Source organism: Streptomyces sp. Ru62 (genome assembly GCF_002920615.1).
Classification (GTDB): Bacteria; Actinomycetota; Actinomycetes; order Streptomycetales; family Streptomycetaceae; genus Streptomyces.
Genome location: NZ_PQSU01000022.1, coordinates 1 through 57,671, shown reverse-complemented (window position 1 = coordinate 57,671; position 57,671 = coordinate 1). Strand labels below are relative to the sequence as shown.

The following is a 57,671-nucleotide window of genomic DNA, read 5'->3' as shown; positions in this document are numbered from 1 at the left end:
AGCACGTGACCGTCCCGGTGATCGCCTCCGGCGGCGCCGGCAAGCTGGCCCACTTCCCGCCGGCCATCGACGCGGGCGCGGACGCGGTCCTCGCGGCCTCGGTGTTCCACTTCGGGGACCTGCGGATCGGTCAGGTGAAGGAGACGTTGCGGGGGGCGGGGCACCCGGTGAGGTAGCCGCCACATCGACAGGCCCCGGCCGGGTGGCCGGGGCCTTTGCGCGGGCAGATACGAAAGGAAACTTGCGCAAACAATATTGCGCAGTTTCTCTTTCGTATCTAGGGTTCGGTGTCATGGCACGCGAGGAGAACCGCCGGATCACGGACATCGGGACGCTCAAGGCGCTCGCCCATCCGCTGCGCATGAAGCTCTACCGGCTGTTGTTCGTCGCGGAGGCCGCCACCGCCTCACAGCTCGCCGAGCAGGTGGACGAGGCCGTCTCCCTCGTCAGCTACCACCTGCGCAAACTGGCCGAACACGGTCTCGTCGAGGAGGCCCAGCCGCGCAGCGCGGACGGGCGGGAGCGCTGGTGGCAGCCGGCGTCCGACGGCGTCACCATCCGCGACGAGGACTTCCAGGACGCCCCCGAGAAGGCGGCCGCGCACCTGGCGGCCTCGCGGATGTTCCTGGAGCAGCGCGCCGAGATGTACCGGAGGTACCTCGACGAACGCGCCCACTGGGGACCCGAGTGGAACACGGCGGCCCACGACTCGGAGTCCCTGCTCCGGCTCACCGCCGGTGAACTCGCCGAGCTGAAGAAGGACCTGACCGACCTGCTCAAGCGGTACGACGAGCGGGGGCGGGCCCGCGAGGCCGCCGGTGACACCGAGGGGCGCGAGCATGTCGCGCTGCACGTGTACGGCTTCCCGTTCCGCGTCTGACGTCTGAGAGGACAGCCCTCCCGTGACCGCCACGCTCATACCGCCGGCCACCGCGCGGGCCCACCGCGACCCCAATGTGCTGCGCTGGCTCGGGGCCTACACCTCCTCGATGCTCGGCGACAGCGTCTACTACCTCGCCCTGTCCTGGGCCGCCGTCCAGACGGGGAGCCCCGCGCAGGCCGGGCTCGTGATGTCGGCCGGCGCGCTGCCCAGGGCCGTGCTGATGCTCGGCGGGGGAGTGGTCGCCGACCGGTTCGGGCCGCGCCGGGTCGTCATCGGCAGTGACGCCGTACGCTGTGCCGCCGTCCTCGCCGTGGCCGCCCTGCTGTTCCTCACCAGCCCCGGGCTGTGGCCGCTCGCCCTGCTGGCGCTGCTCTTCGGCACCGTCGACGCCGTGTTCATGCCCGCCGTGGGCGCGCTGCCGGCCCGTCTCACCGAGAAGGACCAGCTCGCCCGGGTCCAGGGCATGCGCGGCCTCGCCATCCGCTTTTCGAGCGTCGTCGGCGCCCCGCTCGGCGGACTCGCCGTGGCCACCGGCGGAGCCCCGGCCGCGTTCACCGTCGCCGGGCTCCTGATCGCCCTGTCGGTACCGCTCCTGGTGTCGGTGCGGATGCGGGAGCGGCCGATGGAGAGAACGCCCGGCACGGCGGGAACCGCCTGGAGCGACCTGAAGGCCGGGCTGCGGTACATCCGGCGGCACCGGGTGCTCGCGCCGCTGATGGTCGTCATCGCCCTCGGTGACCTCGGCTTCGTCGGGCCGCTGAACGTCGGGCTGACCCTGCTCGCCGACGCCCGGGGCTGGGGTGCCGCGGGCATGGGCTGGGTGCTCGCCGGGTTCGGGGCCGGCGCGGGGGCCGCCTCGCTGCTGCTGACCGTGCGGGGGAGGCTGCCGCGCGCCGGGCTGGTCGCCGGGTACGCCATCATCGCGGGCTGCGTGGCCATCGGCGCCCTCGCCTACGTACCGGGTCTCGTCACCGCCGTCGCCACGGCCGTGCTCGTCGGCCTGCTCACCGGGCTCAGCGGCGCGATGTGCGGCGCCCTGCTGCAGACCCAGTCCGACCCCGCCTACCTCGGCCGGGTCACCTCCGTCGCCAGCCTGGTCAGCCTCGGCCTCACCCCGCTGAGCATGCCGTTCGCCGCCGCCGCGATCGGCGCCTGGGGCCTCGGCCCGGTGTTCGTCGCCAGCGCGGTCGTCTGCGGGCTCGGCGGGGCCGTCGCCCTCGCCGTGCCGGCCCTGCGCCGCGCCGAACTCCCGGGCTGACCGCCGTTCACTCCCTGGGCTGGACCAGCTGCACCAGATTGCCCACCGTGTCGTCGAACACCGCCGCGATCACCGGCCCCTGCTCCTGCGGCGGGTGCGTGAACCGGACGCCCAGGCCGCGCAGCCGGTCGTACTCCGCGCCCAGATCGTCCACGGAGAAGACGATGCACGGCAGCCCCGCCTCGTACAGCGCCCTGCGGTACGGCTCCGCGATCGGGCCCTGGCCGGGCTCCAGCAGCAGCTGGAGATCCGGCTGGGCCCCCTCCCGCGCCCCGACCGTCACGAACAGCGTGCCGTCCCCGAGGTCCATGTGCGTGCGGGTCTCGAAGCCGAGGACGCCGGTGTAGAAGGCGTGCGCCGTCGCCACGTCGTCCACGTACACGCCGGTCATCGCCACCTTGATCACGGGCCGGCCCTCTCAGATGCCCAGCTGCTTGGATTGCAGCGCGGCGATCGCCTCGGTGTCGCCGTCCAGCTCCACCTTGGCCGCGCGCTGCCGTCCGTACGCGAACATCAGCAGCTCCGACGGCTCACCGGTCACCGTGACCACCGGGGTGCCCCGGTGCGCCACCGCCGTCTGGCCGTTCGGGCGGCGCAGCACCAGACCCGTCGGCGCACCCCGGCCCATCAGCCGCGCGGCGCGTTCGAGGCGGGACCACAGCGCGTCCTGGAAGACCGGGTCCAGCTCGCGCGGGCTCCAGTCCGGCTGGGCGCGGCGGACGTCCTCCGTGTGGACGTAGAACTCCACGATGTTGGCCGCCTCGTCGACCTGCTTGAGCTGGAAGGGCGAGAAGCGCGGCGGACCGGTACGGATCAGCTGGATCAGCTCCTCGTACGGCTTCGCGGAGTACTCGGCCATCACCTTCTCCAGACGCGGTGCGAGCTGCTTGATCAGCGTGCCCCCCGCCGCGTCCGGGCGGCGCTCGCGCACGACCACGTGCGCGGCCAGGTCCCGGGCCCGCCAGCCCTCGCAGAGGGTTTCGGCGTCCGGCCCGGCGGTTTCCAAGAGGTCGGCGAGAAGAAGCCGTTCACGCTTGGCGAAGGTCGACATGCTGTCAGCCTACGACCGCGTAACCGGTCCGCCCACCCGTCCCCTCCCAGGGAGGCGCCGCGCGCCGCCGTGACCATTCCATGGACGGCCGCGTCCCGCGGGCGGTCCCGCGCGGCACAATGTGACCCATGACCAGTACGACCGGTGCCTCCCGGCCCAGCAGCCTCGACCCGGAGATCGCCGCGCGGCTCAAGCGCAGCGCCGACGGGCTCGTCCCCGCCATCGCCCAGCAGTACGACACCGGAGAGGTGCTCATGCTCGGCTGGATGGACGACGAGGCGCTGCACCGGACCCTGACCACCGGCCGCTGCACCTACTGGTCGCGCAGCCGCCGGGAGTACTGGGTCAAGGGCGACACCTCCGGCCACGTCCAGTGGGTGAAGTCGGTCGCGCTGGACTGCGACGCCGACACCCTGCTGGTCAAGGTCGACCAGGTCGGCGCGGCCTGCCACACCGGCGCCCGCACCTGCTTCGACACGGACGTGCTCCTCAAGGACGCCGATTCGGGCGTACCCGGACCCGGTCAGTAAGGTCAGCGGCCATGGAACTGGAGACCTTCCGCAAGCTGGCCACCGACCGGCGTGTCATCCCGGTCACGCGCAAGCTGCTCGCCGACGGCGACACCCCGGTCGCGCTGTACCGCAAGCTCGCCGCCGAGCGCCCCGGCACCTTCCTGCTGGAGTCCGCGGAGAACGGCCGCTCCTGGTCCCGCTACTCCTTCGTCGGCGTCCGCAGCGCCGCCACGCTCACCGCGCGGGACGGACAGGCCCACTGGCTCGGCACCCCGCCCGTCGGCGTCCCCACCGACGGCGACCCCCTCGCGGCCCTGCGCGCCACCCTCCAGGCCCTGCACACCCCGCACCAGGAGGGCCTGCCGCCCTTCACCGGCGGTATGGTCGGCTACCTGGGCTACGACATCGTCCGCCGCCTGGAGAAGATCGGCCCCGGCGAGCGCGACGACCTGAAGCTGCCCGAGCTGACCATGCTGCTCACCAGCGACCTCGCGGTGATGGACCACTGGGAGGGCTCGGTCCTGCTGATCGCCAACGCGATCAACCACAACGACCTCGACACCGGCGTCGACGAGGCGTACGCGGACGCCGTCGCCCGCCTCGACGCCATGGAGGCGGACCTCTCCCGCTCGGTCGCCCAGCCCCCGGCCCACCTGCCGCCCTCCGAGCTGCCCGAGTACACCGCCCGCTGGGGCGGCCCCGACTTCCAGCGGGCCGTCGAGGACGTCAAGGAGCGCATCCGCGCGGGCGAGGCCTTCCAGGTCGTGCCCTCCCAGCGCTTCGAGACGCCGTGCACGGCGAGCGCCCTGGACGTCTACCGGGTCCTGCGGGCCACGAACCCCTCGCCGTACATGTACCTCTTCCGCTTCGACGGGTTCGACGTCGTCGGCTCCTCCCCCGAAGCGCTGGTGAAGGTCGAGGACGGACGCGCGATGGTCCACCCCATCGCCGGCACCCGGCACCGCGGGGCCACCCCGCAGGAGGACCAGGCCCTCGCCGACGAACTCCTCGCCGACCCCAAGGAACGCGCCGAGCACCTGATGCTGGTCGACCTCGGCCGCAACGACCTCGGCCGGGTCTGCGAGCCCGGCTCGGTCGAGGTGGTCGACTTCATGTCCGTCGAGCGCTACTCGCACGTGATGCACATCGTCTCGACCGTCACCGGCAGGATCGCCCCCGGCCGCACGGCCTTCGACGTGCTCACCGCCTGCTTCCCGGCCGGCACCCTCTCCGGCGCACCCAAGCCCCGCGCGATGCAGATCATCGACGAACTGGAACCGTCCCGGCGCGGCCTGTACGGGGGCTGCGTCGGCTATCTCGACTTCGCCGGCGACTCCGACACCGCGATCGCCATCCGTACGGCCCTGCTCCGCGACGGCACGGCCTACGTCCAGGCCGGCGCCGGTATCGTCGCCGACTCCGACCCGGTCGCGGAGGACCAGGAGTGCCGCAACAAGGCGGCGGCGGTGCTGCGGGCGGTGCACACCGCCAACCGGCTGGGCGAGCAGGGCACTCCGGCTCGCGCATAGGACGCTTCTCATACGAACCCCGGGTGACGCCTCACCCGGGGTTCAGGCGATAGTGGAGTACGTGACTGCCGTACCTGACCCCCGTTCCCAAGCCGCCGCGTCCGCCCGGTCCGGCCGGCGGAGCCTCGCCGTGGCCCTTCTGTGCGGTGCGCTCGGCGCGGCCGTGGCGCTGCTCGCGACCCGGCAGCGCTGGGCGGAGGGCACCGCGACGGTGGCCGGCGGCGCGTTCCCGCTGACCGCCAAGGGCAGCGACGTCACGGGCGTCCCCGCGGCCCTCGCCATAGTCGGCCTCGCCGCGCTCGTCGCCGTCTTCGCCGTCCGCCGGGCCGGCCGGTTCCTCGTCTCCGGGCTGCTCGCGCTGTCCGGCGCCGGGATCGCCGCCGCGGCCCTCGTGTCCGCCTCCGACAGCTCCGCGCTGGACGAGCAGGCGGCCAAGGCGAGCGGCGACACCTCCGCCACGGTCGACGCGCTCACCCACACCGGCTGGCCCTATGTCGCGGCCGCCGGCGGTGTGCTGCTCCTGCTCGCCGGACTGCTCGCCCTGCGCTACGGCCGGCTGTGGCCCGCCATGTCCGGCCGCTACGAGCGCGGCACCGCCCGCCCGCGGCGCACGGCCCGGCCGGTCGACCCGGAACGGCCCGAGGAGATCTGGAAGGCGCTGGACCGGGGCGAGGACCCGACGGGCGCCTGAATCCGCGGGGGCGTACCCGGAGCCCGGACCCGGAGCGGGGAACCCCGGTGTGGTGAAACAGACGCCACCCCCGCGTCGGGCACACACGCGCGTACGGGACAATGGACGGCGAGCGTCCGGCTCGGACAGTACGACACGTACACAGCAACGAGGAGCAAGTCATGGCGGGCAGCAGCCACGGTCACACCCCGGCCGCCTGGACCGGTGTCATCATCGCCTTCATCGGTTTCTGCGTCGCGGGCGCCTTCATGGTGATGGCCCAGCCCGTCGGCTTCTGGGCCGGCATGGCCCTCACGCTCCTCGGTGGTGTGGTCGGCGGCATCATGCGCGCCATGGGTCTGGGGCAGCCGAAGCAGTCCCGCACGCTGCCGCACACCGCGCCCGCGGCCACGCGGGAGCCGGCCGCGGCCGAGAGCTGAGCCTCAGGGTTTTGGCGAAGGGCGGCCGGCACCTGGTGCCGGCCGCCCTTCGCGCGTGTGCCGGAGCGGTGCCGGCGCCGCGGCCGGACGGGGACTCGCGGGCGCCGGCAGGGCGCCGCTGACCGCCGCGTCGAGCGGGCACGCCGACGTCAGGCGGGGGAGAATGCCGCCGTGACCGGCCCCGCGAAACCCATGAACGCCCTCAGCCGCCCGGTGCCGCCACCCGCCCCCTTCTGGCGGAGGGTCGCAGTCCCCGCGGGGCTGTTCGCGGCCGTCGGCGGGGCCTTCGGCTACGTCGGTGTCGTCGATCCGGGTGAACCCGGGCACTACCCCGTCTGCCCGCTGTACCGGCTCACCGGCCTGTACTGCCCCGGCTGCGGCGGGCTGCGCAGTGCGCATGCCTTCGTGCACGGTGACCTCCTCGCCGCCCTGCGCGACAACGCGCCGGCCGTGGCCGGCTACCTGGGCTTCGCCGTGCTGTGGACCGTCTGGGTGGTCCGCGCGGCACGCGGCAGGCCGCTGCGGATCGACCTCGGACCGGGACCGCTGTGGGCGGCCGGCGTTCTGCTGCTGGTGTTCACCGTCGTCCGGAACCTGCCGTTCGGTGGCTGGCTCCACCCTTGATCGAACAGCGAACGTCCAGGTAGTGGGACCGCCCTCCACCGGATGCGAGGCCTCGGCGCTCCTGCGGATACCATCGGTTTGACCACGGGTTTTCAGAACCTGAAGGAACCACCGTCTGGAAGGGGGCCGCTCGCGTGAGTGTGCTCGACGAGATCATCGACGGAGTCCGTGCCGACCTCGCGGAGCGGCAGGCACGCGTCACCCTCGACGAGCTCAAGGAGCGCGCGGCCAAGGCCCACGCCGCCAAGGACGGGGTGGCCGCGCTCAAGGGCGACGGCGTCAAGGTGATCTGCGAGGTGAAGCGCTCCAGCCCCTCCAAGGGCGCGCTGGCCGCCATCGCCGACCCCGCCGGACTCGCCGCGGACTACGAGGCGGGCGGCGCGGCCGTGATCTCCGTCCTCACCGAACAGCGCCGCTTCGGCGGCTCGCTCGCCGACCTGGAGGCGGTGCGCGCACGGGTCGACATCCCCGTCCTGCGCAAGGACTTCATCGTCACGTCGTACCAGCTGTGGGAGGCCCGGGCGTACGGCGCCGACCTCGCGCTGCTGATCGTGGCCGCCCTGGACCAGCCGGCCCTGGAGTCCCTGATCGAGCGGGCGGTGTCCATCGGCCTGACCCCCCTCGTCGAGGTGCACGACGAGGACGAGGTCGAGCGGGCGGTGGACGCGGGCGCCAAGGTCATCGGCGTCAACGCGCGCAACCTGAAGACGCTGGAGGTGGACCGCGGCACGTTCGAGCGGGTCGCCCCGGAGATCCCGGACACCGTCGTGAAGGTCGCCGAGTCCGGTGTCCGCGGCCCGCACGACCTGATCGCGTACGCCAACGCCGGCGCCGACGCGGTGCTGGTCGGCGAGTCCCTGGTGACCGGCCGCGACCCCAAGGCGGCGGTGGCCGACCTGGTGGCGGCGGGCGAGCACCCGGCCCTGCGGCACGGGCGCGGCTGATCCCGCTAGGCTTGGCGCCGATGACTCCCACCGTGACGACCGTGGACCGGCACGCGCGCCTGGCGCGCGGCTGCCGTCCGCGCGGCTGCCGCGCCCCCGCGCGCCGTGTCCACGGCCGTCGCGTCCGGTACGTCATCGGCGACGAACCCGGGCAGGTCAACGGACGCCGATGGCAGCGCGCCCCTCAGGGGCGCGGGGAACTGCGCGACCAGCCACAGACGACCTGAGGCCGACCGACTCGCCCCGCCCCCACGGCGATCAGTGTTCTTTCACCGCACTCACCGTGAGGTATCCGCATGCCCAGCGAGTTCTTCATCCCTGACCCCACCGGCCAGGTGCCCAGCGCCGAGGGCTACTTCGGCGCGTTCGGCGGCAAGTTCATCCCGGAGGCCCTCGTCGCCGCCGTGGACGAGGTCGCCGTCGAGTACGACAAGGCCAAGCACGACCCCGAGTTCGCCCGTGAGCTCGACGACCTGCTCGTCAACTACACCGGCCGTCCGTCGGCGCTCACCGAGGTGCCCCGTTTCGCCGAACACGCCGGCGGCGCCCGCGTGTTCCTCAAGCGCGAGGACCTCAACCACACCGGCTCCCACAAGATCAACAACGTGCTCGGCCAGGCCCTGCTCACCAAGCGCATGGGCAAGACCCGGGTCATCGCCGAGACCGGCGCCGGCCAGCACGGTGTCGCCACGGCCACCGCCTGCGCGCTGTTCGGCCTCGACTGCACCATCTACATGGGCGAGATCGACACCGAGCGCCAGGCCCTCAACGTGGCCCGCATGCGCATGCTCGGCGCCGAGGTCGTCGCCGTGAAGTCCGGCAGCCGCACCCTCAAGGACGCCATCAACGAGGCGTTCCGGGACTGGGTCGCCAACGTCGACCGCACCCACTACCTCTTCGGCACGGTCGCCGGCCCGCACCCGTTCCCGGCCATGGTCCGCGACTTCCACCGGGTGATCGGCGTGGAGGCACGGCGCCAGCTCCTGGAGCGCGCCGGCCGCCTCCCCGACGCGGCCGTCGCCTGTGTCGGCGGCGGATCCAACGCCATCGGCCTCTTCCACGCCTTCATCCCCGACGAGGGCGTCCGCCTCATCGGCTGCGAGCCCGCCGGCCACGGCATCGAGACCGGCGAGCACGCGGCCACCCTCACCGCCGGCGAGCCCGGCATCCTGCACGGCTCCCGCTCGTACGTCCTCCAGGACGACGAGGGCCAGATCACCGAGCCGTACTCGATCTCCGCCGGACTGGACTACCCGGGCATCGGCCCGGAGCACTCCTACCTGAAGGACTCCGGCCGCGGCGAGTACCGCGCGATCACCGACGACGCGGCCATGCAGGCCCTGCGCCTGCTGTCGCGCACCGAGGGCATCATCCCGGCCATCGAGAGCGCCCACGCGCTGGCCGGCGCCCTGGAGGTCGGCAAGGAGCTGGGCAAGGACGGCCTGATCGTCGTCAACCTGTCCGGCCGCGGCGACAAGGACATGGACACCGCCGCCCGCTACTTCGGCCTCTACGACACCGACGCCGAGGTGGCCGCCGACGAAGCCGACACCGCCGAGATCGAGGGGGACGCCAAGTGAGCGGGGCTGCATTCACGGGTGGGAAGGGCCGGCTGCTGGACGAGACCCTCGCCGCCGCCAAGGCCGAGGGCCGCTCCGCGCTCATCGCCTACCTCCCGGCCGGCTTCCCGACCGTGGACGGCGGCATCGAGGCGATCAAGGCCGTCTTCGACGGGGGCGCCGACGTCGTCGAGGTCGGGCTGCCGCACAGCGACCCGGTGCTCGACGGCCCGGTCATCCAGACCGCCGACGACATCGCCCTGCGGGGCGGGGTGCGGATCGCCGACGTCATGCGCACGGTCCGGGAGGCCCACGAGGCCACCGGGAAGCCGGTGCTCGTCATGACGTACTGGAACCCCATCGACCGTTACGGCGTGGAGCGGTTCACCGCCGAGCTGGCCGAGGCGGGCGGCGCGGGCTGCATCCTGCCCGACCTGCCCGTGCAGGAGTCGGCGCCGTGGCGGGAGCACGCCGAGAAGCACGGCCTCGCGACCGTCTTCGTCGTGGCGCCGAGCAGCAAGGACGAGCGGCTCGCCGAGATCACCGCGGCGGGCAGCGGCTTCGTCTACGCGGCCTCCCTCATGGGCGTCACCGGCACCCGGGAATCCGTCGGTACGCAGGCCCAGGACCTGGTCCGGCGCACCCGTGCCACCGGCACCGGGCTGCCCGTCTGCGTCGGGCTCGGCGTCTCCAACCGGGCCCAGGCCGCCGAGGTCGCGGGCTTCGCCGACGGCGTGATCGTCGGCTCGGCGTTCGTGAAGCGGATGCTGGACGCCCCCGACCACGCCTCCGGCATCGCGGCGGTCCGCGAGCTGGCCGGTGAGCTGGCGAAAGGCGTGCGCGGACAGGCGTGACGGGCGGGAGCGACCGTCGGCGAATGTCCCGTATCGGATGATTCGGTCACTCGAACGAGTGGACCTCGGGCCGGGGAGGCGCGCTGCGCCTCCCCGGTTCGTTCTGGAGGTGTGAGCGAGAAGAACCGTGACGGAAAGCGCACCGCCCGGGAACGGCTGGCGGTCGAGCGCGAGAAGCAGAAGGCCGCGGAGAAGCGACGGCGCACGCTGATCGTGGGCGCGAGCGTCGTCTGCGTCCTGGGGCTGGCGGCGGTGATCGGCGTGGTCGCCGCGAACGCCGGCAAGCACAAGGCCAGCAGCGCGGGCCCGGCCGTGGCACCGTCGGGGGCGCAGGGCAAGGACGGCCTCGCGATCCCGGTCGGCAAGGACGGCGCCAAGTCGACGCTCACCGTCTGGGAGGACTTCCGCTGCCCGGCCTGCCAGGCCTTCGAGGTGGCGTACCGGCCGACCCTCCACGAACTGACCGACGCCGGCAAGCTCAGGATCGAGTACCACCTCGTCCGGCTGATCGACGGCAACCTCGGCGGCACCGGATCGCTGCGCGCAGCCAACGCCGCGGCCTGCGCCCAGGACGCCGGGAAGTTCCGCGACTACCACGACGTGCTGTTCGCGAACCAGCCCAAGGAGACCGACGACGCCTTCGCGGACAACGACAAGCTGATCGAGCTGGCCGGCAAGGTGAAGGGCCTGGACACGCCCGCCTTCCGCAAGTGCGTCCAGGACGGCACGCACGACAGCTGGGTCGACAGGTCCAACCAGGCGTTCCGGTCCGGCGGCTTCACCGGCACGCCCACGGTGCTGCTCGGCGGCAAGAACATCTACCAGGACCAGACGATGACCCCGGCCAAGCTCAAGCAACTCGTGGAGGCCGCCGACCGCGGGTAAGCGTTTCTCACGCCCCCGTTATGGACCCGTAGCCGGGCTGCTTGCCGTCCCCACGGCCCGGCACGGTAGCGTCGGACTTGCCATGAACCTTGCCTATATCCCCAGCCCGTCGCACGGGGTGCAGTACCTCGGCCCCATCCCGCTGCGCGCCTACGCCTTCTGCATCATCATCGGCGTCTTCGTTGCCGTCTGGTTCGGCAACAAGCGCTGGATCGCCCGCGGCGGGCAGTCCGGCACGGTCGCCGACATCGCCGTCTGGGCCGTGCCGTTCGGCCTGGTCGGCGGCCGGCTCTACCACGTGATCACGGACTACGAGCTGTACTTCAGCGAGGGCCGTGACTGGGTGGACGCCTTCAAGGTGTGGGAGGGCGGCCTGGGCATCTGGGGCGCCATCGCCCTCGGCGCGCTCGGCGCGTGGATCGGCGCCCGGCGCCGGGGCATCCCGATGCCCGCCTACGCCGACGCCGTCGCGCCCGGCATCGCGTTCGCGCAGGCCATCGGCCGCTGGGGCAACTGGTTCAACCAGGAGCTGTACGGCCGTGAGACCCACCTCCCCTGGGCGCTGCACATCACCTCCTCCGAGGGCGGCCGGGTGCCGGGGTACTACCACCCGACGTTCCTCTACGAGTCGCTGTGGTGCGTCGGCGTCGGCCTGCTGGTCATCTGGGCGGACCGCCGCTTCAAACTGGGGCACGGCCGGGCGTTCGCCCTGTACGTCGCCGCGTACTGCGTCGGCCGGGGCTGGATCGAGTACATGCGGGTGGACGACGCCCACCACATCCTGGGCCTCCGCCTGAACGACTGGACCGCGCTGCTCGTCTTCCTGCTGGCGGTGGCGTACATCGTGGTGTCGTCGAAGAAGCGGCCGGGACGGGAAGCCGTGGTCGAGCCGGGGGTCTCCGACGGTTCGGTCAGGGAAAAGGACACAGAGACGGGCGCCGACGCCGAGACGGGCGCCGACGCCGATGCCGAGGGCGAGGAGAAGGCGGCACCGGCCGAGAAGAGCTGACCGCTCGCGGTACGGCACCGAGGGCGCCCGGAGGTCTTCCGGGCGCCCTCGGTGTGTGCGGAGGGTCAGCTTCTGGCAGCCAGCGACAGGGTCCGCCGCGCCATCGCCACCACCGCCGCGTCGATGAAACGGCCGTCGGGGAGGGCCTGGGCGCCCTCGTTCGCCGAGGCCGCCTTGATGACCGTCTCCGCGTGTTCGGTCTCGGCCTCCGTGGGCAGGTAGGCCCGCTCGATCACCGGCAGTTGGCGGGGGTGGATCGCGGCGCGGCCCAGGAACCCGAGAGCCCGGCCGTGGGCGCAGGAGGCCGCCAGGCCGTCGAGGTCACGGATGTCCGGGTAGACGGTCTGGGACGGCGGGGCCAGGCCCGCCGCACGGGCGGCGACGATCACCCGTGAGCGCGGCCAGTCCAGGCCCGCGTCGGCCCGTACCCCGAGGTCGGCGCGGAGGTCGGCCTCGCCCAGGGCGATGCCCCGCAGGGCGGGGTGAGCGGTGGCGATGGCGTAGGCATGCTCGATGCCGAGGGCCGACTCCAGGAGCGCGTAGAGGGGGACGGGCGTGGCCACGGCGGCCTGCCGTACCTCGCCCGGGGCCGTCACCTTCGGCAGCCGCACGCCGGACAGGCCCGGCAGGCCGGCCAGGGCGGGGAGGTCGGCAGCGGCCCAGGGGCTGTCCAGGGCGTTGACGCGCACGTGCACCGGGACCGGCTGGAGCTCCGTCAGGAGTTCCGCGGTGGCCGCGCGGGCGTACTCCTTGCGGTCCGGGGCGACCGCGTCCTCCAGGTCGACCACCACCACGTCGGCGCCCGCCACCAGGGCCTTGGCCACGACATGCGGGCGGTCGCCGGGGACGTAGAGCCAGGTGAGCGGGAACCGGGTCACAGGGCGCCCTCCGCGCGCAGTGCCGCGATGTCGGCCGGGGTGAGGCCGAGTTCGGCGAGCACGGCGTCGGTGTCGGCGCCGTGCGGGCGGCCGGCCCAGCGGATCTCGCCGGGCGTGGCGGAGAGCCGGAAGAGGACGTTCTGCATGCGCAGCGGGCCCAGTTCCGGGTCCTCGACGGTGGTCACCGTGTCCAGGGCCTGGTACTGGGGGTCCGCCAGGACGTCCCGGACGTCCTGCACCGGGGCCACCGCGGCCTGAGCCTTCTCGAAGGCCGCGAGCACCTCGGCGCGGGTGCGGACGGCGATCCAGGAGCCGACCGCCTCGTCCAGCACATCGGCGTGGGCGGCGCGGTCCGCGCCGGTGGCGAACCACGGCTCCTCGATCAGCTCCGGGCGGCCCACCAGCCGTAGCACCCGTTCGGCGACCGACTGGGCGGAGGTGGAGACGGCGACCCAGGTGCCGTCGGCGGTGCGGTAGGTGTTGCGCGGGGCGTTGTTCGCGGACCGGTTGCCGGTGCGTTCCTGGACGTAGCCGAGCTGGTCGAACCAGGTGACGTGGGGGCCGAGGACCGACAGGATCGGTTCGATGATCGCCATGTCGACCGTCTGTCCCGCGCCGGTGCGCTCGCGCGCGGCCAGCGCCGTCAGCACGGCGTAGGCGGTCGCCAGGCCGGCGATCGAGTCGGCGAGACCGAAGGGCGGCAGCGTCGGGGGCGCGTCCGGTTCGCCGGTGACCGCGGCGAAGCCGCTCATCGCCTCGGCGAGGGTGCCGAAGCCGGGGCGGTGCGCGCAGGGGCCGAACTGACCGAAGGCGGTGACCCGGGCCAGGACCAGCCGGGGGTTGGCCGCGGACAGCTCCGGCCAGCCGAGGTCCCATTTCTCCAGGGTGCCGGGGCGGAAGTTCTCGATCACCACGTCGGCGGTGGCGGCGAGCCGCAGCAGGGTCTCCCGGCCGCCGGGTGCGGACAGGTCGAGGGTGATGGCCCGCTTGTTGCGGCCGAGCACCTTCCACCACAGGCCGACGCCGTCCTTGGCCGGGCCGTGGCCCCGGGACGGATCGGGTCGCCGGGGATGCTCCACCTTGATCACCTCGGCGCCGAAGTCACCGAGCAGCGTCGCGGCCATCGGACCGGCGAAGAGGGTCGCGAGGTCCAGCACCCGCAGACCGTCCAGGGCCGGGGACGTCCGTGCGGTCGTAGCCGTCGTAGCCGTAGCTGTCGTAGCCGTCGTACGTGTCGTGCTCGTCGTGTTCATGCGCTGTACTGGGCCTCGATCTCCGGGCGGTACGGCATCGACGCCGACGCGCCTTCCCGCTGGACGGAGATCGCCGCCGCGGCCGCCGCCCAGGACAGGGCCTCCCGTACCGGTTTCTCCTCGGCGAAGGCCACCGCGAGCGTGCCGACGAAGGTGTCGCCCGCGCCCGTGGAGTCCACGGCCCGCACGCGGGGCGCGGGGACCACGAGCGGTTCGGCGCCGCGGGTCACGTACAGGCAGCCGGTGGCGCCCAGGGTGACCACGACCTCCGGTACCAGGTCCAGCAGGGCGGCCGCCGCCTCGCGCGGGTCGGTGCGGCCGGTGAGGGTGACCGCCTCGTACTCGTTCGGCACCAACAGGTCCACGGCGGCCAGGAGTTCGGGCGGCAGCGGCTGGACGGGCGAGGGTGTGAGGACCGTACGGACGCCGTGCCGGTGGGCGGCCCCCGCGCCGGCGACGACCGCCGCGAGCGGGATCTCCAGTTGCAGCAGCAGGGCGTCGGCGGTGGCGATCACCCCCTCGTCGCCGGGGGAGAGGTGGTCGACCGTGCCGTTCGCGCCGGGGATGACGACGATCGCGTTGCCGCCCTCGTCGTCCACCACGATGTGCGCGGTGCCGGACGGGCCCTCGACCGTGCGCAGGAAGTCGGTGTCGACGCCGGAGTGTTCGAGGGTGGCGCGCAGCCGGGCGCCGAAGGCGTCGTTGCCGACCGCGCCGATCATCGAGACGGTGGCGCCGGCGCGGGCCGCGGCGATGGCCTGGTTGGCGCCCTTGCCGCCGGGGATCGTACGGAACTCCCGTCCCGTCACGGTCTCCCCGCGCTGCGGGGCCTTGCCGACATACGTGACGAGGTCCATGTTCGTGCTGCCGAGGACGGCGATGTGGGTCATGGTCGGGTCGCCTCCAGGTGGGTGAGGTGGGCGAGGGTGTCGAAGCCGGTGCCGTCGAAGTCCGCGACGGTCGTGGCGAGCCGGTTCTTCAGCGGGGCCCGCCAGCGGTCGGGGAGCGCGCCGGGCGAGCCGGCGAGCAGGCCGGCGATGCCTCCGGCGGTGGCGCCGTTGGAATCGGTGTCCCAGCCACCCGACACCGCACGGCAGACGGAGCCCGTGAAGTCGCCGCCGGCGTGGGTGAGGGCGGCGACGGTCAGGGCGGTGTTGGGGACGGCGTGGACCCAGTGGTGGGTCTGGCCGTGGACGGCGTGGAGTTCGTCCACGACGTCGTCGAAGTCGTCGGTGGCGGTGGCCAGTCGGACGGCGTGGTCGATCGCCTTCGCCAGCCGGGAGCGGGCCGGGACCACCGCGCGGCCGGTGCGCAGGCAGGCGTGGACGTCGTGCGTGCCGGTGGCGGCCGCGGCGATGGCGGCGGCCGCGAACATCGCCGCGTAGACGCCGTTGGCGGTGTGGGTGAGGACCGCGTCGCGGTGGGCCTGCTCCGCGGCGGCGGCCGGGTCGCCCGGGTTGCTCCAGCCGTGCATGTCGGCGCGGATCAGCGCGCCGATCCACTCGCGGAACGGGTTGCGGTGGCGGGCCGTGTGCGGGGGTTCGATGCCGCAGAGGAGGTTGCGGTGGGCGACGCGCTCGGCGGTGAAGGTGCGGCCGGGCGGGAGTTCATCGAGCCAGAGCCGGGCCACGTCGTCCGTGGTGAAGGTCCTCCCGTGGCGCTGGAGCAGGAGGAGGTTGAGCAGGGGGTAGTTCAGGTCGTCGTCCTCGGGCATGCCGTCGATGTTCTCGGCGAGCGAGGTGGCGGCCGAGCGGCGGTTCCAGGGGTGCGTGGCCAGGAGGTCGTCGGGGACTCCCCGGGCGGTGAACCAGGTGGTGAGGGGCCAGTTCCCGGCCGCCCGGGCGAGGGCGCGGATGCCGTCGAGCGGGAGTTTCTCGACCGGTTTGCCGAGGAGACAGCCGATGGCCCGGCCGAGCCAGGCGGCCTCCAGGGCGCGGGGGTCCGGAGCGGTGGCGGACCGTCCGGTGGGCCAGTCGGGGCACTGGGACCTGATCCGGGCCAGGTCCGTCGGCTCGTCGTCGGCGAAGCGGCTGGGCAGATCGGCGAGTTCGTCCAGCAGATCCTCCGCCAGCAGGCGCAGATAGCGGGACACCCGGTGCGGGGACGCGCCCGCGCGCTCCGGGGCGTCCGGGCCGCCCGCCGCCCGCCAGCGCGCCTCGACCGCCGCAGGTTCGCGTCCGTCCAGGCGGGCCTGGCGCAGCTCGTGGCCCAGCAGATCCTCCGGCTGCACCCAGGTCAGCCGGAGCACGGGCGGCCTCCGAGCGCGGTGAACGCCTCCTCGTGGGCGCGCCGGCGGTGGACGTCCCGGCCGAAGATCTCGCGCGTGACCTCGGTGAGCGTCCGGGCCGGCGCCCACAGGTCCAGACGGCTGGCGTCGGCGACCGTCTTCGCCCACTCCTCGGGGGCGGGCGAGCCCAGCGCGCCCGCCAGGGCACCGGCCATGGTGGCGATCGAGTCGCAGTCCCGGCCGTAGTTGACCGAGCCGAGCACGGCCTGCCGGTAGTCGCCGCCGGAGACGACCAGCATGCCCAGCGCGATGGGCAGTTCCTCGATGGAGTGCAGCCGGGAGGGGCGGCGGGCGGCGAGGGAGGGCGCGCGGTAGTCCGGCCCGACGGTGTCGTACGGCTCCACCGCCGCGCGCAGCGGACCGAGCGCCGACTCGAAGTCCCGGTGTCCGGCGGCGACTTCGCAGACCTTCTCGATCGCCGTACGGGTGCCGTCCTTGGCCAGCGACAGGCAGGCGCCCACCACCGACTCCGGGGTGGCGCCGGGGGCGGTCGCGGCGGCCATCGCCGCGGCGAACACACCGGCCGCCTCACGGCCGTACGACGACTGGTGCGCGCCCGCGACGTCCAGCGCCTCGGCGTACGCGGCGGCCGGGTTGGCCGCGTTGACCAGGCCGACCGGGGCCATGTACATCGCCGCGCCGCAGTTGACGATGTTGCCGGTGCCCGCTTCCCGGGGGTCGGCGTGACCGTAGGCCAGCCGGGCCACTAGCCACTTCTCGGCGAGGAAGAGGCGGTGCAGCGGCAGGGCCTCGGCCTCCAGCTCGGGGATCCAGCGGGGGGTGGTCATCAGGTCCGGGACCAGGTGCTCGGCGATCGCGTAGGCGTCGAGGTGGTCGCGGACGCGGTCGTAGACGCGGATCAGCGCGTGCGTCATCAAGGTGTCGTCGGTGACGTGGCCGTCGCCCTTGTGGTACGGCGCGATGGGGCGGGCGGTGCGCCAGGCGTCACCGTGCCAGGGGCCGACGATGCCGCGTACGCGACCGCCGTGCCGCTCGGCGATCTGGTCGGGCGAGTAGCCCTCGACCGGGCCGCCGAGGGCGTCACCGACGGCGGCTCCCACCACGGCGGCGGTGACGCGGTCGGCGAGACCGTTCGGGCCGGGCCCGCTGCTTTCTTCTTCTTTGGGCGTCATGCCCCGAATCATCCTCCTGGGCGGGCCGGTTGTGCGGCTTCCAGGAGTCCGGCGAGTTCCACCAGGTCGGTGCCGGTGAGACGGGGCAGGGTGCAGCCGGGCAGGACGCGGCAGGCGTCCCGCCAGGTCGCGGGGATGGCCGCGCCGCCGCCGAGGGCGCCGGTGAGCGCCCCGGCGAGGGCGGGCGCGGAGTCGGCGACCCGGGACAGGCAGGCGGCGGCCGGTACGGCCTCGGCGATCCGGCCCCGGGCCGCGGTGGCCAGGGCGAGCGCGACGGGGACGGTCTCCGCGGCGGCGATGCCGTAGCTGTAGACGTGGTCGACGATCTGGTGTTCCAGGAGCGGGACGAGCGCGAAGGCGGACTCGCTGTCCTCGGCCAGGGCGAGGGCGTGGCGGGCGTTGCGGCCGATCTCGGTGTCCGCCGGGAGTTCGGCGATCGCGGCGGTCACGCAGGTGCCGGTGTCCGCGTCGGCGAGGGCGAGGGAGAGGGCCGCCGCCATGGCCCGCGCACCGTGCACACCGTCGCCGTCCTGGGTGTAGCGGGCGTCGAACTCGGCCAGGGCGGCGGCCTGTTGCGGGTCGCCGGGGTGGGCCACGGCGAGGACGCACGCGCGGACGCAGGCCGCGTCGTCGAAGTAGTGCGGGTTGTCGTGGCCGGTGGCGGGCGGGCGCAGGCCGGTGGCGAGGTTGCCGAGGCCGGCGCGGACGGAGATGCGGGCGCGCAGCGGCAGCACGGCGGACTCGATCTCCGGGGCGCGGTCCGCCGCGGCGGCGACCTCGGAGGCCACGGCGGTCCAGGTGAGGTCGATGGCGGCCCGCATACGGCGGGCCCGGCTGAGGTCGCCGAGGACGTCGTCGTCGCCGGCGCGCAGGACCGCCTCCGCGGCGAAGGCCGCCCACTCGGCGTCGTCGGAGGGGCCGAGGCGGAGGGGTTCGGGGGGTTGGTTGAGGGCGATCGGCACCGGGAGGGTGGTGGTGGCGTTCTGCTCGGCGAAGGTGTCCAGTTCCCGGGTGAGACGGCGGGTCCACTCGGGCATGCGGGCGGCGCGGTGCCGGGCGGCGGGCCAGCCGGCGGCGTCTCCGGCGGCGAGGCCGAGGAGGAGGCCCTCGATACGGCGCGCCGTCATGGCCGACCCTCGCTGTCCGGTTGCCCTGCGCTGCCGGCCCCCACCAGGGGGCTCCGCCGGCCGTCCGGTTGCCCGGCGCCGCCGTCCTCTACCAGGGGGCTCCGCCCCCTGGACCCCCGATCCCCTGCCCACCCACCACCCGACTCGGTCGGCTGGGTGGTGGGGGGAGCGGGTGGGGGAAGTTCGGTCGGCTGTGGGGATGGCTGCACCACACTCTCGACTGCCACCTGCTCCCCCTCCGCCGCGCTCCCCGGCAGGACTGCAGTCAACGTCCCCGCCGTGTCCGCCGGAATCAGCTCCCGTTTCCCTGCCGCCCCGGCTCCCGTGTCCGCCGGAATCAGCTCCCGTTTCCCTGCCGCCCCGGCTCCCGCGTCCGCTGGGATCACCTCCCGCTTCCCCGCCGTCCCTGCCCCCGCCGCCCCGGCCTCCACCGGCCCTGTTCCCGCCGCCCCCACCGCCCCCGCTCCCGCCTCCCCCGCGCCCCCTTCCGCCGCCGTCACCAGGAGCTCCGCGACGTCCAGTACGTGGTGGCCGGTGATGGACGGGAGGCAGCGGCCGCGGGCCGGGCCGATTGCCGATGACCAGTGTGGCGGGATGGCCGAGAGGCCCTGGGTGGCGCCGGAGAGGGCACCTGCGACCGCCGCCGTCGTGTCCGCGTCGCGGCCCATGTTGACGGCCGTGAGGACCGCCTCCCGGAAGTCGCCGTCGGCCGCCGCGTACGCGCCGAAGGCGAGGGCGACCGCTTCGGGGGCCAGGTCGGTCCAGGGGTAGCCCCCGATGACGACCGCGGAGCGGACCGCGCGTTCGCCGCGATGCGCCACCGACACCGCACGCCGCAGGGAGCGAGCCGTCCAGGAGTCGTCCGGGATCACCGCGAGGGCGGCGGCGATCACCACCGCGACCGCCGCGCCGGTCATCGCCGCCGCCACGCCCGCCGCGACCGCCTGGCCGCCGTAGATGCCCTCGCCCTCGTGGCTGACGGAGCCGTCGATGGCCACCAGCCGGGCCGCCTCGGCGGGACGCCCGGCGGCGAAGACCCCGAAGGGCGCCGCCCGCATCGCCAGCCCGTCGCTCCAGGCGTGCCGGTGCTGGGCCGAGATGGGGGCGGCGAGGCCACGGCGGAGGTTCTCCAGCGTGCCGCGCTCGCTGAAGCCCGCGCCGCGGAAGGGTCCCTCCGCCCGGTCGGCGATCCACTCGTGCCAGGCCGCCTCGACATGCTCCGGGGTGAGCGCCGAGCCGTGCCGGGCCAGCAGCAGACCGGAGAAGATCGCGTACTCGGTGTCGTCCGTGCCGTACGGCTGCTCGCTGACGTACCCGGTGATCCGGCCCCATCGGGCGCGGATCTCGGAGGGCCTGAGGTTCTCCGCCGGTGCGCCCAGCGCGTCCCCGACGGCCAGGCCCAGCAGCGCACCGCGGGCCCGCTCGCGGAGTCCGGCGGCGTCACCGGGCGTCGGAGCCGGGGGAGTGCAGGCGATCGATGCCATGGGCGGCCTCCTTCGGCGGGGTCGCACGGGGACCCTTTGCGGATGTGTCCCACGGGAGGCGGCCGCGTGAGCCGGGGGAGGGGTTCTGTCACCCGGTCGGCATCTGAGCTGCTTATCGCCCATCTGAGCGGCTGAGGAAGAAGCCGCAGGTTAGCCGAGCCTTTCCTTGCTGGCGCGGACGAAATGATGAGCGTAAGTTCTGTGTTGTCGAAAAGTAGAACTCGTCCAAAGTTAGCTTTGGCTTAGCTTCCTTGGGGGACCCGGATGGCCATCATCGAAACCGAGGCCGCGCTGCACGAGGCGCACCGCGACAACCACACGCACCGCGATGTGAACGGCGGATGGCTGCGCCCCGCCGTCTTCGGTGCCATGGACGGTCTCGTCTCCAACCTCGCCCTGATGACGGGCGTGGCCGGCGGGTCCGTGAGCCAGCACACGATCATCATCACCGGTCTCGCGGGACTCGCCGCCGGCGCCTTCTCCATGGCGGCCGGCGAGTACACCTCCGTCGCCTCCCAGCGGGAACTCGTCGAGGCGGAACTCGACGTCGAACGCCGTGAGCTGCGCAGGCATCCGCAGGACGAGGAGGACGAGCTGGCCGCGCTGTACGTGGCCCGCGGGGTCGAGCCGGGGCTGGCCCGGCAGGTCGCCCGGCAGCTCTCCAAGGACCCCGAGCAGGCCCTGGAGATCCACGCCCGCGAGGAGCTCGGCATCGACCCCGGGGACCTGCCCTCGCCGCTGGTCGCCGCGGTCTCGTCCTTCGGCTCGTTCGCGCTCGGCGCCCTGCTGCCCGTCCTGCCGTACCTGCTCGGCGCGACCGCGCTGTGGCCCGCCGTCCTGCTGGCCCTCGCCGGTCTCTTCGCGTGTGGTGCCGTCGTGGCGAAGGTGACCGCCCGGAGCTGGTGGTTCAGCGGTCTGCGGCAGCTCGCGCTCGGTGGTGCGGCGGCCGGTGTGACGTACGCCCTGGGCACTCTGTTCGGAACGGCCGTAGGATAGGTCGACCGGTAGCTATGCGATGGGCCGCATAAGTACCCGTTACTCGTGGGTTTCGAGTCCTTTACCACCGGGTATGAGCCTTAAGCGCTGTGGGCAACGACGCCTGCCGCACCCCCGCGGGGTGGGCGATGACGCCCGCCTCGGACCCCCTTCGGGCCGCCGGACGCCGATCCGACCGATCGTGTCCCCGACGGTCCCCCCGTGAACGTCGGCCGCCACCGCGTGGCCCCCGCCGTCACCGCACGGCACCGCCGTCCCGTCACGGCAGCGCGCCGCCACCGCACGGCACCCGCCGCGTCCGCGCGGCACCTCCGCCGCGACCGCGGCGTCCGCATGCTGGAACGGTGTTTCCGGTTCCCGAGAACCGCTCCATCATGTAACCTGCACGAAATTTTGATCTCATCGCAGATCTCACGCAGAGGGCCAACGTCGTCCCTCGGCACCTGCCACATGCCACATGACGACGACGGGAGAGCCGATGCGTACGCCGCGCCAGCCGTCCCAGCATTCCGCGAATGGCCAGAACTGGTCGTTCATGGATGCTCGCCCTGCTGCGCAGGGTATGTACGACCCCCGCAACGAACACGACGCGTGCGGCGTCGGTTTCGTCGCCACCCTCACCGGCGAGGCGTCCCACACCCTGGTCGAGCAGGCCCTCACCGTCCTGCGCAACCTGGAGCACCGTGGTGCCACCGGCTCCGAGCCCGACTCCGGCGACGGCGCGGGCATCCTCTCGCAGGTGCCGGACGCCTTCCTCCGTGAAGTGGCCGGTTTCGACCTTCCCGCGGCCGGCTCCTATGCCGTAGGCATCGCCTTCCTCCCGGAGGACGGGACCGACGACGCCGTCTCACACATCGAGACGATCGCCGCCGACGAGGGGCTCACCGTCCTCGGCTGGCGCGAGGTTCCGGTCGCCCCCGAGCTGCTGGGCGCCACCGCCCGCTCCACCATGCCGGTGTTCCGGCAGATGTTCGTGACCGACGGCGCCGACGAGGGCATCGCGCTGGACCGCAAGGCGTTCGTGCTGCGCAAGCGCGCCGAGCGCGAGGCCGGGGTCTACTTCCCGTCCCTGTCCGCCCGGACGATCGTCTACAAGGGCATGCTGACCACCGGCCAGCTGGAGCCCTTCTTCCCGGACCTGTCCGACCGCCGCTTCGCCTCCGCGATCGCGCTCGTGCACTCCCGGTTCTCCACGAACACCTTCCCGTCGTGGCCGCTCGCGCACCCGTACCGCTTCGTCGCGCACAACGGTGAGATCAACACCGTCAAGGGCAACCGCAACTGGATGCGCGCCCGCGAGTCCCAGCTCGTCTCCGACCTGTTCGGTTCCGACGGGAAGAACATCGAGCGGATCTTCCCGGTCTGTACCCCGGACGCCTCCGACTCCGCCTCCTTCGACGAGGTCCTGGAGCTGCTGCACCTGGGCGGCCGCTCGCTGCCGCACTCCGTGCTGATGATGATCCCGGAGGCGTGGGAGAACCACGACTCCATGGACCCGGCCCGGCGCGCCTTCTACCAGTTCCACTCCACGATGATGGAGCCCTGGGACGGCCCCGCCTGCGTCACCTTCACCGACGGCACCCAGGTCGGCGCCGTGCTCGACCGCAACGGCCTGCGCCCCGGCCGCTACTGGGTCACCGACGACGGCCTCGTCGTCCTCGGCTCCGAGGTCGGCGTCCTCGACATCGACCCGGCCAAGGTCGTCCGCAAGGGCCGCCTCCAGCCCGGCAAGATGTTCCTCGTCGACACCGCCGAGCACCGCATCATCGAGGACGACGAGATCAAGGCGTCCCTCGCCGCGGAGAAGCCGTACGCCGAGTGGCTGGAGGCCGGCGAGATCGAGCTGGGCGACCTGCCCGAGCGCGAGCACATCGTCCACACCCACGCCTCGGTCACCCGCCGCCAGCAGACCTTCGGCTACACCGAGGAGGAGCTGCGCGTCATCCTCGCCCCGATGGCCCGCACCGGCGCCGAGCCGATCGGCTCCATGGGCACGGACTCGCCGATCGCGGCCCTGTCCGAGCGCCCGCGGCTGCTCTTCGACTACTTCACCCAGCTGTTCGCGCAGGTCACCAACCCGCCGCTGGACGCGATCCGCGAGGAGCTGGTCACCTCCCTGCGCTCGTCGCTGGGCCCGCAGGGCAACCTGCTGGAGCCGACCGCCGCCTCCTGCCGGTCCGTCGTGCTGCCCTTCCCGGTCATCGACAACGACGAGCTGGCCAAGCTCATCCACATCAACGCCGACGGCGACATGCCGGGCTTCAAGGCCGCCACGCTGTCCGGTCTGTACCGGGTCTCCGGCGGCGGTGAGGCCCTCGCCGCCCGCATCGAGGAGATCTGCGCCGAGGCCGACGCGGCGATCGAGAACGGCGCCCGCCTGATCGTCCTGTCCGACCGGCACTCCGACGCCGAGCACGCGCCGATCCCGTCGCTGCTGCTCACCGCGGCCGTCCACCACCACCTCATCCGCACCAAGCAGCGCACCCAGGTGGGCCTGCTGGTCGAGGCCGGCGACGTCCGCGAGGTCCACCACGTCGCCCTGCTCATCGGCTACGGCGCCGCCGCCGTCAACCCGTACCTGGCGATGGAGTCGGTGGAGGACCTGCTGCGCGCGGGCACCTTCATCAACGGCATCGAGCCCGAGCAGGCCATCAAGAACCTGATCTACGCCCTCGGCAAGGGCGTCCTGAAGGTCATGTCCAAGATGGGCATCTCCACCGTCGCCTCCTACCGCGGCGCCCAGGTCTTCGAGGCCGTCGGCCTGGACGAGACCTTCGTGGAGAAGTACTTCAACGGCACCGCCACCAAGATCGGCGGTGTCGGCATCGACGTCATCGCCCAGGAGGTCGCCGCCCGCCACGCCAAGGCCTACCCGGCCTCCGGTATCGCCCCGGCGCACCGCGCGCTGGAGATCGGCGGCGAGTACCAGTGGCGCCGCGAGGGCGAGCCGCACCTGTTCGACCCGGAGACGGTCTTCCGCCTCCAGCACTCCACGCGCACCGGCCGGTACGACATCTTCAAGAAGTACACCGGGCGGGTGAACGAGCAGTCCGAGCGTCTGATGACGCTGCGCGGCCTGTTCGGCTTCAAGTCCGACCGGCAGCCGATCCCCCTCGACGAGGTCGAGCCGGCGAGCGAGATCGTCAAGCGGTTCTCCACCGGCGCGATGTCGTACGGCTCCATCTCCAAGGAGGCGCACGAGACCCTCGCCATCGCCATGAACCAGCTGGGCGGCAAGTCCAACACCGGTGAGGGCGGCGAGGACCCGGAGCGCCTGTACGACCCGGCGCGCCGCTCGGCGATCAAGCAGGTCGCCTCCGGCCGCTTCGGCGTGACCTCCGAGTACCTGGTCAACGCGGACGACATCCAGATCAAGATGGCCCAGGGCGCCAAGCCCGGCGAGGGCGGCCAGCTGCCCGGCCACAAGGTGTACCCATGGGTCGCCAAGACCCGGCACTCGACGCCGGGCGTCGGCCTGATCTCCCCGCCGCCGCACCACGACATCTACTCCATCGAGGACCTGGCCCAGCTGATCCACGACCTGAAGAACGCGAACCCGCAGGCGCGGATCCACGTGAAGCTGGTCTCGGAGGTCGGTGTCGGCACCGTCGCGGCCGGTGTGTCCAAGGCGCACGCGGACGTCGTGCTCATCTCCGGTCACGACGGCGGCACGGGTGCCTCCCCGCTGACGTCGCTGAAGCACGCGGGCGGCCCCTGGGAGCTCGGCCTCGCCGAGACCCAGCAGACCCTGCTGCTCAACGGCCTGCGCGACCGCATCGTCGTCCAGACCGACGGCCAGCTCAAGACCGGCCGTGACGTGGTCGTCGCCGCGCTGCTCGGCGCCGAGGAGTTCGGTTTCGCGACCGCCCCGCTCGTCGTCTCCGGCTGCGTGATGATGCGCGTCTGCCACCTGGACACCTGCCCGGTCGGCATCGCCACCCAGAACCCGGCCCTGCGCGACCGCTTCGCCGGCAAGGCCGAGCACGTGGTGAACTTCTTCCGGTTCATCGCCGAGGAGGTCCGCGAGCTCCTCGCCGAGCTGGGCTTCCGCTCCATCGAGGAGGCCGTCGGCCACGCCGAGGTGCTGGACGTCGAGCGCGCGGTCGACCACTGGAAGGCGCAGGGCCTGGACCTGGAGCCGCTGTTCCACGTCCCGGACCTGCCCGAGGGCGCGGTCCGCCACCAGCTGGTCACCCAGGACCACGGCCTGGAGAAGGCCCTGGACAACGAGCTGATCAAGCTCGCCGCCGACGCGCTGGGCGCTTCGGACGCCACCGAGGCCCAGCCGGTGCGCGCCCAGGTCGCCATCCGCAACATCAACCGCACGGTCGGCACCATGCTCGGCCACGAGGTGACGAAGAAGTTCGGTGGGGCGGGCCTGCCCGACGACACCATCGACATCACCTTCACCGGCTCGGCCGGCCAGTCCTTCGGCGCCTTCCTGCCGCGCGGTGTCACGCTCCGCCTGGAGGGCGACGCCAACGACTACGTCGGCAAGGGCCTCTCCGGCGGCCGGATCGTCGTCCGCCCGGACCGGGCCGCCGACCACCTCGCCGAGTACTCGACCATCGCGGGCAACACCATCGCCTACGGTGCCACCGGCGGCGAGCTGTTCCTGCGCGGCCGTACCGGTGAGCGGTTCTGCGTCCGCAACTCCGGCGCGCTGGTCGTCTCCGAGGGCGTGGGCGACCACGGCTGCGAGTACATGACCGGCGGTCACGCGGTCGTCCTCGGCCCGACCGGCCGCAACTTCGCGGCGGGCATGTCCGGCGGTATCGCCTACGTCATCGACCTCGACCGCGACAACGTCAACGCCGGCAACGCCGGCTCCGTCGAGGCGCTGGACGCGGCGGACAAGCAGTGGCTGCACGACGTGGTGCGCCGCCACGCCGAGGAGACCGGCTCGACGGTCGCCGAGAAGCTGCTCGCCGACTGGGACACGGCCGTGGAGCGGTTCAGCAAGATCATCCCCAGCACGTACAAGGCAGTGCTCGCCGCCAAGGACGCCGCCGAGCGAGCCGGTCTCACCGAGACCGAGATCACCGAGAAGATGATGGAGGCGGCGACCAATGGCTGACCCCAAGGGCTTCCTGAACCACGGCCGTGAGGTCGCCAAGACCCGCCCCGTCGACGAGCGGGTCAAGGACTGGAACGAGGTCTACGTCCCCGGCTCCCTGCTGCCGATCATCAGCAAGCAGGCCAGCCGCTGCATGGACTGCGGCATCCCGTTCTGTCACAACGGCTGTCCGCTGGGGAACCTGATCCCCGAGTGGAACGACTACGCCTACCGCGAGGACTGGGCGGCCGCCCAGGAGCGCCTGCACGCGACCAACAACTTCCCGGAGTTCACCGGTCGCCTCTGCCCGGCCCCCTGCGAGTCGGCGTGCGTGCTGGGCATCAACCAGCCGCCGGTCACCATCAAGAACGTCGAGGTCTCGATCATCGACAAGGCGTGGGAGACCGGGGACGTCGCCCCGCAGATCCCCGAGCGCCTGTCCGGCAAGACGGTCGCGGTCGTCGGCTCCGGCCCGGCGGGCCTCGCCGCCGCCCAGCAGCTGACCCGGGCCGGCCACACGGTCGCCGTCTACGAGCGCGCGGACCGCGTCGGAGGTCTCCTCCGGTACGGCATCCCCGAGTTCAAGATGGAGAAGCGGCACATCAACCGCCGTATCGAGCAGATGCGCGCGGAGGGCACCCGCTTCCGCACCGGCATCGAGATCGGCCGCGACCTCAAGGCCACCGACCTGAAGAAGCGGTACGACGCGGTCGTCCTGGCCGTCGGTGCCACGACCGCCCGTGACCTGCCGGTGCCCGGCCGCGAGCTCAAGGGCGTCTACCAGGCCATGGAGTACCTGCCGCTGGCCAACAAGGTCCAGGAGGGCGACTACGTCACCGCGCCGATCTCGGCCGAGGGCAAGCACGTCGTCGTCATCGGCGGCGGTGACACCGGCGCGGACTGCGTGGGCACCGCCCACCGGCAGGGCGCGGCCTCCGTCACCCAGCTGGAGATCATGCCCCGCCCGAACGACGACCGGCACCCGGTGAACCAGCCCTGGCCGACCTTCCCGATGCTCTACAAGGTCACCAGCGCGCACGAGGAGGGCGGCGAGCGGGTCTACTCCGTCTCCACCACCCACTTCGAGGGCGACGAGGACGGCAACGTCCAGTGGCTGCACCTGACCGAGGTGGAGTTCATCGACGGCAGGCTCACCCCCAAGCCGGGCACCGAGCGCAAGATCCCCGCTCAGCTGGTCACCCTCGCCATGGGCTTCACCGGCACCGACCGGGAGAACGGCCTGGTCGAGCAGTTCGGCCTGGAGCTGGACGAACGCGGTAACATCGCCCGCGACGCCGACTTCCAGACCAACGTGCCGGGTGTGTTCGTCGCCGGTGACGCCGGCCGCGGCCAGTCCCTCATCGTGTGGGCGATCGCGGAGGGCCGCTCGGCCGCCCGCGGAGTCGACCGCTTCCTGACCGGAGCCAGCGACCTGCCGGCCCCGATCCGCCCGACGGACCGCGCCCTGGCGGTCTGACGCGCGCACAACGGACCCCAGGTCCCGCACAGACGTCCCGTACAAAGGCGTACGGAACATGAACGGCGCCTGCCCGCCTGTCCCCGACCGGACGACTGGGCAGGCGTCGTCGCATGTGTGCCGTACGGGTACGCTCGGGCGCCGGAACAGCCGAGGGGGGATCATGGCCGCGATCGGTCTGCGCAAGGTGGAGGAGACCGCGCCCGCACTGGTCGGCGCCTACCGGTCGGCGGGGGTGTCCCTGCGCAAGCACGGCCTGGACGGGCTGCGGGCCGCCGTCTACCTCGTGGTCGACTACTCGGGCTCCATGCGGCCGTACTACCAGGACGGCAGTGTGCAGGCGCTCGCCGACCGGGTGCTGGGCCTGTCCGCGCACCTGGACGACGACGGCCGGGTGCCCGTCGTGTTCTTCTCCACGGACGTCGACGCGGTCACCGACATCGCCCTCGCCGGGCACCAGGGCCGCGTCGAGCGGATCGTGTCCGGGCTCGGCCACATGGGCAGGACCAGCTACCACCTGGCGATGGACGCCGTCATCGACCACTACCTGGACAGCGGCGCCACCGCCCCCGCCCTCGTCGTCTTCCAAACCGACGGCGGACCGATCAGCAAGCTCGCCGCCGAACGCCATCTGTGCAAGGCCGCGCGGCTCCCGCTGTTCTGGCAGTTCGTCGGCTTCGGCGACCCGGACAGCCGGCAGTTCGAGTTCCTGCGCAAGCTGGACGAACTGGCGGTCCCCGGCAAGCGGATCGTGGACAACGCCGGCTTCTTCCACGCCGGCCAGGACCCGCGCCGGGTCTCCGACGCCGAGCTGTACGACCGTCTCGTCGGCGAGTTCCCGAGGTGGCTCGCGGCCGCACGCGCGGCGGGCGTCCTGCGGCCGGACTGACGAAACGCCCCCGCGCCGGTCCGCCACCACCTCCTGGCGCCCGCCCGCGAGCACCGGGTCCCGGCACTCCTCCGGCGTCCCCCACGCCGAGCGCGGCGCCCGGGCCACTGTCAGCCGCAGGGACGCCGGCCCGGGTGCGCTGCTTCACATTCGTCGACGGTCCGGGACTCGGCAGCCGCCCCGCGCGGCTCATGAGCTGAGCCGCGCGGCCGCCTCCCGTTGCCGTTCCGCCATCACCGTCAGGAAGCGCACCACCGTCTGCAGTTCCTCCGTGCTGAACTCCTCGCACGCCGCCACGATGTCGCGCGCCCAGTCCTCGAAGAAGACGGTGAGTTCGCCGATCTTCTCCTGGTTCAGTTCGACCAGCACCCGGCGCTTGTCCGTCGGGTGGGCGACCCGCCGGGCGAAGCCCTTGGTCTCCAGGCGGTCGACGAGGCCGGTGACGGAGGCCGGGGCCAGACCGGTCAGCCGGGCCAGGTCCTTCGCGGTGAGCGGGCCGTGCCGCTCCAGCAGGTCGAGGGTCTTCTCCTCCGTGGCGTTCAGTCCCTGCTTGGCGGCGACCGCCGAATGAAACATCACGGTGACGCCGCTGTGGACACGGCCCACCTCCATCAGGCGCCGGAGCGTCTCGTCCCGCTTCTCGTCTCCCTCGGTCATGGACCCAGGCTAGCAAGTAGTTCGTTCGGTCGAACTAAGCACTTGCGGGAGCGGGCACGTCGTGCAACTCTTTCGTTCGGTCGAACGAAATAATCCGAGCGAGGGGGGACATCCATGTCCACGACCGTCACCGCAGACCCGCCGACCACGGCGGTACCCCATCCGCGCCGCTGGGCCGCCGCCGCCGTGATGATGATCGCGGCCCTGATGGACCTGCTCGACGGAACGATCGTCAACGTGGCGGTCCCGTCCATCAGCCGGGACCTGCACGCCTCCGCCAGCGACCTGCAATGGGTCGTCTCCGCCTACCTGCTGGGCTTCGCGGCCGCCCTGATCGTCTCCGGCCACCTCGGCGACCGTGTCGGCCGCCGGCCCCTCTTCCTCGCCGGTACGGCGGGTTTCGGGCTGGCGAGCCTGGCGTGCGGCATCGCCCGGTCACCGGCGCAGCTGATCGCGGCCCGGGCGGTCCAGGGCGTCCTGGCGGCCGTGCTCGTGCCGCAGGTGATCGGCTCGTTCCGCACCCTGTTCCACGGCAAGGAGCGCGGGGCCGCCTTCGGGATGTACGGCGCGGTCGCCGGCTTCGCCTCGGCGGTCGGGCTCCTGCTCGGCGGGGTGCTCACCGACGCCGATCTGTTCGGCTGGGGCTGGCGCTCGGTGTTCCTGGTCAACGTGCCGGTCGCGGTGGCGACGTTCGTGGGCGGGCTGGGCCTGGTGCCCACCACACGGGAACGGTCGGCGGGGCGGCCGGACCCCCTCGGCAGCCTGGTACTGGCCGGAGGACTGGTCGCGATCGTGCTGCCGCTGGTACAGGGCCGGGAGAACGGCTGGCCGCTGTGGGGCTGGATCTGCCTCGCGGCGGGCGCGGCGACCGTGGCCGGGCTCGGCGTGTACGAGGCCCGGCGGCACCGGCCGGGTACGGTGCCGTTGCTGCCCGCGCGCGCGTTCGCGCTCCCCGCGTTCTCGGTGGGCGTGCTCGTCCAGCTGCTCTTCTCCCTCGGCATGCAGGGCTTCTTCCTGGTCTTCGCGGTCTGGCTCCAGGGCGGCGAGGGGTACACCCCGCTCCAGGCCGGGGTGGTCACCGTCGCGTTCTCGGCCGGCGGATTCCTGACCGCGCCCGTCGCGGACGGGCTCGCCGTGAAGTACGGACGGCTGGTGCTCGGTGCGGGGGCGCTGCTGATGGCCGGCGGGTTCGGCTGGGTGTGGGCCGCCATCGACGACGCCCCGGCGGTGCACGCGGGCGCCTGGCCGCTGGTCCCCGGACTGGTGCTCGCCGGGGCCGGGCTCGGGTTCCTGGTCGTGCCGTTGGTGAACGTGGTGCTGTCGGCGGTGCCGGGCGAACTGGCCGGGGGAGCGTCCGGGATCTTCTCCACGGCTCAGCAGTTCGGCGGCGCGCTGGGGGCGGCGGTGATCGGTACGGTGTTCTTCGGGGCCGTGACGCAGGGGCCCGGCGAGGCGCTCGCCGGGGCGATGCCGTGGGTCGTGGGGGCGTTCGTGGTGTGCGGGGTGCTGTGCGCGGCGCTTCCGCGGCGGGCGGTGCCGGAACACGCGGGCTGACACGGCGGTCCATGGGACAGCCGATGCGGCGGTGAAGCCCGCCGGAGCTACGTGTCGCACTCCAGCACCGTCCGGCACAACCCGCAGCGCGCCCGTACCCGCCCCCGCACCGGCACCCTGATCCGCTGGTGGCAGGTCGGGCACGGGAAGGTCACCCCGAGGTGGCCGCCGCTGTCGGGGGCGAAGGCGTACGGGGCGCTCGGCGGGGCGCCGGAGGCGTGCCGGCGGTCGTGGGCGTAGCGGCGGCGGCCCGCCCAGCCCGCCGCCGTCAGCGGCGGCTGCTGCTCGTCCTGGCGGGCCCGGGCCATCCCCTTGACGTAGGCGGTGTAGGCCTGCGGGCTGGTGAACCACACCGAGGGGTCCTCCTGGAAGAGCAGGGCCCGCTTGGCCAGGACGTAACCGAACTCCTCCGGGGTGAGGTACCCGAGTTTCTGTGACGACACCCCGTCCTCCCGGTAGGCGTCCAGCAGCAGCCAGCCCGCGCCCAGATAGGTCGTCGCCGTGTCCGTGAGGATCTCGTTCTCCGCCGTGGTGGGGAAGGCGAGGTCCAGTCGGTGCAGGTAGACGTGCGCCACCTCGTGGGCGAGCGCGGCGCCGATGTCCCTGCGGTGGGTACGGAACCGGTCGTTCAGCTCGACGAAGTACTCGGGGCCCGCCGCGAGTTCGACGTTCGCCGCGTGGGTCATCTCCCGGAAGCCGACGATCAGCCGCGCGTCCGGCAGCCGGAAGTGCCGCACGATCTCCCGGGCCACGCGTTGCGCGCCCAGATGCAGGTCGTCGGTGTCGCAGAAGGCCACGTCGGCCGGGGCCACGCTGGCCGAGAACGTCTCGATGGTGTCGCGGGACAGGCGCCGGTACAGCGCGGTGATGGCCGCCCGCACCGTCTCCAGGTGCGGGTAGCCGTGCTGGACCGGTCCGCCGTTCGCCACGTCGGCACCCCCTGAAGCCACCGGAACTCCCTACCACTGTAGGCGGGACGGCAGCGCGGGAAGGGCCCCGCCGGGCGGCCCCCACCCCGGCAGTGGTCGGGAGGGGTCCCGGTGTGTCCTGGTGTGTCCCGGTGGGCACTCGGCCTCGGGCCGGCACCCGGTCCCCGTCGGCCACCACGTCCCCGCCCCCCGCGATTCCGCCGGTGATCCACTCCCCGGACACCCGTAGGGCCCGGCCCGTGAAACGCATAGGGTGAGCCCCCATGACCACCAGCAACACCGGCACCGGTGCCGACGACCCCCAGGTCCGCCAGGAACTGGAGCGGCTGCGCGACAGCATCGACAACATCGACGCGGCCGTCGTCCACATGCTCGCCGAACGCTTCAAGTGCACCCAGCAGGTCGGCCGGCTCAAGGCGCTGCACCAGCTGCCGCCCGCCGACCCGGCCCGCGAGGCCCGGCAGATCGAACGGCTGCGCCGCCTCGCCGAGAACGCCAAGCTCGACCCGGCGTTCGCCGAGAAGTTCCTGAACTTCATCATCGCCGAGGTGATCCGGCACCACGAACGCATCGCCGAGGACACCCACAACGGACAGCCGGCGCACGAGGACCGGGCACGCCCCTGACCGGGGCCCGGACGAGCCCGGCCCGGCGATGGGCAAGGGGGCGCGCAGGGGACAAAAGCCGTGTACCGGTCCGCCCCTGTGCGCTGTCGGCCCCATCAGGCAGCATGGCCTGCATGTCCGTACTCACGCGCGACGAAGCGCAGCTCCGAGCACAGTTCCTCGACGTCCACCGGTACACGATCGAACTGGACCTCACGACCGGTGACGAGACCTTCGACTCCCGCACCGCGATCCGGTTCACGGCGCGGTCCGACGGGGACACGTTCGTCGAGCTGAAGCCCGCCGAGCTGCGCGGCGCCACGCTCGACGGACAGCCGCTCGACCCGGAGTCCCTGTGCGAGGACCGGCTGCCACTGAAGAACCTCACCGCCGGCGAGCACGAACTGCGCGTCGACGCGGTCATGCGCTACTCCCGCACCGGCGAGGGCATGCACCGCTTCACCGACCCCAGCGACGGCGAGACGTACGTCTACACCCAGATGTTCCTGGACGACGTCCAGCGCATCTTCGCCGCCTTCGACCAGCCCGACCTGAAGGCCGTCTTCGAGGTCTCCGTCAAGGCGCCCGAGGGCTGGAGCGTCCTCGCCAACGGCGTCACCGAGCACCGCGGCGACGGCCTCTGGCAGGCCGCGCCCACGCCGCCGATCTCCACCTACCTGGTCGCCGTCGCCGCCGGCCCCTGGCACTCCGTGCGCACCGAGCACCGCGGACTGCCCTTCGGCATCCACTGCCGCCGCTCCCTCGCCCCCCACCTCGACACCGACGCCGACGAGATCCTCGACATCACCCGCGCGTGCTTCGACCGCTACCACGAGAAGTTCGAGGAGCCCTACCCCTTCGACTCCTACGACCAGGCGTTCGTCCCCGAGTTCAACGCGGGCGCCATGGAGAACCCGGGCCTGGTCACCTTCCGCGACGAATTCGTCTACCGCTCCGCCGTCACCGACACCGAGCGGCAGACCCGCGCCATGGTCATCGCCCACGAGATGGCCCACATGTGGTTCGGCGACCTCGTCACCCTCAAGTGGTGGGACGACATCTGGCTCAACGAGTCCTTCGCCGAGTACATGGGCTACCAGACCACAGCCGAGGCCACCCGCTTCACCGACCCCTGGACCGAGTTCGGCGTCACCCGCAAGTCCTGGGGCTACGACGCCGACCAGCGGCCCACCACCCACCCGGTCGCCCCCGAGAACGTCGACGACACGGCCTCCGCCCTGCTCAACTTCGACGGCATCTCCTACGCCAAGGGCGCCTCCGCACTGCGCCAGCTGGCCGCCTGGCTCGGCGAGAAGGACTTCCTCGCCGGCATCAACACCCACTTCACGCGGCACAAGTTCGGCAACGCCACCCTCGCCGACTTCATCGACTCCCTCGCCTCCGCCACCGACCGCGACGTGCACGCCTGGGCCGACAGCTGGCTGCGCACCACCGGCGTCGACAAGCTCACCCCGGAGATCGCCCCCACCGGCGGCACCTGCGCGCTGACCGCCGACCGCTCGGGCAGCCGCCCGCACCGCCTCAGCGCCGGCCTGTACGACCACGACGTCGCCGAGGAGGGCAGGCTGCTGCTGCGCGAGCGCATCGACCTCGACGTCCCGCAGACCGCGCCGCAGCCCATCGGCAAGCGCCCCGCACTCGTCCTCCTCAACGACGGCGACCTCACCTACGCCAAGATCCGCTTCGACGCCGCCTCCTTCGACACGCTCCGCACCAGCCTGTCCGGCCTGCCCGACCCGCTCACCCGCGCGGTCGTCTGGAACGCCCTCAGGGACGCCGTCCGCGACGGCGAACTCGCGCCCGCCGCCTACCTGGAGACGGCCCGCGCCCACCTGCCGCGCGAGACCGACCTGGCCGTCACCCAGGGCGTCCTCGCCTTCGCCGCCGGCCAGCTCGCCGACCAGTACCTGACACCGCAGGACCGCCCGGCCGCCCTGGCCACCCTCACCTCGCTCTGCCGCGACCTCCTGCGACGCACCGAGGACGGCGACCACCCCGGCCTGCGGCTGATCGCCGTACGGCACCTGATCGACGTCGCCGCCCACCCGGAGACCATCGCCGCCTGGCTCGCCGACGGCACGGTACCCGGCGGACCGGAACTCGACCCCGAACTGCGCTGGCGCATCCTCGCCCGGCTCGCCGTGCTCGGCGCCACCGACGAGGACGCCATCGCCGCCGAACTGGCGCGCGACCCGAGCGCCACCGGCCAGGAGGGCGCCGCCCGCTGCCGTGCCGCCCTGCCCGACCCGGAGGCCAAGCGCACCGCCTGGGACGCGATGTTCGCCGGCGACGACCTGTCCAACTACCTCTTCACGGCCACCGCCCGGGGCTTCTGGCAGCCCGAACAGGCCGACCTGGTACGGGAGTACGTGCCGCGCTTCTACACGGACGCGGTCGCCGTCGCCGCCCGCCGCGGCCCCGCCATCGCCGTCGCCGCCGGCCGTTGGTGCTTCCCGGCCCACGCCGTCGACGCCGAGAACCTCCGCCTCGGCGAGGCCTGCCTGCGCGACGCCGATCTCATCCCGGCCCTGCGCCGCACCCTCGCCGACCGCCTGGACGACCTGTCCCGCGCCCTGAAGGTGCGCGGCGAGGAGCACGCGGAGTAGGAGCGGTCCGGCGCGGCGCAGGGCGAGACGGACGGGCACCGCCTCTTCGGCGCCACGCCCACCGGCACACGTCCGACGACGCGGCACGGGCTCCGGCGCTGGGCCGGCACCGGAGGTGCTCCCCCGCCGTGCGTCACCGGCCCGCGCCGGCGCATGGCCGGGCCCCGGGGCCGCCCGGCCCGGGCGGCCCCGGGCCTGCCGGGCAGTGGCGCCGATCACGCTGTGCAGCGCCGGCGGCCGGCCCCCGCCGACGACGCGGCGGACCGGCCGCCGCCCCTCCGGGGCTCGGACGGCCGGAACGACGAAGCCCACGCAGGCGGCACCGAGATCGCGGTGACCGGCGCGACCGGCAACACCGGCCGCGCCCCCGTGCACCGCCACCCCGCCGCGGCCGAGACCGTCAGGGCGCCCACCCAGGCGGTCACCCGCGCGTACGGGAACGGCTTCGCCGCCCCGGCCGACGTCCGTGGAGACCGGCCCCGGCCCAGGCGGGCCCCGAGCTGTTCCCGCACGAGCCGCCGCATGCGCCGGCCCACCGCAACCCCGGCCCGCACCCCCGCCCCACCGGCCCGGCACCACAGCGCCGACTTCCCGGACCGGACCCGAGGAGCCCGGCCGGCCCAACACCTCGAAGGGATACGGCAGTACACACTTTCGGGTTCCGTTCGCCCGGCTTCCGGGACACAGGACCCCCATCCGGTACAAGCTGGAACTCCACCCACACGCCGGAAGCCCCGGGCCCTCGACGCCCGCCGGACGTTCACCTGCCCGGAGGAGAGCCCATGAGCGCAGGAGAGCCCGCGAGCCTGCCGCCCCTCGCCTCCGGCCCCACCGGCCCCGACGCCCTGCGGCCCCTCCTCGACACCGTGCTCGACGCCCTCGCGGCCGGCCACGCCGAACGCGGCGGGCCACTGCCCGCCGGCGGACCGGACGCCGTCGCCACCCGCGTCGCCGACGCCCTCGGGGACGTCCTGCCCGACACCGGCGACCCGGACGCCCTGCGCACCCTCGTGCACGCGCTCGCCGCGGGCGCCGCCGACCCCGCCGACCCCCTGTGCGCGGCCCACCTGCACTGCCCGCCGCTCGCCGTGGCCGCCGCCGCCGACCTCGCCGCCAGCGCCCTCAACCCCTCCCTGGACTCCTGGGACCAGGCCCCGGCCGCCTCCGCCCTGGAAGCCGCCGTCACCCGCACCCTCGCCCGCACGGCCGGGCTCGCCGACGCCCTCGTCACCACCGGCGGCACCGAATCCAACCAGCTCGCCCTGCTGCTCGCCCGCGAGGCACACGGCGGCGTGCGCCTCGTGTGCGGCGCCAACGCCCACCACTCGCTGCCCCGCGCCGCCTGGCTGCTCGGCCTGCCCGACCCGGTCGTCATCCCCGCACCGGGCGGCACCCTCGACCCGGCCGCCCTCCACGAAGCCCTCACCGCGCTCCCCGGACCGGTGCTCGTCGCCGCCACCGCCGGCACCACCGACGCCGGCCTCATCGACCCGCTGCCCGAGATCGCCGGCCTGTGCACCGCCCACGGCGCCCGGCTGCACATCGACGCGGCCTACGGCGGCGGCCTGCTGTTCAGCGACCGGCACCGCGACAGACTCGCCGGACTCGAAGCCGCCCACACCGTCACCCTCGACCTGCACAAACTCGGCTGGCAACCAGTCGCCGCCGGACTCCTCGCCGTCGCCCGCCCGCACGAACTCACCGCACTGCACCAGCGCGCCGACTACCTGAACGCCGACGACGACACCGAAGCAGGACTCCCCGACCTGCTCGGCCGCTCCCCGCGCACCAGCCGCCGCCCCGACATCCTGAAGATCGCCGTCACCCTGAAGGCACTGGGCCGCAGCGGGCTCGGCGCCCTGGTCGACCAGGTCTGCGCCCGGGCCCGGGAGTTCGCCGCACTGATCCGCGAGCACCCCGGCTTCGAACTCTACGACCGCCCCGTCATCAGCACCGTCCTGTTCCGGCCCGCCGAGGCCGACGACGACGCCGTCGCCACCGTACGCCGACGACTGCTGCACGAGGGCCGGGCCGTCCTCGGCCGCGCCCGACTCGACGGCCGGCTCTGGCTCAAGGCCACCGTCCTCAACCCCCACACCCGGCCGGACGACCTGGCCCACCTGATCAAACTCGTCGAACTCGCCGAAAGAAGCCTCCCCGCATGACCCACCCCCCACGCCACGAACCCGCCTCCCCACGCGACCTGGTCGGCGTCGGCATCGGCCCCTGCAACCTCTCCCTCGCCGCGCTCGCCCAGCCGCTCGCCGAACTCGACGCCGTCTTCTACGAACAGCGCCCCGACTTCGACTGGCACCCCGGCCTGCTCGTCGACGGCGCCACCGTCCAAGTGCCCTTCCTCGCCGACCTGGTGACCCTCGCCGACCCCACCAGCCCCTGGAGCTTCCTCAACTACCTCAAAGCACGCGAGCGGCTCTTCCCCTTCTACTTCTCCGAGCACCTCCACATCCAGCGCGCCGAGTACGACGCCTACGGCCGCTGGGTCGCCGGGCAACTGCCCGGGCTGCGCTTCCGCCACCAGGTCGACGGCATCCGCTGGAACTCCGAACGGGACGTGTTCGAGGTCGACTTCACCCAACTCGACACCGACGGCGAGACCGAGGCCCTCGGCCGGACCTACGCCCGCAACGTCGTCCTCGGCATCGGCACCGCCCCCTACGTACCCGACCCCCTCAGGCCCCTGGTGGACGCGCCCGGCGTGCCCGTCGTCCACGCCGCCGACTACCTCGACCACCGCGACACCATCCTCGCCGCCGGGCACATCACCGTCGTCGGCTCCGGACAGTCCGGCGCCGAGGTCTTCCTCGACCTGCTCCGGCACCGCCCGGCCGGCCAGGAGAAACTCCACTGGATCGGCCGTACCGAGGCGTTCGCGCCCATGGAGTACTCCAAGCTCGGCCTCGAACACTTCACACCCGACTACACGCGCTACTTCCACGCCCTCGCCGAACCCGTCCGCGACCGGCTGGTCGCCGCCCAGTGGCAGCTCTACAAGGGCATCGACGCCGGCACCCTCGCCGCCATCCACGACGAGCTGTACCGGCGCACCCTGCACGGCGGCTGGCCCGACACCGTCCTCACCCCCGGCGTCCGCGTCCGCACCGCCGGCCGGATCGCCACCAGCAAGATCGAGCTGCACCTGGAGCACCTCCAGCAGGACAGCCGCTCCCGGCTCACCACCGACGCCGTCGTCCTCGCCACCGGCTACCGCGAACGCCCCCTCGACCGCATCCTCGCCGGACTCGACCCCTACATCCGCCGCGACAGCAGCGAACGCCCACGCGTCGACGAGCAGTACCGCCTCGTGCTGGACCCCTCGGTCACCGGCTCCGTCTACGTCCAGAACGCCGAGCTGCACACGCACGGCGTCGGCGCCCCCGACCTCGGCCTCGCCGCCTGGCGCAGCGCCACCATCCTCAACTCGCTCACCGGGAAGGAGCCGTACCCGCTCCCGTCCCGGACCGCCTTCACCTCCTTCGGACTTCACGAGCCCGCTGCCCGGGTGCCGCAGGGCAGGCAGCCGCAACGGCTCACCCCGCTCGTCCAGGACAGGTGAACGCCGTCACGGCCGGGTGAGCGCGGCCCACCCGGCCTTTGGCAACCGGCCGCTCCCCGACGACGCGAGGTCAACGCCTGGCTGCTCGGCGACGCCCACCCCTTCGACGCGGTGGTGGGCGTCGCCGCCGTCGACCTGCTGCGACTCCAGAAGCTCTGCGGCCCTAGAACACCGGCTTGCCCTCGCGCACCAGCTTCCAGTCCACCGAGGCGAAGTCCTTCGGGTCCAGGACACCCTTCGCGGTCACCCACTCGGCGATCCGGGTGCGGATCTCCGTCGACTCCGACCACAGCTCCTTGGCGGTGGCGACGTGCGGGAAGGCACCGCCACCGTTGGCCCGGTAGTTGTTCACGGCGAACACGAACTCCTGGGCGTCGTCCAGCGCGGCCCCGTTGAAGGTCAGGTTCTTGATCCGCGACCCGGCCGGCTGGGCGATGTCGATGTCGTACGACAGGCCCGAGACGTAGTCGTAGTTGTAGTCAGGGCGGCCACCCGCGTTGGTCAGCTTCTCCACGTCCACCGTGGCATCGGCGGCCGTCTGCACGTAGTACCCCGCCGAGTACTCCAGGTAGGCGCGGACCTGGGCGCCCGTCAGCAGCTTGGCGACCAGCGTGTTGTCGTACACGTACAGGCTCGACAGGTCCCGGATGGTGACGTCGCCGGCCGGGATCTCGGAGGTCCGGGAGAACGGCGAAGCCTGGGCGATCACCGGCAGCGAGGCGTACGCCGTACCCGCGAGCGCGGCCTTGACCACGTCCTCCTGGACCTTGGTGATCAGGTCGATGATCGGGGCGTCCTTGTAGCGGGCCTCGACGGTCGTCAGGGTCTCGGTCGCCCGGCCCACGACCTGGTTGACGTACGCGACGACCTTCCTGTGCTCGTCGGTGAGCAGCTTGGTGATCTTCGGGTCGTCGGCGACGGTGTTGGAGTTGCGCAGCGACGCGGAGACCGACTCCACCTCCCAGCGGCCCTTGCTGAACACCAGCTCGATGTCGAAGATCGTCAGCCGCTCGGCGAAGCACAGCGGCTCCGACAGCACGACCGTCTTCCCGGTCTTCTCGTTGACGACCTTCAGCTCCGGGATCTCCTGGTGGGCGTGCCCGACCAGGATCGCGTCGATGCCCGGCACCTGCTTGGCCACGTTGGCCGCCGCGTCCTCCACGTACGGCACCTGGTCGCCGTACGACGACGTGCCCGAGGTGCCCGAGTGCGCCGAGACCACCACCACGTCCGCGCCCATCGACCTCAGCTTCGGCACCCACTTGGCGGCCTGCTCCTCCAGACCCGGGAACGCCAGCTTGCCCTGGACGTAGGCCTTGTCCCAGATCGCGATGCCCGGGTTGGTCAGACCGAGCACGGCGACCTTCACCGGCTTGGCGCCCGGCACGTGGAAGGTCTTCATGAAGTACGGCGGGAAGGCGGGCTTCAGCGTCTTCGCGTCCACCGCGTTGGCCCCGAGCAGCGGGAAGTCGAGCTGGTCCTCGAACTTCCGCAGCGTCTCGATGCCGTAGTTGAACTCGTGGTTGCCGAGGGCCGCCGCGTCGTACCCGATCGCGTTCATCGCCTGCGCCATCGGGTGCACCGGGCCACCCTTGGCGGTGATCGGGTCGACCTTGGCGTAGTAGTAGGTGAGCGGGGTGCCCTGGATCGTGTCACCGGCGTCCAGAAGCAGCGTGTTGCAGCGGCCCTTCTCCTTGCGCACCTGCTCGACCAGGGTGGAGATACGGGCCAGGCCCATCGCGTTGCCCGCCTTGTCGGCGTACTCGGCGTCCTTGAAGTAGTCCCAGTTGAAGACGTGCCCGTGCAGGTCGGTCGTGCCCATGACGGTCAGGGAGTACCGCTTCACGGGGTGCCCGGGCTTCCTCGCCTCCGCCGCCTCGGCCGTCGGAGCCGCCGCCGCGCCGGCGATCGCCACTCCCGCTCCGGTGGCGGCGGACTTCTTCAGGAACTTCCGGCGGTTCAACGGCATGTCTCGGTCTCCTTGGCGGTGGCACAAACAACGCGCGAGTACAACAACGCGCGTAGATTCTGACCTGAGCATGACTTACGACAACAGGTCCAGAAGGTTGCGATCTGATGACCATCGCTCATAGGAGCGGACCACCGCACAATTCAACACTTGTCAATAACCCTTTGCCGAAAGTCCGTTGACTGGTCATACGGCGCCAATTCTCTACCCGCCGGTAAGCCATAGGCTCGACTCATGCGCCGAGCAAAGATCGTTTGTACACTGGGGCCCGCCACCGACTCGTACGACCAGATCAAAGCACTGGTCGAGGCCGGAATGGACGTAGCCCGGTTCAACCTCAGCCACGGCACCCACGCCGAACACGAGGAGCGGTACCAGCGCGTCCGAAAGGCGGCCGACGAGACCGGCCGCAGCGTCGGAATCCTCGCCGACCTTCAGGGCCCGAAGATCCGGCTCGGCCGCTTCACCGAAGGACCCGTATTCCTTGAACGCGACGACACCTTCACCATCACCGTGGAGGAAGGAATCGACGGCGACCGCCACCGGTGCGGCACCACCCACGCCGGCCTCGCCACCGACGTCACCCCCGGCGAGCGCATCCTCGTGGACGACGGCAAGGTCACCCTGGAGGTCACCGACGTCGACGGCCCCCGCGTACACACCCGCGTCGTCGAGGGCGGCGTCATCTCCGACCACAAGGGCCTGAACCTCCCCGGCGTGGCCGTCTCCGTCCCCGCCCTCTCCAAGAAGGACGAGGACGACCTGCGCTGGGCCCTGCGCACCGGCTTCGACGTCATCGCCCTCTCCTTCGTCCGCAGCGGCGACGACGTCGTGGACGTACACCGGATCATGGCCGACGAGGGCCGTCGCCTCCCCGTGATCGCCAAGATCGAGAAGCCGCAGGCCGTCGCCGACCTCGACGGCATCGTGGCCGCCTTCGACGGCCTGATGGTCGCCCGCGGCGACCTCGGCGTGGAGATGCCGCTGGAACAGGTGCCGATTGTCCAGAAGCGCGCCGTCAAACTCGCCAAACGCAACGCCAAACCGGTGATCGTCGCCACCCAGATGCTCGACTCGATGATCGAGAACTCCCGGCCCACCCGCGCCGAGGCATCCGACGTCGCCAACGCGGTCCTCGACGGCACCGACGCGGTCATGCTCTCCGGCGAGACCAGCGTCGGCAAGTACCCCGTCGAGACCGTACGCACCATGGCGAAGATCATCGAAGCGGCCGAGGAGGACATGCTGGCGGCGGGACTCCCGCCGCTGACCGAGCGGAACAAGCCGCGCACCCAGGGCGGCGCGGTCGCCCGGGCCGCCGCCGAGATGGGCGACTTCCTCGGCGCGAAGTTCCTGGTCGCGTTCACCCAGTCCGGGGACACCGCCCGCCGCCTCTCCCGCTACCGCTCCCCGATCCCCCTCCTGGCCTTCACCCCGGAGCCGGCCACCCGCTCCCAGCTCAGCCTCACCTGGGGCGCGGAGACCTTCCTCGGCCCGCACGTGGACTCCACGGACGCGATGGTCGACCAGGTGGACGAACTGCTCCTGAAGTACGGCCGCTGTCAGAAGGGCGACGTCGTCGTCATCACCGCCGGCTCCCCGCCCGGCGTCTCCGGCTCGACCAACATGGTCCGCGTCCACCACATCGGCGAGGACGACAGCCCGAAGTGACGGCCGGCCCCGCTCAGTGCTTGGGGCCGACGTGGGTGTCCATGAGGGCGACGGAGGCTTTGCGGGCTATGGAGACGGTCACGGCCGCGCGGCTCTGGTTGAGCGTCTTCCACTCGACACCGACCTTGTCGAGGGCGTCGGTGAAGAGGCGGATGATGTCGGCCGAGGTGTTGGTGAAGAAGTAGCGCGGATACTCGTACCGCTTGCGCTCACCGCCGACGAGCCGGGTCGTCCAGTTGGTGATACGGCAGCCGTCGGAATGGATGAGCCCCCGGATGAACTCCCACGGGTGGGCGTCGACGACGGCTTGCTGCCAGGCTTCCAGGACGATCGGACGCTCGTGCTTCTTACCGGGGCCGTGCTGGGGGAAGAGGCAGTGCAGGTGCTTCGAGTAGACCTTCACATTGCTGCAACCGGTCCTGCGGACCCGGCAGACCCTGTTGTCCGGGAAGACTGTGCGCATCGCTGTCTCGCAGGTTTCCATGAGACCCGGCCACGATTCAGTGCAGCTGATCATCAGGTTGGGGACGCGGTGCTGTGAGTAGTGGCTGATGTGCCCGTCGCCGAGGTACAGCCCGAGGAGGTAGCTGTACGCGGTCTCGTCCAGCTTCCGCCCGTGGCAACGCGGACAGGGGGGATCGTGACGGCCTGGGCACTCGCCCCGCTTGGCCCGGTCCACATGCTTCCAGTAGCCGACCGTCCCCACGGGTACGTTCAGCTCGCGGGCCACGTCGGCGTTCTTCGCACCACTGCGCAGCAGGGCGAGTGCCTTTTGTCGCACGTCTGTGCCATGCAGGTTCATGCGGCCACTCTGAGTCACCGAAGGCGGCCGTATGCAGTAAAAAGCGGAGGATCACGCGAACGTGACCCTCCGCTTATGGTCGTGGTGCCCGGTGTGGGATTCGAACCCACATGCCCAAAGGGCACGGCATTTTGAGTGCCGCGAGTCTGACCAGTTCCTCCAACCGGGCAAGCTGCGAAGCCGTGGGAAGTGTACCGGTTCACCGCGCGTCCCCGCAGCTAGGTACCCTGCTGGAAGCAGAGCCCCTGCCCCGTACCAAGGAGCCTCAGTGACCGCCCCCGAGTCGCCCCAGCCCGTAGACGTGCCCGACGACGACAAGTCGCACGTGCCTCCGCTGACGACCCGTGTCGTCATCGCCGAGGACGAGGCCCTGATCCGGCTCGACCTCAAAGAGATGCTGGAGGAGGAGGGGTACACCGTCGTCGGCGAGGCCGGGGACGGTGAGCAGGCCGTCGAGCTGGCCCGCGAGCACAAGCCGGACCTGGTCATCCTGGACGTGAAGATGCCCAAGCTGGACGGCATCTCCGCGGCCGAGAAGATCGCCGGTGAGTCGATCGCGCCGGTCCTGATGCTCACCGCCTTCTCGCAGCGCGACCTCGTCGAGCGCGCCCGGGACGCCGGTGCCATGGCCTACCTGGTCAAGCCGTTCAGCAAGAGCGACGTCGTCCCGGCGATCGAGATGGCCGTCTCCCGGTTCACCGAGCTGAAGCAGCTGGAGCAGGAGGTCGCCGACCTCACCCAGCGGCTGGAGACCCGCAAGCTGGTGGACCGCGCGAAGTCGATCCTGCAGACGGAGTACGGCCTGACGGAGCCGGCGGCGTTCCGCTGGATCCAGAAGACGTCGATGGACCGCCGTATGTCGATGCAGCAGGTCGCGGAGGCGGTCATCGCGGACAACGAGGAGAAGAAGGCGGCCAAGAAGGACTGAGCCCGTCTCGTACGACGCAGGCCCGCGCCCCGGAGAAGGGGGCGCGGGCCTCTGTCGTACACGGAGGGTCAGTCCTCGCCGAGGTAGGCCTTCCGGACGGACTCGTCGTGCAGCAGGTCCTGTCCGGTGCCGGACAGGACGATGTTGCCGACCTCCATGACGTGTCCCTGGTCGGCGAGCGAGAGGGCCGCCTGGGCGTTCTGCTCGACGAGCAGGATGGTGGTGCCCTGGGCCTTGAGTTCGGCGATGGTTGCCATGATCTTCTGCATCATGATCGGTGACAGGCCCATCGACGGCTCGTCGAGCATGAGCAGCTTGGGCTGGGACATCAGTGCCCTGCCCATGGCGAGCATCTGCTGTTCACCGCCGGAGAGGGTGCCCGCGGCCTGCTTGCGCCGCTCCCCGAGGATGGGGAAGAGGTCGTAGGCGCGCTGGATGTCCTTCTCGATGCCGGGCTTGTCGTTGCGCAGGAAGGCGCCGAGGCGGAGGTTGTCCTCGATGCTCATGCGGGGGAAGATGTGCCGGCCCTCGGGGGAGTGGGCGAGGCCCAGGGAGACCACCTGGTGGGCGGGGATCTTCTTCAGCGACCTGCCGTTGAACTTGATCTGTCCGCCGACGGGCTTGAGCAGTCCGGACAGGGTGCGCAGGGTGGTGGTCTTGCCGGCGCCGTTGGTGCCGATGAGGGTGACGACCTGACCGGCCTCGACCTTGAAGGAGATGCCCTTGACGGCTTCGATCTTGCCGTAGGCGACTCTCAGGTCCTCGACTTCGAGCAGTGCGGTCATCGGTCGTTCTCCTTGCCGGGCGCGGCGTCGGTCGTGGTGTCGGCGCCCGTGGCCGTGGTGTCGGCGTCCGCCTCGGCGGTGGCTTCGGCGTGTGCCTCGGCGGCCTCGACCTCGGCCACCTCCTCGGCGCCGGGTGCGTCCTCGAAGGGTTCGCCGAGGTAGGCCGCGACGACGCGTTCGTCGCCCTGGACGGTGGCGCTGTCGCCTTCGATGAGCTTCTCGCCCTGGACGAGGACGGCGACGCGGTCGCACAGGTTGAAGATGAAGCGCATGTCGTGCTCGATGACGAGGACGGCGATGCCCATGTCCCGGATGGCGAAGACCAGTTCCTCGGTGGTCCGGGTCTCCTGCGGGTTCATGCCGGCGGTGGGTTCGTCGAGGAGCAGCAGGCCGGGTTCGCTGGCGAGGGCGCGGGCGATCTCCAGTTTGCGCTGTTCGCCGTAGGGGAGGTTGCGGGCGAGGTGTTCGGCCTTGTGGTCGAGGCCGACGAACGCCAGCAGTTCCATGGCCCGGTCCCTGGAGGCCTTTTCGGCCTTGTGGAAGCCGGGGCCGCGCAGGACGGCGGACCAGAAGCCTTCTTTGGTGCGGGTGTGGCGGCCGACGAGGACGTTCTCCAGGACCGTCATGTTGGCGAACAGGCGGATGTTCTGGAAGGTGCGTGCGATGCCGGCGGCGGTGACCTTGAAGGACTTGGGCGGCAGGACGTCGCCCTTGTAGCGGACTTCGCCCTCGGTGGGGACGTACAGGCCGGTGAGGCAGTTGAAGAAGGTGGTCTTTCCGGCGCCGTTGGGGCCGATGAGGCCGACGATCTCGCCTGCGTTGACGGTGAGGTCGACGCCGCGTACGGCGGTGAGGCCGCCGAAGCGCATGGTGACGCCGCGGGCGTCGAGGACGGTCTCGCCGGGCGCGGTGGCGCCGGGGGTGGTGTCCTTGGTGGTGGTGTCGGTGGTCATGGTGGTCAGGCCCCCGCCTTCGTCAGGAGGGTGGGTGCTTCCGTCTCTTCGTGGAATTCGAGCTGGCGGCGCCGGTTGGGGATGAGGCCCTCGGGGCGGAACCGCATCAGCAGGATGAGTGCGAGGCCGAAGGCGAAGAGCTGGTAGTTGCCGAGGAACTGGAGCTTGTTCGGGATGAGGAAGAGCAGGGCCGCGCCGATGAGGGGGCCGCTGATGGTGCCCATGCCGCCGAGGACGACCGCGGCGAGCAGGAAGGCGGAGTTGGGCGGGATGGGGCCGGCGAAGAGGTACTGCTCGGGGGTCACGGTGTAGGTGACGTGGGCCTGGACGGTGCCGGCGAGTCCGGCGAGGGAGGCGCCGACGGCGAAGGCGATGAGTTTGACGCGGAAGCCGTTGATGCCCATGGCGAGTGCGGCGGTCTCGTCCTCGCGGATGGCGACCCAGGCGCGTCCGATGCGGGAGTTGCCGCTGCGGCGGAAGACCAGTACCACGACGGCGGTGATGATCAGCATCAGGAAGAAGTAGTTGGCGAACCGGCCGATGGTGAAGCCGCCCATGTCGTGCTGGGCGCCGAAGTCGAAGCCGAGGACGTCGAGGTTGGGGATCGAGGAGATGCCGTTGGAGCCGTTGGTGAGGTCGGGTCCGGAGGTGCCGTCGAGGTTGTTGGCGGTGATGCGGAAGATCTCGCCGAAGCCGAGGGTGACGATGGCGAGGTAGTCGCCGCGCAGCCGGAGGGTCGGGGCGCCGATGAGGACGCCGAAGACGAGGGAGGCGGCGGCGCCGACGAGTACGGCGGCCCAGAACGGGAAGTGCACGTCGAACGGTGAGCTGGGGGAGCCGGAGACCAGGGCCGCGGCGTAGGCGCCGACGCCGAGGAAGGCGACGTATCCGAGGTCGAGGAGGCCGGCGAGGCCGACGACGATGTTCAGGCCGAGGGCGACGGTGGCGAAGATGAGGATGTAGACGCCGAGGGTCGCGTACTGGTCGTTGGTCTGGGTGAAGGGGAAGAGTGCGGCCGCGACGAAGGCGCCGCAGATGGTGATGTTGGTGTGGCGTGAGGCGATCTGTGAGGCGTGGGCGATCAGGCCGGCTTTGTTGAGGGCGGCGAAGCCGAAGCCGGCGGTGATCAGGAAGCCGATGAACAGTTCGTCGTACTCGGTGCCGATGCCGTAGGTGAAGACGACGAGGCCGAGGGCGAGCATCGCGACGATGATCAGGATCTCGGCGTACGAGGGCAGGGTGGCGACGGGCCGGGGGGCGTCGGCGGCGAAGACCGCCTTGGTGGTCTCCCACTTGTGCGCGGCGCCGTGCTTGAACTTCTCCCAGCCGGTGTCGTCGGGGTCGATCGGCTCGGGTTCGGGGTGCTGGAAGGGCAGGGCGAGTGCGCCGGCGAGAGCGGCGAGGCTGCCGAGGGCGACGAGGAAGCCGCCGGGTTCCAGGTTGACGAGTCCGCCGAGGTCGACGCTGATGGCGAGGACCGTGTACCAGCTGGTGGCGAAGGTGGCGAGGGTGGCGAACCGCAGGGCTGCGTCGGGGCCGGCGGGTGCCAGCCATCCCAGGCCGCGGACGCCGTAGGAGGCGAGTGCGAAGAGGGTGGCGAGGAGTGCGCCGATGAGGACGAGGACCTGGAGGCCGCCCGGGTAGCCGTAGACGGTGAGGTCGCCGGGGAAGTCGGCGGTCCAGGTCCAGGCGAGGAAGGTGGAGACGATCGTCAGCGCGCTGCCGCCGAGGGCGAGGGCGCGGGCGGTCTTCTCGGGCAGGGGCAGCAGGCCGGTGGGGGTGTCGGCCTTGCGGGCGCTGGGTGTGTCGGGTGCGGTGGTCTGTGTGGTCATCGGTCTCACGCCCTGTCCGCGACGCGCTCGCCGAGCAGGCCCTGTGGCCTGAACAGCAGTACGAGGATGAGGAGTACGAAGGCCCAGACGTCGGCCCAGGACTGGCTGCCGAACTTGTCCATGCCCGGGATGTCGGCGATGTAGGCGGTGGCCAGGGTCTCGGCGACGCCGAGGACCACGCCGCCGATCATGGCTCCGTAGATGTTGCCGATGCCGCCGAGGACGGCCGCGGTGAACGCCTTGAGGCCGAGGATGAAGCCCATCCGGAAGTTGATCTCGCCGTACTTCAGGCCGTAGGCGACGGCTCCGACGGCGGCGAACGCGGCGCCGAGCGCGAAGGCGATGACGATGATGCGGTCGGTGTTGACGCCCATCAGCTTGGCGGTGTCCGGGTCCTGCGCGGTGGCCTGCATGCCGCGGCCGGTGCGGGTCTTCATCACGAAGTAGGCGAGGACGGCCATGCTGATGGGGGCGGCGACGACGAGGAAGATGTCGCCGGTCTGGATGGTGACGCTGCCGATCTCGAAGGGGCCGCCGGAGATCTGCGGGAAGGTGCGCGCGGACTTCGCCTCGGGGTACCAGGCCCATACGGCCTGCTGGAGGGCCAGCGAGAGGCCGATGGCGGTGATCAGGGGCGCGAGACGCGGGGCGTTGCGGAGTGGCCGGTAGGCGAATCGTTCCGCTCCGACGGCGATGGCGACCGCGACGACGACGGCGCCGATGATCATCAGCGGCAGCGCGACCCACATGGTGGTGCCGCCGGGGAGCCAGAGCCAGACGGTGAGAGCGCCGAACGCTCCCGTCATGAATATCTCGCCGTGGGCGAAGTTGATGAGCTGGACAATGCCGTAGACCATTGTGTAGCCGATGGCGACCAGCCCGTACATGGATCCTAGTAGCAGGCCGTTGACCAGCTGCTGCGGCAGTTCGTTCACCGCATGTCCTCCGAGCGTTCGGAAAGTGCGAGGGATGTGGCCGGATGCGAGTCCGCGCGGGGCGCCAGTGGAACAGCGCCCCGCGCGGCTCGTGGGTGGTTCGGGCGGGGATCAGCCGGTGTAGGTACCGGACTTGACGGGAACCCAGGCACCGTTCTTCACGGCGTACACGGTGAGCTGCTTGTTGGTGGCGTCACCGTACTCGTCGAAGGAGACCTTGCCGGTCACGCCGTCGAAGGCCACGCCCTGCATGGCCTCGGTGACCTTGGCGCGGGCGTCGGAGGGCAGCTTGCCGCCGTTGGCGTCGACGACCTTCTTCACGGCCTCGATGATCGCCCAGGCGGAGTCGTAGGCGTAACCGCCGTACGCCGAGTACTCCTCCTTGTAGCCGGCGGCCTTGTAGTCGGCGACGAACTGCTTGGCGGAGGGCAGGTCCTCGACGGGGGCGCCGACGGAGGTGGCGAGGTCGCCGGTGGCCTCGGAGCCGGCCAGCTTCATGAAGGTGTCGTCCTTGATGCCGTCACCGCCGACCAGCGGGATCTTGGCGCCGGCGGCCTTGATCTGCTTGCTGAGCGGGCCGGCCTGCGGGTACTCGCCGCCGTAGTAGACGACTTCGGCACCGGAGTTCTTCACCTTGGTGGCGACCGCGGAGAAGTCCTTGGCGTCCGGGTTGATGTGCTCGGTGCCGACGACCTTGCCGCCGAGCTTCTTGAACTCGCCGGTGAAGGTGGCGGCGAGGCCGGAGCCGTAGGTCTTCTTGTCGTCGATGACGAAGACCTTCTTCTTCTTGGCGGTGTTGAAGACGTACTGGGCGGCGAACGGGCCCTGGATGGCGTCCGTGGTCGCGGTGCGGAAGTACGCCTTGTAGGGGCGGACCTTCTTGTTCTGCCAGTCGGGGCCCTGGGTCAGGGCGGGGCCGGTGTTGGCGGGGGAGACCTCGACGAGCTTGGCATCGTCGAAGACCTTCTGCATCGACTCGGCGACCGAGGAGTTGAGCGGGCCGACGACACCGAGGACGTCCTGCTCGGAGACGAACTTCGAGGCGTTCTGCTGGCCGGCGGACGGCTGCGCCTGGTCGTCGAGCGCTTCGATCTTGAAGGTGACGCCCTTGACGAGCTTCTGCTTGTTGGCGTTGCGGACGGCGAGGTCCGCGGAGTTCTTGATGCCGAGGCCCATGGCGGACAGGTCGCCGGTCAGGGGGGCGTCGACGCCGATGACGACGGTGCTGCCGCCGTTGTCGGAGTCGGATCCCTTGTCGCCGCTGTCGCGCGAGCCGCAGGCGGTGAGGGTGAGCGCTCCCGCCGCCAGCGCGGCGGTGATGGCGATAAGCGAACGTTGACGCACGATCAGTCCTTTCCCCAGGCACAACCGCCTCCCCGTGGAAGCGGCCGAGTCGCGCGCCGCGCTGAATTGGACAATCCGAAGGCGCGGTGACTGGCCGTGACTCTAAGCGTGTGTGGGGAACGTGGAGGAGTGTCTGACCCAGGCTGTGACGCTCTTGTTATGACACGACGTAATGCAGAGCGGTACTTGGTGGGGTGGAAGGTGGAATTCAGGTGGATTCGCACCGTCCGCATTGTGAGAACCCGCAGGACTCGCCTTGATCCATCCAGGTGTCTCAGTCGTTTTGGTGATTACCGAAATTTGTTGCTGCAGGCTACTTGCAGGGCGTGTGAGAGGTCCTGTGCGTAGCGGGGGCCCAAGATGAAGCTCTGGACCTGTATTGCGCGCGTATTACGCAGAGTTACGTCCAGGAAAGGGAGTCCGGCGTTCTGGGGGGCTTTTTCGCATTCCGTCACGTGCATCGTGATCGTGACCTTGCGGGCGGAACCCGCCCTTGTTCGAAACGGAACAGCTGGCTCCGTTTTCACCGACAGTCCCGCGTACGGCTGGGTCACCCGGGTCACGGTGACCGGCGGCCCCGAGGCCACGCTCAGCAGCACGGCGAAGCTGAAGCTGCGCGGCGGGGCGCCCGCGGGAGTGGTCCGGCCGTCCAGATAGGTCATGTCCACCACCTGGGCGGGATACGGGACTTGCGCGTGCGCGCGGTGCTCCGGCGGGGGCGGCCGATGCGGCCGGGTGGCGTACAGATAGCCGCCGCCCGCCAGGGCGACGGCCGCGGCGGCGAGGGTGACGGTGATCCGCCGGTGGCGGGCGTACCAGGCGGTCAGGGCGGCTCGTGTCCGGCCGGGCGGACGGGGGTTCCGCGGCCGTCCGCCGTCCCACGCGCGGGTGCCCTCGCCGGGCTCCGGCGGGCCGATGCCGGTCATGTCCAGGGACCTCCGCCCGGGGTCCCGTCGCGGTAGCGCGCGGTACACGCCGTGTGGGCCTGGCGGTCCATCAAGCGGAGGACCGCCTCTGTGCCTTGGCGCTGTCGCACGGAGCGTCCCGCCGCCACGACGTCCATGAGGATCTGGTACTGCCCGTGGGACAGGCCCATCGACTGGTAGTCCCCGTAGGTGTCGTCGGCGAGCGTCCTGCGGGCCCAGTAGGTGACGAGCCTGGTGCACAGGTCGGCGTCCGAGGCCGGCTGTGACGTGGCCGTGGCGGTGGCGGTGCCCGGGGTGGGGGCGGGGGAGGGAGCGGAGCCGTCCGGTCCGGTGCAGCCCGTCGTGCACAGCAACGCCGGCAACGCCAGCCCCAGCACCAGGAACCTCACCCCCGGCCGGGGGCCTCCTCGCCGTCCCATGTGCCGAAGCTAGAGGGAGGGACGGCGAGGGGCAACGGTCCGGCGCGGGCCGGTGGAAGCGGGGCTCAGCTCGCGGCGGACTCCGCGGGCGCACCGTCGCCCGGCCGGACGTCGCGCAGCAGGCAGGTCAGCCGGGCGGTGCAGACGCGGCGGCCCTCCTCGTCGCTGATCACGATCTCGTACGTCGCCGTCGACCGCCCCCGGTGCACCGGCGTGGCCACGCCGGTCACCAGGCCGGAGCGGACCCCGCGATGGTGCGTGCAGTTCAGGTCCACCCCGACCGCGATCTTCGAGGCGCCGCCGTGCAGCATGGAGCCGACCGAGCCCAGGGTCTCCGCCAGCACCGCGGAGGCGCCGCCGTGCAGCAGGCCGTACGGCTGGGTGTTGCCCTCCACCGGCATGGTCCCGACGACCTTGTCCGCCGATGCCTCCAGGATCTGCACGCCCATCCGCGTGCCCAGATGCCCGGCCGAGAACAGGGCGGGCAGGTCCACACCGAGCGCCGTGTACTCGTCGAGGACCTCCTGCGGGAACTTCACGTGCTGCTGCTCACCCATCGGCCGGCTCCGTCCGTCGTCCACCTGTCTGCTCGCTGAGCAAACGCTCAGTCGGTCGCCGATTGTTCCAGACGGCTCCCGGCGGCGCCGGTGTGGTCCTCCAGCCGTACGACGACGGACTTGCTGGCCGGGGTGTTGCTGGTGTCGGCGGTGGCGTCCAACGGCACCAGCACGTTCGTCTCGGGGTAGTACGCGGCCGCGCAGCCCCGGGCCGTCGGGTACAGCACGACCCGGAAACCGGGCGCCCGCCGCTCCACCCCGTCCCGCCACTCGCTCACCAGATCGACGTACGACCCCTCGGCGATCCCGAGCGACCGGGCGTCCTCGGGGTGCACCAGCACCACCCGGCGCCCGCCCGTGATGCCCCGGTACCGGTCGTCCAGGCCGTAGATCGTGGTGTTGTACTGGTCGTGCGAGCGCAGGGTCTGCAGCAGCAGCCGGCCCTCGGGCAGCGCCGGGTACTCCACCGGCGCGGCCGTGAAGTTCGCCTTGCCCGTGGCGGTCGGGAAGCGCCGCTCGTCGCGCGGGGCGTGCGGCAGCGCGAAGCCGCCGGGCCGGGACACGCGCGCGTTGAAGTCCTCGAAACCGGGGATCACGCGCGCGATGCGGTCACGGACGGTCGCGTAGTCCTTCGCGAACTCCTCCCACGGCACGACGCTGCGCTCGCCGAGCACCCGGCGGGCGAGACCGCAGACGATGGCCGGCTCGGACCGCAGCTGCGGGCTCGCGGGCCTCAGGCGCCCGCGCGAGGCGTGCACCATGCCCATGGAGTCCTCGACCGTCACGAACTGCTCGCCGCTGTCCTGTACGTCGCGTTCGGTCCGGCCCAGCGTGGGCAGGATCAGCGCCCGCGCGCCCGTGACCACGTGCGAGCGGTTCAGCTTGGTCGACACGTGCACGGTCAGGCGTGCGCGGCGCATCGCGGCCTCGGTGACCTCCGTGTCGGGCGAGGCGGAGACGAAGTTGCCGCCCATGGCGAAGAACACCTTCGCCTCGCCGTCGCGCAGCGCGCGGATGGCCCGTACGACGTCGTAGCCGTGCTCGCGCGGCGGCGCGAACCCGAACTCCTTCTCCAGGGCGTCCAGGAAGGCCGGCGCGGGCCGTTCGAAGATGCCCATGGTGCGGTCGCCCTGGACGTTGCTGTGCCCGCGCACCGGGCACACACCCGCCCCCGGACGGCCGATGTTGCCGCGCAGCAGCAGGAAGTTGACCACCTCACGGATGGTCGGGACGGCGTGCTTGTGCTGGGTGAGGCCCATGGCCCAGCACACGATGGTCCGCTGGGAGGCGAGGACCATGCCGAGGGCCTGCTCGATCTCCGCGCGCGTGAGTCCGGTCGCGGTCAGCGTCTCGTCCCAGTCGGCGGCGCGCGCGGCCTTCGCGAACTCCTCGAAGCCGTGGGTGTGTTCGCGGACGAACTCCTCGTCGACCGCGCCCTCCGTCTCCAGGACCAGCTTGTTCAGGAGCCGGAAGAGGGCCTGGTCACCCCCGATGCGGATCTGCAGGAACAGGTCGGTGAGGGCGGCGCCCTTGAGGAGACCCTGCGGGGTCTGGGGGTTCTTGAAGCGCTCCAGGCCCGCCTCCGGCAGCGGGTTGACGCTGATGACCTTCGCGCCGTTCGCCTTGGCCTTCTCCAGCGCGGAGAGCATGCGCGGATGGTTCGTGCCCGGGTTCTGGCCCGCGACGATGATCAGGTCGGCCTTGTACAGGTCCTCCAGCAGGACGCTGCCCTTGCCGATCCCGATGGTCTCGCTGAGCGCCGACCCGGACGACTCGTGGCACATGTTCGAGCAGTCCGGCAGGTTGTTCGTGCCCAGCTCACGCGCGAAGAGCTGGTACAGGAACGCGGCCTCGTTGCTGGTGCGGCCGGAGGTGTAGAAGACGGCCTCGTCCGGGGAGCCGAGGGCGGCGATCTCCTCGGCGACGATGTCGAAGGCCCGCTCCCAGGAGACCGGCTCGTAGTGCGTGCCGCCCTCGGGGAGGTACATGGGGTGCGTGAGCCGGCCCTGCTGGCCCAGCCAGTAGCCGCTGCGGCCGGACAGGTCCGCGACGGAGTGCGCGGCGAAGAACTCGGGCGTGACCCGGCGCAGGGTGGCCTCCTCGGCCACCGCCTTGGCGCCGTTCTCGCAGAACTCCGCCGTGTGCCGGTGGTCCGGCTCCGGCCAGGCGCAGCCCGGGCAGTCGAAGCCGTCCTTCTGGTTCACGCGCAGCAGCGTCAGCGCGGTGCGCTTCACACCCATCTGCTGCTGCGCGATGCGCAGCGTGTGCCCGATGGCCGGCAGCCCCGCCGCCGCGTGCCGGGGCTCCGCGACCTGCGGCGCGTCCTGGACCGGATCACCCTTGGGCGGCTTCGTCGCCATCGCACGCTCCCCTTCGACTGCGTGTGAGAAGTACCTCGACGATCCTCCCACGGCCCGCTGACAACGGTGCCGGGCGGCCCGGGCGGGAGGCGGCAGCATTGCTTGCGCCGGACCCGACGGACGCGGCGCGCGCTGCGCAGCACCTTCCACGGCTCCTGCCGGCTCTCGCGGCGTCCATGGCGCGGGATCGTCGTCGCCGTCGGCGACCGGGGGCCACCGGCTGTGGCCGCGCTGGAACCGCCCGGCCCGCGCTGTCAGTGGCTCGTGGCAGGATCGGGGACGTGGCAGAGACAGCATCGAAGCAGACCGACAAGACCCCCGGCGCCGTCCGTCCCCGGCTGATGCTCATGGACGGGCACTCGCTGGCCTACCGCGCGTTCTTCGCGCTGCCCGCGGAGAACTTCACGACCGCGACCGGCCAGCCGACGAACGCGATCTACGGCTTCGCGTCGATGCTGGCCAACACCCTGCGTGACGAGGCGCCCACGCACTTCGCGGTGGCCTTCGACGTCTCCCGCAAGACCTGGCGCTCCGAGCGGTTCACCGAGTACAAGGCGAACCGCTCCAAGACCCCGGACGAGTTCAAGGGCCAGGTCGAGCTGATCGGCGAGCTGCTCGACGCGATGCACGCGCACCGCTTCGCCGTCGAGGGCTACGAGGCGGACGACATCATCGCCACCCTCGCCACCCAGGCCGAGGCCGAGGGCTTCGAGGTGCTGATCGTCACGGGCGACCGCGACTCCTTCCAGCTCGTCACCGAGAACACCACCGTGCTCTACCCGACCAAGGGCGTCTCGGAGCTGACCCGCTTCACCCCGGAGAAGGTTTTCGAGAAGTACGGATTGACGCCCGCCCAGTACCCGGACTTCGCGGCCCTGCGCGGCGACCCGTCCGACAACCTCCCGGGCATCCCCGGCGTCGGCGAGAAGACCGCCGCCAAGTGGATCAACCAGTTCGGCTCCTTCGCCGAGCTGGTCGAGCGGGTCGAGGAGGTCAAGGGCAAGGCCGGGCAGAACCTGCGCGACCACCTGGAGTCCGTCAAGCTCAACCGCGTCCTCACCGAGCTGGAACGCCAGGTGGAGCTGCCGAAGGCGGTCGCCGACCTGGAGCGGGCCCCGTACGACCGCAAGGCCGTCGCGATGGTCCTGGACACCCTGGAGATCCGCAACCCGTCGCTGCGCGAGCGGCTCTTCGCCGTCGACCCCGGCACAGAGGAGGCCGAGGCCACCCCGGTCAGCACCGACGGCGTCGAGATCGACGGCACGATCCTGCGCACCGGCGAGCTGGCCCCCTGGCTCGCCGAGCACGGCGCCGGCCCGCTGGGTGTCGCCACCGTCGGCACCTGGGCGCTGGGCGCCGGCTCGGTCGCCGAGGTCGCCCTCGCCGCGGCCGGGGGAGCGGCGGCCTGGTTCGACCCGTCCGAGCTGGACGAGGCCGACGAGAACGCCTTCGCCGCCTGGCTGGCGGACGAGGCCCGCCCCAAGGTGTTCCACGACGCCAAGGGCGCCATGCGGGTCTTCGCCGAGCACGGCTGGAGCGTCGAGGGCGTACGCATGGACACCGCGCTCGCCGCCTACCTGGTCAAGCCCGGCCGCCGCTCCTTCGACCTGGACGCGCTGTCGATGGAGTACCTGCACCGCGAGCTGGCCCCCGCCGCGACGGCCGACGGCCAGCTCGCCTTCGGCGCGGACGAGGGTGCCGAGGCCGAGGCCCTGATGGTCCAGGCCCGTGCCGTCCTGGACCTCGGCACGGCCTTCGAGGGCCGCCTGGAGGAGGTCGGCGCCGCCGACCTGCTCCGCGACATGGAGCTGCCCACCTCCGCGCTGCTCGCCCGCATGGAGCGCCACGGCATCGCGGCGGACCGGCCGCATCTCGAAGCGATGGAGCAGATGTTCGCGGGCGCCGTGCAGCAGGCCGTGAAGGAGGCGCACGCGGCGGCCGGCCACGAGTTCAACCTGGGCTCGCCCAAGCAGCTCCAGGAGGTCCTCTTCGGCGAGCTGGCCCTGCCGAAGACGAAGAAGACCAAGACCGGCTACACCACGGACGCCGACGCCCTGGCCTGGCTGGCCACCCAGACCGACAACGAACTGCCGGTGATCATGCTCCGGCACCGGGAGCAGGCGAAGCTCCGCGTCACCGTCGAGGGCCTGATCAAGACCATCGCGGGGGACGGCCGTATCCACACCACCTTCAACCAGACGGTGGCCGCGACCGGGCGTCTGTCCTCCACCGACCCCAACCTCCAGAACATCCCCGTCCGCACGGACGAGGGCCGGGCGATCCGCCGGGGCTTCGTGGTCGGCGAGGGCTTCGAGTCCCTGATGACCGCGGACTACAGCCAGATCGAGCTGCGCGTCATGGCCCACCTCTCCGAGGACGTGGGCCTGATCCAGGCGTTCACCTCCGGTGAGGACCTGCACACCACCGCCGCCTCCCAGGTGTTCGGCGTCGAGCCCGGCGCGGTCGACGCCGAGATGCGCCGCAAGATCAAGGCGATGTCGTACGGCCTCGCGTACGGCCTGTCCGCGTTCGGCCTCTCCCAGCAGCTGAACATCGAGGCGGCCGAGGCCCGCGCCCTGATGGACGCCTACTTCGAGCGCTTCGGCGGGGTGCGGGACTATCTGCGCCGGGCGGTCGACGAGGCCCGGGCGACGGGCTACACCGCGACGCTCTTCGGACGCCGCCGCTACCTGCCCGACCTCAACAGCGACAACCGCCAGCGCCGCGAGGCGGCCGAGCGCATGGCTCTCAACGCGCCCATCCAGGGCACGGCGGCGGACATCGTGAAGATCGCCATGCTCAAGGTGGACAGCGCGCTGCGGGAGGCGGACCTCAGGTCCCGCATGCTCCTCCAGGTCCACGACGAGATCGTGCTGGAGATCGCCCCGGGCGAGCGGGCGGCGGCGGAGGAGATCGTCCGCCGCGAGATGGCGGGCGCCGTGCAGCTCCGGGCCCCGCTGGACGTCTCGGTGGGCGTGGGCCCGGACTGGGAATCGGCGGCCCACTAGCGGGCGGCGCGTGGGGGGTGACCGAGGGGGGGCGGGCGTCGCGGCCAAGTCCGAATCGACAGCTCCGCCGCAACGGCGATCACCCCCCAGGCCGCGGCCGGGCAGTCCCCGCCTCTGCGCGGCCCGGCGGCGCCCCCACGCCGCGGCCCAAGGCGCCCTCCCATGCCGCGGGCCCGGCAGTCTCCCCCACGACGCGTCCCGGCGGCCCCCCTCACGCCGCGTCCCGGCGATCACCCCCCATGCCGCGTCCCGGCGATCCCCCCTACGCCGCGGCTCCGAGGCGCCCTCTCATGCCGCGGGCCCGGCAGTCTCCCCCACGACGCGTCCCGGCGGCCCCCCTCACGCCGCGTCCCGGCGATCACCCCTCACGCCGCGGGCCGGCGATTCCCCCACGCCGCGGCTCCGAGGCGCCCTCTCATGCCGCGGGCCCGGCAGTCT

47 protein-coding genes, 1 tRNA gene and 1 pseudogene (1 of these 49 running past the window's edge) are annotated in these 57,671 nt (G+C 71.9%); 26 read left to right on the top strand and 23 right to left on the bottom strand.

The genetic code is table 11. From position 1 onward, the window contains the following. The 3 genes from hisF to C3492_RS27815 form a co-directional block, all read left to right on the top strand. On the top strand, positions 1 to 176 hold the 3' portion of the coding sequence (gene hisF / locus C3492_RS27825; protein WP_030990941.1) for an imidazole glycerol phosphate synthase subunit HisF. Its footprint begins 580 nt before the window's first position; 176 of the gene's 756 nt are visible here — the last part of the coding sequence; its start codon lies off the left edge, out of view; the stop codon is at positions 174 to 176. 116 nt (positions 177 to 292) lie between these two features. Next, positions 293 to 880, top strand: a complete 588-nt coding sequence (locus C3492_RS27820; RefSeq protein ID WP_103815185.1) for a transcriptional regulator — start codon at positions 293 to 295, stop codon at positions 878 to 880. 22 nt (positions 881 to 902) lie between these two features. Continuing rightward, positions 903 to 2,141 carry an MFS transporter gene (locus C3492_RS27815; RefSeq protein ID WP_103815183.1) on the top strand — a complete coding sequence of 413 codons (1,239 nt, stop codon included), beginning with the start codon at positions 903 to 905 and terminating at the stop codon, positions 2,139 to 2,141. Positions 2,142 to 2,148: 7 nt separating this feature from the next. On the opposite strand, the gene C3492_RS27810 is transcribed toward C3492_RS27815, so the two are convergent. Together C3492_RS27810 and C3492_RS27805 are read right to left on the bottom strand one after the other, a co-directional pair. Next, the gene (locus tag C3492_RS27810) at positions 2,149 to 2,547 is read right to left on the bottom strand and encodes a VOC family protein (RefSeq protein ID WP_103815181.1); all 399 of its coding nucleotides are present in this window, start codon (positions 2,545 to 2,547) and stop codon (positions 2,149 to 2,151) included. A 12-nt stretch (positions 2,548 to 2,559) separates the two neighbouring features. Next, positions 2,560 to 3,192 carry a TIGR03085 family metal-binding protein gene (locus tag C3492_RS27805; RefSeq protein WP_103815179.1) on the bottom strand — a complete coding sequence of 211 codons (633 nt, stop codon included), beginning with the start codon at positions 3,190 to 3,192 and terminating at the stop codon, positions 2,560 to 2,562. A 128-nt stretch (positions 3,193 to 3,320) separates the two neighbouring features. Between C3492_RS27805 and hisI the strand changes: the two genes are divergently transcribed. The 11 genes from hisI (at position 3,321) to lgt (ending at position 12,218) form a co-directional block, all read left to right on the top strand. Then, entirely contained in the window at positions 3,321 to 3,722 is a 402-nt protein-coding gene (gene hisI, locus C3492_RS27800) for a phosphoribosyl-AMP cyclohydrolase (RefSeq protein WP_103815177.1), read from the top strand. A gap of 11 nt (positions 3,723 to 3,733) precedes the next feature. Beyond that, positions 3,734 to 5,233, top strand: a complete 1,500-nt coding sequence (locus C3492_RS27795) for an anthranilate synthase component I (protein WP_103815175.1) — start codon at positions 3,734 to 3,736, stop codon at positions 5,231 to 5,233. A gap of 52 nt (positions 5,234 to 5,285) precedes the next feature. After that, entirely contained in the window at positions 5,286 to 5,924 is a 639-nt protein-coding gene (locus C3492_RS27790) for a TIGR02234 family membrane protein (protein ID WP_103815173.1), read from the top strand. A gap of 161 nt (positions 5,925 to 6,085) precedes the next feature. After that, complete coding sequence (locus C3492_RS27785) at positions 6,086 to 6,343, top strand: HGxxPAAW family protein (RefSeq protein WP_103815171.1); 258 nt, start codon at positions 6,086 to 6,088, stop codon at positions 6,341 to 6,343. 192 nt (positions 6,344 to 6,535) lie between these two features. Then, positions 6,536 to 6,967: a DUF2752 domain-containing protein gene (locus C3492_RS27780; protein ID WP_103815169.1), complete on the top strand. Its 432-nt coding sequence runs from the start codon at positions 6,536 to 6,538 to the stop codon at positions 6,965 to 6,967. A gap of 134 nt (positions 6,968 to 7,101) precedes the next feature. Then, positions 7,102 to 7,911, top strand: a complete 810-nt coding sequence (trpC, locus tag C3492_RS27775) for an indole-3-glycerol phosphate synthase TrpC (RefSeq protein ID WP_103815167.1) — start codon at positions 7,102 to 7,104, stop codon at positions 7,909 to 7,911. 20 nt (positions 7,912 to 7,931) lie between these two features. Then, the gene (trpM, locus tag C3492_RS27770) at positions 7,932 to 8,138 is read left to right on the top strand and encodes a tryptophan biosynthesis modulator TrpM (protein ID WP_103815165.1); all 207 of its coding nucleotides are present in this window, start codon (positions 7,932 to 7,934) and stop codon (positions 8,136 to 8,138) included. A gap of 69 nt (positions 8,139 to 8,207) precedes the next feature. Then, positions 8,208 to 9,491: a tryptophan synthase subunit beta gene (gene trpB / locus C3492_RS27765; RefSeq protein WP_103815163.1), complete on the top strand. Its 1,284-nt coding sequence runs from the start codon at positions 8,208 to 8,210 to the stop codon at positions 9,489 to 9,491. After that, positions 9,488 to 10,324 (top strand): tryptophan synthase subunit alpha, encoded by an 837-nt coding sequence (gene trpA / locus C3492_RS27760; RefSeq protein ID WP_103815161.1) that lies wholly within the window; start codon positions 9,488 to 9,490, stop codon positions 10,322 to 10,324. Before trpB ends, trpA begins: the two co-directional genes overlap by 4 nt. Before the next feature lie 111 nt (positions 10,325 to 10,435). Next, positions 10,436 to 11,209, top strand: a complete 774-nt coding sequence (locus C3492_RS27755; RefSeq protein ID WP_103815159.1) for a thioredoxin domain-containing protein — start codon at positions 10,436 to 10,438, stop codon at positions 11,207 to 11,209. Positions 11,210 to 11,291: 82 nt separating this feature from the next. Beyond that, a complete protein-coding gene (lgt, locus tag C3492_RS27750) occupies positions 11,292 to 12,218 on the top strand; it encodes a prolipoprotein diacylglyceryl transferase (protein ID WP_103815157.1) in 927 nt (308 codons plus the stop codon). A gap of 65 nt (positions 12,219 to 12,283) precedes the next feature. Here the strand turns inward: lgt and C3492_RS27745 are convergent, their stop codons facing one another. From C3492_RS27745 to C3492_RS27715, 7 genes and pseudogenes are all read right to left on the bottom strand, one after another. Further along, entirely contained in the window at positions 12,284 to 13,096 is an 813-nt protein-coding gene (locus C3492_RS27745; RefSeq protein WP_103815156.1) for a CoA ester lyase, read from the bottom strand. After that, a complete protein-coding gene (locus tag C3492_RS27740) occupies positions 13,093 to 14,349 on the bottom strand; it encodes a CaiB/BaiF CoA-transferase family protein (RefSeq protein WP_258055919.1) in 1,257 nt (418 codons plus the stop codon). The genes C3492_RS27745 and C3492_RS27740 overlap by 4 nt, the downstream gene beginning before the upstream one ends. Beyond that, the gene (rbsK, locus tag C3492_RS27735) at positions 14,346 to 15,239 is read right to left on the bottom strand and encodes a ribokinase (RefSeq protein ID WP_103815152.1); all 894 of its coding nucleotides are present in this window, start codon (positions 15,237 to 15,239) and stop codon (positions 14,346 to 14,348) included. The genes C3492_RS27740 and rbsK overlap by 4 nt, the downstream gene beginning before the upstream one ends. After that, positions 15,236 to 16,597, bottom strand: coding sequence for an ADP-ribosylglycohydrolase family protein (locus tag C3492_RS27730; RefSeq protein WP_103815150.1), 1,362 nt, complete (start codon positions 16,595 to 16,597; stop codon positions 15,236 to 15,238). The genes rbsK and C3492_RS27730 overlap by 4 nt, the downstream gene beginning before the upstream one ends. Then, positions 16,585 to 17,769: an ADP-ribosylglycohydrolase family protein gene (locus C3492_RS27725; RefSeq protein ID WP_103815148.1), complete on the bottom strand. Its 1,185-nt coding sequence runs from the start codon at positions 17,767 to 17,769 to the stop codon at positions 16,585 to 16,587. The genes C3492_RS27730 and C3492_RS27725 overlap by 13 nt, the downstream gene beginning before the upstream one ends. 8 nt (positions 17,770 to 17,777) lie before the next feature. Further along, positions 17,778 to 18,896 carry an ADP-ribosylglycohydrolase family protein gene (locus C3492_RS27720; protein WP_103815146.1) on the bottom strand — a complete coding sequence of 373 codons (1,119 nt, stop codon included), beginning with the start codon at positions 18,894 to 18,896 and terminating at the stop codon, positions 17,778 to 17,780. Positions 18,897 to 19,366: 470 nt separating this feature from the next. Then, positions 19,367 to 20,380 (bottom strand): annotated as a pseudogene (locus C3492_RS27715) (ADP-ribosylglycohydrolase family protein); the annotation flags it as partial. A 264-nt stretch (positions 20,381 to 20,644) separates the two neighbouring features. On the opposite strand from C3492_RS27715, the gene C3492_RS27710 reads away from it, so the two are divergent. The 4 genes from C3492_RS27710 (at position 20,645) to C3492_RS27695 (ending at position 28,798) form a co-directional block, all read left to right on the top strand. Further along, positions 20,645 to 21,376: a VIT1/CCC1 transporter family protein gene (locus C3492_RS27710; RefSeq protein ID WP_103815142.1), complete on the top strand. Its 732-nt coding sequence runs from the start codon at positions 20,645 to 20,647 to the stop codon at positions 21,374 to 21,376. Between the two features lie 478 nt (positions 21,377 to 21,854). Beyond that, entirely contained in the window at positions 21,855 to 26,453 is a 4,599-nt protein-coding gene (gltB, locus tag C3492_RS27705; protein ID WP_181140582.1) for a glutamate synthase large subunit, read from the top strand. Further along, positions 26,446 to 27,909 carry a glutamate synthase subunit beta gene (locus tag C3492_RS27700; RefSeq protein ID WP_103815138.1) on the top strand — a complete coding sequence of 488 codons (1,464 nt, stop codon included), beginning with the start codon at positions 26,446 to 26,448 and terminating at the stop codon, positions 27,907 to 27,909. Before gltB ends, C3492_RS27700 begins: the two co-directional genes overlap by 8 nt. A gap of 163 nt (positions 27,910 to 28,072) precedes the next feature. Next, positions 28,073 to 28,798 (top strand): VWA domain-containing protein, encoded by a 726-nt coding sequence (locus C3492_RS27695; protein WP_103815135.1) that lies wholly within the window; start codon positions 28,073 to 28,075, stop codon positions 28,796 to 28,798. Between the two features lie 189 nt (positions 28,799 to 28,987). Here the strand turns inward: C3492_RS27695 and C3492_RS27690 are convergent, their stop codons facing one another. Further along, positions 28,988 to 29,455, bottom strand: coding sequence for a MarR family winged helix-turn-helix transcriptional regulator (locus tag C3492_RS27690; protein WP_103815134.1), 468 nt, complete (start codon positions 29,453 to 29,455; stop codon positions 28,988 to 28,990). A 114-nt stretch (positions 29,456 to 29,569) separates the two neighbouring features. On the opposite strand from C3492_RS27690, the gene C3492_RS27685 reads away from it, so the two are divergent. Further along, positions 29,570 to 31,009 (top strand): MFS transporter, encoded by a 1,440-nt coding sequence (locus C3492_RS27685; protein ID WP_103815132.1) that lies wholly within the window; start codon positions 29,570 to 29,572, stop codon positions 31,007 to 31,009. 47 nt (positions 31,010 to 31,056) lie between these two features. On the opposite strand, the gene C3492_RS27680 is transcribed toward C3492_RS27685, so the two are convergent. Then, complete coding sequence (locus tag C3492_RS27680; protein ID WP_103815130.1) at positions 31,057 to 31,938, bottom strand: hypothetical protein; 882 nt, start codon at positions 31,936 to 31,938, stop codon at positions 31,057 to 31,059. A gap of 263 nt (positions 31,939 to 32,201) precedes the next feature. Between C3492_RS27680 and C3492_RS27675 the strand changes: the two genes are divergently transcribed. The 4 genes from C3492_RS27675 (at position 32,202) to C3492_RS27655 (ending at position 38,744) form a co-directional block, all read left to right on the top strand. Further along, the gene (locus C3492_RS27675) at positions 32,202 to 32,564 is read left to right on the top strand and encodes a chorismate mutase (RefSeq protein WP_103815129.1); all 363 of its coding nucleotides are present in this window, start codon (positions 32,202 to 32,204) and stop codon (positions 32,562 to 32,564) included. A 113-nt stretch (positions 32,565 to 32,677) separates the two neighbouring features. Then, positions 32,678 to 35,170, top strand: coding sequence for an aminopeptidase N (gene pepN, locus C3492_RS27670; RefSeq protein ID WP_181140581.1), 2,493 nt, complete (start codon positions 32,678 to 32,680; stop codon positions 35,168 to 35,170). Positions 35,171 to 35,952: 782 nt separating this feature from the next. Next, positions 35,953 to 37,335: an aminotransferase class V-fold PLP-dependent enzyme gene (locus tag C3492_RS27660; RefSeq protein ID WP_103815123.1), complete on the top strand. Its 1,383-nt coding sequence runs from the start codon at positions 35,953 to 35,955 to the stop codon at positions 37,333 to 37,335. Next, entirely contained in the window at positions 37,332 to 38,744 is a 1,413-nt protein-coding gene (locus C3492_RS27655; RefSeq protein WP_103815121.1) for a lysine N(6)-hydroxylase/L-ornithine N(5)-oxygenase family protein, read from the top strand. Before C3492_RS27660 ends, C3492_RS27655 begins: the two co-directional genes overlap by 4 nt. 163 nt (positions 38,745 to 38,907) lie before the next feature. Here the strand turns inward: C3492_RS27655 and C3492_RS27650 are convergent, their stop codons facing one another. Beyond that, positions 38,908 to 40,713 (bottom strand): bifunctional UDP-sugar hydrolase/5'-nucleotidase, encoded by a 1,806-nt coding sequence (locus tag C3492_RS27650; RefSeq protein WP_103815119.1) that lies wholly within the window; start codon positions 40,711 to 40,713, stop codon positions 38,908 to 38,910. A gap of 234 nt (positions 40,714 to 40,947) precedes the next feature. Here C3492_RS27650 and pyk point away from each other — a divergent pair, with 234 nt between their 5' ends. Then, on the top strand, positions 40,948 to 42,384 hold the full coding sequence (gene pyk, locus C3492_RS27645; RefSeq protein ID WP_103815117.1) for a pyruvate kinase: 1,437 nt from the start codon (positions 40,948 to 40,950) through the stop codon (positions 42,382 to 42,384). Positions 42,385 to 42,397: 13 nt separating this feature from the next. Here pyk and C3492_RS27640 read toward each other — a convergent pair whose 3' ends face one another. After that, positions 42,398 to 43,186: a hypothetical protein gene (locus C3492_RS27640; protein ID WP_103815115.1), complete on the bottom strand. Its 789-nt coding sequence runs from the start codon at positions 43,184 to 43,186 to the stop codon at positions 42,398 to 42,400. An 82-nt stretch (positions 43,187 to 43,268) separates the two neighbouring features. Further along, positions 43,269 to 43,355 (bottom strand) — tRNA-Leu (locus C3492_RS27635). Positions 43,356 to 43,454: 99 nt separating this feature from the next. On the opposite strand from C3492_RS27635, the gene C3492_RS27630 reads away from it, so the two are divergent. Next, positions 43,455 to 44,114, top strand: coding sequence for an ANTAR domain-containing response regulator (locus C3492_RS27630; RefSeq protein WP_058080165.1), 660 nt, complete (start codon positions 43,455 to 43,457; stop codon positions 44,112 to 44,114). 68 nt (positions 44,115 to 44,182) lie between these two features. Here the strand turns inward: C3492_RS27630 and C3492_RS27625 are convergent, their stop codons facing one another. From C3492_RS27625 to C3492_RS27585, 9 genes are all read right to left on the bottom strand, one after another. After that, a complete protein-coding gene (locus tag C3492_RS27625; protein WP_103815113.1) occupies positions 44,183 to 44,899 on the bottom strand; it encodes an ABC transporter ATP-binding protein in 717 nt (238 codons plus the stop codon). Then, complete coding sequence (locus C3492_RS27620; protein ID WP_103815112.1) at positions 44,896 to 45,852, bottom strand: ABC transporter ATP-binding protein; 957 nt, start codon at positions 45,850 to 45,852, stop codon at positions 44,896 to 44,898. The genes C3492_RS27625 and C3492_RS27620 overlap by 4 nt, the downstream gene beginning before the upstream one ends. A 5-nt stretch (positions 45,853 to 45,857) precedes the next feature. After that, positions 45,858 to 47,684, bottom strand: coding sequence for a branched-chain amino acid ABC transporter permease (locus C3492_RS27615; protein ID WP_103815110.1), 1,827 nt, complete (start codon positions 47,682 to 47,684; stop codon positions 45,858 to 45,860). A 5-nt stretch (positions 47,685 to 47,689) separates the two neighbouring features. Then, entirely contained in the window at positions 47,690 to 48,619 is a 930-nt protein-coding gene (locus tag C3492_RS27610; RefSeq protein ID WP_103815108.1) for a branched-chain amino acid ABC transporter permease, read from the bottom strand. A gap of 111 nt (positions 48,620 to 48,730) precedes the next feature. Next, positions 48,731 to 49,963, bottom strand: coding sequence for a branched-chain amino acid ABC transporter substrate-binding protein (locus tag C3492_RS27605; protein ID WP_103815106.1), 1,233 nt, complete (start codon positions 49,961 to 49,963; stop codon positions 48,731 to 48,733). Positions 49,964 to 50,253: 290 nt separating this feature from the next. Continuing rightward, a complete protein-coding gene (locus tag C3492_RS27600) occupies positions 50,254 to 50,889 on the bottom strand; it encodes a Tat pathway signal sequence domain protein (RefSeq protein WP_103815104.1) in 636 nt (211 codons plus the stop codon). Next, complete coding sequence (locus C3492_RS27595) at positions 50,886 to 51,308, bottom strand: hypothetical protein (protein WP_103815102.1); 423 nt, start codon at positions 51,306 to 51,308, stop codon at positions 50,886 to 50,888. Before C3492_RS27595 ends, C3492_RS27600 begins: the two co-directional genes overlap by 4 nt. A gap of 65 nt (positions 51,309 to 51,373) precedes the next feature. Then, positions 51,374 to 51,865, bottom strand: coding sequence for a hotdog fold thioesterase (locus C3492_RS27590; RefSeq protein ID WP_014672083.1), 492 nt, complete (start codon positions 51,863 to 51,865; stop codon positions 51,374 to 51,376). Positions 51,866 to 51,912: 47 nt separating this feature from the next. Further along, positions 51,913 to 54,225 carry an FdhF/YdeP family oxidoreductase gene (locus C3492_RS27585; RefSeq protein WP_103815100.1) on the bottom strand — a complete coding sequence of 771 codons (2,313 nt, stop codon included), beginning with the start codon at positions 54,223 to 54,225 and terminating at the stop codon, positions 51,913 to 51,915. A 281-nt stretch (positions 54,226 to 54,506) separates the two neighbouring features. On the opposite strand from C3492_RS27585, the gene polA reads away from it, so the two are divergent. Beyond that, positions 54,507 to 57,233: a DNA polymerase I gene (gene polA, locus C3492_RS27580; RefSeq protein ID WP_103815098.1), complete on the top strand. Its 2,727-nt coding sequence runs from the start codon at positions 54,507 to 54,509 to the stop codon at positions 57,231 to 57,233. Positions 57,234 to 57,671: the final 438 nt, after the last annotated feature.

What these genes read in the sequence shown, in the direction of transcription:
- C3492_RS27695 (WP_103815135.1), top strand. Translation starts at nt 28,073, where the DNA reads ATGGCCGCGATCGGTCTGCGCAAGGTGGAGGAGACCGCGCCCGCACTG.
- rbsK (WP_103815152.1), bottom strand. Translation starts at nt 15,239, where the DNA reads ATGACCCACATCGCCGTCCTCGGCAGCACGAACATGGACCTCGTCACG.
- C3492_RS27690 (WP_103815134.1), bottom strand. Translation starts at nt 29,455, where the DNA reads ATGACCGAGGGAGACGAGAAGCGGGACGAGACGCTCCGGCGCCTGATG.
- C3492_RS27620 (WP_103815112.1), bottom strand. Translation starts at nt 45,852, where the DNA reads ATGACCACCGACACCACCACCAAGGACACCACCCCCGGCGCCACCGCG.
- gltB (WP_181140582.1), top strand. Translation starts at nt 21,855, where the DNA reads ATGCGTACGCCGCGCCAGCCGTCCCAGCATTCCGCGAATGGCCAGAAC.
- hisI (WP_103815177.1), top strand. Translation starts at nt 3,321, where the DNA reads ATGACCAGTACGACCGGTGCCTCCCGGCCCAGCAGCCTCGACCCGGAG.
- pyk (WP_103815117.1), top strand. Translation starts at nt 40,948, where the DNA reads ATGCGCCGAGCAAAGATCGTTTGTACACTGGGGCCCGCCACCGACTCG.
- C3492_RS27585 (WP_103815100.1), bottom strand. Translation starts at nt 54,225, where the DNA reads ATGGCGACGAAGCCGCCCAAGGGTGATCCGGTCCAGGACGCGCCGCAG.
- C3492_RS27590 (WP_014672083.1), bottom strand. Translation starts at nt 51,865, where the DNA reads ATGGGTGAGCAGCAGCACGTGAAGTTCCCGCAGGAGGTCCTCGACGAG.
- pepN (WP_181140581.1), top strand. Translation starts at nt 32,678, where the DNA reads ATGTCCGTACTCACGCGCGACGAAGCGCAGCTCCGAGCACAGTTCCTC.
- lgt (WP_103815157.1), top strand. Translation starts at nt 11,292, where the DNA reads ATGAACCTTGCCTATATCCCCAGCCCGTCGCACGGGGTGCAGTACCTC.
- C3492_RS27660 (WP_103815123.1), top strand. Translation starts at nt 35,953, where the DNA reads ATGAGCGCAGGAGAGCCCGCGAGCCTGCCGCCCCTCGCCTCCGGCCCC.
- C3492_RS27625 (WP_103815113.1), bottom strand. Translation starts at nt 44,899, where the DNA reads ATGACCGCACTGCTCGAAGTCGAGGACCTGAGAGTCGCCTACGGCAAG.
- C3492_RS27640 (WP_103815115.1), bottom strand. Translation starts at nt 43,186, where the DNA reads ATGAACCTGCATGGCACAGACGTGCGACAAAAGGCACTCGCCCTGCTG.
- C3492_RS27720 (WP_103815146.1), bottom strand. Translation starts at nt 18,896, where the DNA reads ATGACGGCGCGCCGTATCGAGGGCCTCCTCCTCGGCCTCGCCGCCGGA.
- C3492_RS27780 (WP_103815169.1), top strand. Translation starts at nt 6,536, where the DNA reads ATGAACGCCCTCAGCCGCCCGGTGCCGCCACCCGCCCCCTTCTGGCGG.
- C3492_RS27710 (WP_103815142.1), top strand. Translation starts at nt 20,645, where the DNA reads ATGGCCATCATCGAAACCGAGGCCGCGCTGCACGAGGCGCACCGCGAC.
- C3492_RS27600 (WP_103815104.1), bottom strand. Translation starts at nt 50,889, where the DNA reads ATGACCGGCATCGGCCCGCCGGAGCCCGGCGAGGGCACCCGCGCGTGG.
- trpB (WP_103815163.1), top strand. Translation starts at nt 8,208, where the DNA reads ATGCCCAGCGAGTTCTTCATCCCTGACCCCACCGGCCAGGTGCCCAGC.
- C3492_RS27820 (WP_103815185.1), top strand. Translation starts at nt 293, where the DNA reads ATGGCACGCGAGGAGAACCGCCGGATCACGGACATCGGGACGCTCAAG.
- C3492_RS27795 (WP_103815175.1), top strand. Translation starts at nt 3,734, where the DNA reads ATGGAACTGGAGACCTTCCGCAAGCTGGCCACCGACCGGCGTGTCATC.
- trpM (WP_103815165.1), top strand. Translation starts at nt 7,932, where the DNA reads ATGACTCCCACCGTGACGACCGTGGACCGGCACGCGCGCCTGGCGCGC.
- C3492_RS27655 (WP_103815121.1), top strand. Translation starts at nt 37,332, where the DNA reads ATGACCCACCCCCCACGCCACGAACCCGCCTCCCCACGCGACCTGGTC.
- C3492_RS27595 (WP_103815102.1), bottom strand. Translation starts at nt 51,308, where the DNA reads ATGGGACGGCGAGGAGGCCCCCGGCCGGGGGTGAGGTTCCTGGTGCTG.
- C3492_RS27785 (WP_103815171.1), top strand. Translation starts at nt 6,086, where the DNA reads ATGGCGGGCAGCAGCCACGGTCACACCCCGGCCGCCTGGACCGGTGTC.
- C3492_RS27675 (WP_103815129.1), top strand. Translation starts at nt 32,202, where the DNA reads ATGACCACCAGCAACACCGGCACCGGTGCCGACGACCCCCAGGTCCGC.
- C3492_RS27615 (WP_103815110.1), bottom strand. Translation starts at nt 47,684, where the DNA reads ATGACCACACAGACCACCGCACCCGACACACCCAGCGCCCGCAAGGCC.
- C3492_RS27740 (WP_258055919.1), bottom strand. Translation starts at nt 14,349, where the DNA reads ATGAACACGACGAGCACGACACGTACGACGGCTACGACAGCTACGGCT.
- C3492_RS27700 (WP_103815138.1), top strand. Translation starts at nt 26,446, where the DNA reads ATGGCTGACCCCAAGGGCTTCCTGAACCACGGCCGTGAGGTCGCCAAG.
- C3492_RS27805 (WP_103815179.1), bottom strand. Translation starts at nt 3,192, where the DNA reads ATGTCGACCTTCGCCAAGCGTGAACGGCTTCTTCTCGCCGACCTCTTG.
- C3492_RS27650 (WP_103815119.1), bottom strand. Translation starts at nt 40,713, where the DNA reads ATGCCGTTGAACCGCCGGAAGTTCCTGAAGAAGTCCGCCGCCACCGGA.
- C3492_RS27725 (WP_103815148.1), bottom strand. Translation starts at nt 17,769, where the DNA reads ATGACGCCCAAAGAAGAAGAAAGCAGCGGGCCCGGCCCGAACGGTCTC.
- C3492_RS27685 (WP_103815132.1), top strand. Translation starts at nt 29,570, where the DNA reads ATGTCCACGACCGTCACCGCAGACCCGCCGACCACGGCGGTACCCCAT.